General features: G+C 65.1%; 56 protein-coding genes, 2 tRNA genes, 2 pseudogenes and 1 riboswitch. Of the genes and pseudogenes, 43 read left to right on the forward strand and 17 right to left on the reverse strand.

Translation table 11 applies throughout. From position 1 onward, the window contains the following. Positions 1–108: 108 nt before the first annotated feature. Positions 109–185 (reverse strand) — tRNA-Met (locus AWB81_RS17880). Between the two features lie 197 nt (positions 186–382). Then, a pseudogene (locus AWB81_RS48765) lies at positions 383–508 on the reverse strand (YadA-like family protein); the annotation flags it as partial. A 339-nt stretch (positions 509–847) separates the two neighbouring features. Here AWB81_RS48765 and AWB81_RS17890 point away from each other — a divergent pair. After that, the gene (locus AWB81_RS17890) at positions 848–1,354 is read left to right on the forward strand and encodes a heme-degrading domain-containing protein (protein ID WP_062637726.1); all 507 of its coding nucleotides are present in this window, start codon (positions 848–850) and stop codon (positions 1,352–1,354) included. A gap of 5 nt (positions 1,355–1,359) precedes the next feature. Then, positions 1,360–1,698, forward strand: coding sequence for a DMT family transporter (locus AWB81_RS17895; RefSeq protein ID WP_062637728.1), 339 nt, complete (start codon positions 1,360–1,362; stop codon positions 1,696–1,698). A gap of 37 nt (positions 1,699–1,735) precedes the next feature. Here the strand turns inward: AWB81_RS17895 and AWB81_RS17900 are convergent, their stop codons facing one another. Then, positions 1,736–2,086 (reverse strand): hypothetical protein, encoded by a 351-nt coding sequence (locus tag AWB81_RS17900; RefSeq protein ID WP_062637730.1) that lies wholly within the window; start codon positions 2,084–2,086, stop codon positions 1,736–1,738. 317 nt (positions 2,087–2,403) lie between these two features. Between AWB81_RS17900 and AWB81_RS17905 the strand changes: the two genes are divergently transcribed. The 6 genes from AWB81_RS17905 to AWB81_RS17930 all read left to right on the forward strand — a co-directional run bounded on the left by AWB81_RS17905 (position 2,404) and on the right by AWB81_RS17930 (position 5,910). After that, the gene (locus AWB81_RS17905; protein WP_062637899.1) at positions 2,404–2,685 is read left to right on the forward strand and encodes a hypothetical protein; all 282 of its coding nucleotides are present in this window, start codon (positions 2,404–2,406) and stop codon (positions 2,683–2,685) included. Beyond that, positions 2,685–3,038 carry a hypothetical protein gene (locus AWB81_RS17910; protein ID WP_235025824.1) on the forward strand — a complete coding sequence of 118 codons (354 nt, stop codon included), beginning with the start codon at positions 2,685–2,687 and terminating at the stop codon, positions 3,036–3,038. Before AWB81_RS17905 ends, AWB81_RS17910 begins: the two co-directional genes overlap by 1 nt. 208 nt (positions 3,039–3,246) lie before the next feature. Further along, on the forward strand, positions 3,247–3,531 hold the full coding sequence (locus tag AWB81_RS17915; RefSeq protein WP_062637901.1) for a DUF1488 family protein: 285 nt from the start codon (positions 3,247–3,249) through the stop codon (positions 3,529–3,531). 253 nt (positions 3,532–3,784) lie between these two features. Then, a complete protein-coding gene (locus AWB81_RS17920) occupies positions 3,785–4,021 on the forward strand; it encodes a hypothetical protein (RefSeq protein WP_143753645.1) in 237 nt (78 codons plus the stop codon). Between the two features lie 57 nt (positions 4,022–4,078). Beyond that, positions 4,079–4,744: a TetR/AcrR family transcriptional regulator gene (locus AWB81_RS17925; protein WP_062637736.1), complete on the forward strand. Its 666-nt coding sequence runs from the start codon at positions 4,079–4,081 to the stop codon at positions 4,742–4,744. A 50-nt stretch (positions 4,745–4,794) separates the two neighbouring features. Then, positions 4,795–5,910 (forward strand): enoyl-CoA hydratase/isomerase family protein, encoded by a 1,116-nt coding sequence (locus tag AWB81_RS17930; RefSeq protein WP_062637738.1) that lies wholly within the window; start codon positions 4,795–4,797, stop codon positions 5,908–5,910. On the opposite strand, the gene AWB81_RS17935 is transcribed toward AWB81_RS17930, so the two are convergent. Continuing rightward, the gene (locus tag AWB81_RS17935; RefSeq protein ID WP_062637740.1) at positions 5,907–6,368 is read right to left on the reverse strand and encodes a hypothetical protein; all 462 of its coding nucleotides are present in this window, start codon (positions 6,366–6,368) and stop codon (positions 5,907–5,909) included. The two genes, AWB81_RS17930 and AWB81_RS17935, sit on opposite strands and share 4 nt — an antisense overlap. Positions 6,369–6,671: 303 nt before the next feature. On the opposite strand from AWB81_RS17935, the gene ssuE reads away from it, so the two are divergent. The 5 genes from ssuE (at position 6,672) to AWB81_RS17960 (ending at position 10,521) form a co-directional block, all read left to right on the forward strand. Beyond that, entirely contained in the window at positions 6,672–7,304 is a 633-nt protein-coding gene (ssuE, locus tag AWB81_RS17940; protein WP_062637742.1) for an NADPH-dependent FMN reductase, read from the forward strand. Between the two features lie 103 nt (positions 7,305–7,407). Next, a complete protein-coding gene (gene ssuD / locus AWB81_RS17945) occupies positions 7,408–8,556 on the forward strand; it encodes an FMNH2-dependent alkanesulfonate monooxygenase (protein ID WP_062637744.1) in 1,149 nt (382 codons plus the stop codon). Between the two features lie 16 nt (positions 8,557–8,572). Further along, positions 8,573–9,415: an aliphatic sulfonate ABC transporter permease SsuC gene (gene ssuC, locus AWB81_RS17950; RefSeq protein WP_062637745.1), complete on the forward strand. Its 843-nt coding sequence runs from the start codon at positions 8,573–8,575 to the stop codon at positions 9,413–9,415. Continuing rightward, positions 9,412–10,278 (forward strand): ATP-binding cassette domain-containing protein, encoded by an 867-nt coding sequence (locus tag AWB81_RS17955; RefSeq protein ID WP_062637747.1) that lies wholly within the window; start codon positions 9,412–9,414, stop codon positions 10,276–10,278. The genes ssuC and AWB81_RS17955 overlap by 4 nt, the downstream gene beginning before the upstream one ends. A 27-nt stretch (positions 10,279–10,305) precedes the next feature. After that, on the forward strand, positions 10,306–10,521 hold the full coding sequence (locus tag AWB81_RS17960; protein WP_062637750.1) for a TOBE domain-containing protein: 216 nt from the start codon (positions 10,306–10,308) through the stop codon (positions 10,519–10,521). 39 nt (positions 10,522–10,560) lie between these two features. Here the strand turns inward: AWB81_RS17960 and AWB81_RS17965 are convergent, their stop codons facing one another. After that, on the reverse strand, positions 10,561–10,812 hold the full coding sequence (locus AWB81_RS17965) for a hypothetical protein (protein WP_087135054.1): 252 nt from the start codon (positions 10,810–10,812) through the stop codon (positions 10,561–10,563). Positions 10,813–10,996: 184 nt separating this feature from the next. Here AWB81_RS17965 and dusA point away from each other — a divergent pair, with 184 nt between their 5' ends. Both dusA and AWB81_RS17975 read left to right on the forward strand, forming a co-directional pair. Continuing rightward, positions 10,997–12,013: a tRNA dihydrouridine(20/20a) synthase DusA gene (gene dusA / locus AWB81_RS17970; RefSeq protein WP_062637762.1), complete on the forward strand. Its 1,017-nt coding sequence runs from the start codon at positions 10,997–10,999 to the stop codon at positions 12,011–12,013. 104 nt (positions 12,014–12,117) lie between these two features. Further along, positions 12,118–12,193, forward strand: a tRNA-His gene (locus AWB81_RS17975). Between the two features lie 269 nt (positions 12,194–12,462). Here AWB81_RS17975 and AWB81_RS17980 read toward each other — a convergent pair. After that, positions 12,463–13,089, reverse strand: a pseudogene (locus AWB81_RS17980) (dihydrofolate reductase family protein). A gap of 335 nt (positions 13,090–13,424) precedes the next feature. On the opposite strand from AWB81_RS17980, the gene AWB81_RS17985 reads away from it, so the two are divergent. Further along, positions 13,425–14,321 carry a fructose bisphosphate aldolase gene (locus tag AWB81_RS17985; RefSeq protein ID WP_062637903.1) on the forward strand — a complete coding sequence of 299 codons (897 nt, stop codon included), beginning with the start codon at positions 13,425–13,427 and terminating at the stop codon, positions 14,319–14,321. 87 nt (positions 14,322–14,408) lie between these two features. Here the strand turns inward: AWB81_RS17985 and AWB81_RS17990 are convergent, their stop codons facing one another. After that, entirely contained in the window at positions 14,409–14,765 is a 357-nt protein-coding gene (locus AWB81_RS17990) for a hypothetical protein (RefSeq protein WP_144444137.1), read from the reverse strand. Between the two features lie 412 nt (positions 14,766–15,177). Here AWB81_RS17990 and kdpF point away from each other — a divergent pair, with 412 nt between their 5' ends. The 6 genes from kdpF to kdpE all read left to right on the forward strand — a co-directional run bounded on the left by kdpF (position 15,178) and on the right by kdpE (position 23,365). Further along, on the forward strand, positions 15,178–15,273 hold the full coding sequence (gene kdpF, locus AWB81_RS17995; RefSeq protein ID WP_062637766.1) for a K(+)-transporting ATPase subunit F: 96 nt from the start codon (positions 15,178–15,180) through the stop codon (positions 15,271–15,273). Beyond that, a complete protein-coding gene (kdpA, locus tag AWB81_RS18000; RefSeq protein WP_062637768.1) occupies positions 15,270–17,078 on the forward strand; it encodes a potassium-transporting ATPase subunit KdpA in 1,809 nt (602 codons plus the stop codon). The genes kdpF and kdpA overlap by 4 nt, the downstream gene beginning before the upstream one ends. Positions 17,079–17,198: 120 nt before the next feature. Further along, positions 17,199–19,256, forward strand: coding sequence for a potassium-transporting ATPase subunit KdpB (gene kdpB / locus AWB81_RS18005; RefSeq protein ID WP_062637769.1), 2,058 nt, complete (start codon positions 17,199–17,201; stop codon positions 19,254–19,256). 43 nt (positions 19,257–19,299) lie between these two features. Further along, positions 19,300–19,881, forward strand: a complete 582-nt coding sequence (gene kdpC / locus AWB81_RS18010) for a potassium-transporting ATPase subunit KdpC (protein ID WP_062637771.1) — start codon at positions 19,300–19,302, stop codon at positions 19,879–19,881. Then, positions 19,881–22,670, forward strand: a complete 2,790-nt coding sequence (locus AWB81_RS18015) for a DUF4118 domain-containing protein (RefSeq protein ID WP_062637773.1) — start codon at positions 19,881–19,883, stop codon at positions 22,668–22,670. Before kdpC ends, AWB81_RS18015 begins: the two co-directional genes overlap by 1 nt. Beyond that, positions 22,667–23,365 (forward strand): two-component system response regulator KdpE, encoded by a 699-nt coding sequence (kdpE, locus tag AWB81_RS18020; protein ID WP_062637776.1) that lies wholly within the window; start codon positions 22,667–22,669, stop codon positions 23,363–23,365. The genes AWB81_RS18015 and kdpE overlap by 4 nt, the downstream gene beginning before the upstream one ends. A gap of 23 nt (positions 23,366–23,388) precedes the next feature. On the opposite strand, the gene AWB81_RS18025 is transcribed toward kdpE, so the two are convergent. Continuing rightward, the gene (locus AWB81_RS18025) at positions 23,389–23,709 is read right to left on the reverse strand and encodes a hypothetical protein (protein ID WP_062637778.1); all 321 of its coding nucleotides are present in this window, start codon (positions 23,707–23,709) and stop codon (positions 23,389–23,391) included. A gap of 108 nt (positions 23,710–23,817) precedes the next feature. Here AWB81_RS18025 and AWB81_RS18030 point away from each other — a divergent pair, with 108 nt between their 5' ends. From AWB81_RS18030 to AWB81_RS18045, 4 genes are all read left to right on the forward strand, one after another. Continuing rightward, on the forward strand, positions 23,818–24,228 hold the full coding sequence (locus AWB81_RS18030; RefSeq protein ID WP_097190325.1) for a hypothetical protein: 411 nt from the start codon (positions 23,818–23,820) through the stop codon (positions 24,226–24,228). A 201-nt stretch (positions 24,229–24,429) separates the two neighbouring features. Next, a complete protein-coding gene (locus tag AWB81_RS18035; protein WP_062637782.1) occupies positions 24,430–24,816 on the forward strand; it encodes a DUF5594 family protein in 387 nt (128 codons plus the stop codon). An 88-nt stretch (positions 24,817–24,904) separates the two neighbouring features. Next, positions 24,905–25,360, forward strand: coding sequence for an Lrp/AsnC family transcriptional regulator (locus tag AWB81_RS18040; protein ID WP_062637784.1), 456 nt, complete (start codon positions 24,905–24,907; stop codon positions 25,358–25,360). A 201-nt stretch (positions 25,361–25,561) separates the two neighbouring features. Then, complete coding sequence (locus AWB81_RS18045; protein WP_062637786.1) at positions 25,562–26,671, forward strand: saccharopine dehydrogenase family protein; 1,110 nt, start codon at positions 25,562–25,564, stop codon at positions 26,669–26,671. A gap of 69 nt (positions 26,672–26,740) precedes the next feature. Here AWB81_RS18045 and AWB81_RS18050 read toward each other — a convergent pair whose 3' ends face one another. Then, positions 26,741–27,316, reverse strand: coding sequence for a P-loop nucleotide/nucleoside kinase family protein (locus AWB81_RS18050; RefSeq protein ID WP_062637789.1), 576 nt, complete (start codon positions 27,314–27,316; stop codon positions 26,741–26,743). Positions 27,317–27,368: 52 nt separating this feature from the next. Beyond that, entirely contained in the window at positions 27,369–28,673 is a 1,305-nt protein-coding gene (locus AWB81_RS18055) for a cation:proton antiporter (protein WP_062637791.1), read from the reverse strand. 190 nt (positions 28,674–28,863) lie between these two features. Here AWB81_RS18055 and AWB81_RS18060 point away from each other — a divergent pair, with 190 nt between their 5' ends. After that, positions 28,864–30,246, forward strand: a complete 1,383-nt coding sequence (locus tag AWB81_RS18060) for an FAD-containing oxidoreductase (RefSeq protein WP_062637905.1) — start codon at positions 28,864–28,866, stop codon at positions 30,244–30,246. On the opposite strand, the gene AWB81_RS18065 is transcribed toward AWB81_RS18060, so the two are convergent. From AWB81_RS18065 to AWB81_RS18075, 3 genes are all read right to left on the reverse strand, one after another. Then, complete coding sequence (locus AWB81_RS18065) at positions 30,247–31,488, reverse strand: MFS transporter (protein ID WP_062637793.1); 1,242 nt, start codon at positions 31,486–31,488, stop codon at positions 30,247–30,249. It lies immediately after the preceding gene. 24 nt (positions 31,489–31,512) lie between these two features. Then, on the reverse strand, positions 31,513–32,652 hold the full coding sequence (locus AWB81_RS18070) for a hypothetical protein (protein WP_167306327.1): 1,140 nt from the start codon (positions 32,650–32,652) through the stop codon (positions 31,513–31,515). A gap of 143 nt (positions 32,653–32,795) precedes the next feature. Further along, a complete protein-coding gene (locus AWB81_RS18075; RefSeq protein WP_062637909.1) occupies positions 32,796–33,347 on the reverse strand; it encodes an ankyrin repeat domain-containing protein in 552 nt (183 codons plus the stop codon). Positions 33,348–33,668: 321 nt separating this feature from the next. On the opposite strand from AWB81_RS18075, the gene AWB81_RS18080 reads away from it, so the two are divergent. Then, positions 33,669–34,295, forward strand: a complete 627-nt coding sequence (locus tag AWB81_RS18080) for a DUF938 domain-containing protein (RefSeq protein WP_062637795.1) — start codon at positions 33,669–33,671, stop codon at positions 34,293–34,295. Positions 34,296–34,316: 21 nt separating this feature from the next. Here the strand turns inward: AWB81_RS18080 and AWB81_RS18085 are convergent, their stop codons facing one another. Next, a complete protein-coding gene (locus AWB81_RS18085) occupies positions 34,317–35,252 on the reverse strand; it encodes a DMT family transporter (RefSeq protein WP_062637911.1) in 936 nt (311 codons plus the stop codon). Between the two features lie 109 nt (positions 35,253–35,361). Between AWB81_RS18085 and AWB81_RS18090 the strand changes: the two genes are divergently transcribed. The 13 genes from AWB81_RS18090 (at position 35,362) to AWB81_RS18150 (ending at position 50,398) form a co-directional block, all read left to right on the forward strand. Then, positions 35,362–36,273, forward strand: coding sequence for a LysR family transcriptional regulator (locus AWB81_RS18090; RefSeq protein WP_062637797.1), 912 nt, complete (start codon positions 35,362–35,364; stop codon positions 36,271–36,273). 164 nt (positions 36,274–36,437) lie between these two features. Continuing rightward, positions 36,438–37,613: a Rieske 2Fe-2S domain-containing protein gene (locus AWB81_RS18095; RefSeq protein WP_062637913.1), complete on the forward strand. Its 1,176-nt coding sequence runs from the start codon at positions 36,438–36,440 to the stop codon at positions 37,611–37,613. 96 nt (positions 37,614–37,709) lie between these two features. Then, positions 37,710–37,985 (forward strand): hypothetical protein, encoded by a 276-nt coding sequence (locus AWB81_RS18100; protein WP_062637799.1) that lies wholly within the window; start codon positions 37,710–37,712, stop codon positions 37,983–37,985. A gap of 52 nt (positions 37,986–38,037) precedes the next feature. Next, positions 38,038–38,121, forward strand: a riboswitch (ZMP/ZTP riboswitch). Positions 38,122–38,155: 34 nt separating this feature from the next. Then, positions 38,156–38,794, forward strand: coding sequence for a LysE family translocator (locus tag AWB81_RS18105; protein ID WP_062637800.1), 639 nt, complete (start codon positions 38,156–38,158; stop codon positions 38,792–38,794). 403 nt (positions 38,795–39,197) lie between these two features. Next, positions 39,198–40,442 carry a porin gene (locus AWB81_RS18110; RefSeq protein ID WP_062637802.1) on the forward strand — a complete coding sequence of 415 codons (1,245 nt, stop codon included), beginning with the start codon at positions 39,198–39,200 and terminating at the stop codon, positions 40,440–40,442. Positions 40,443–41,033: 591 nt separating this feature from the next. Further along, entirely contained in the window at positions 41,034–41,732 is a 699-nt protein-coding gene (locus AWB81_RS18115) for a hypothetical protein (RefSeq protein WP_062637805.1), read from the forward strand. A 239-nt stretch (positions 41,733–41,971) separates the two neighbouring features. Next, positions 41,972–42,157, forward strand: coding sequence for a hypothetical protein (locus AWB81_RS18120; RefSeq protein ID WP_062637810.1), 186 nt, complete (start codon positions 41,972–41,974; stop codon positions 42,155–42,157). 53 nt (positions 42,158–42,210) lie between these two features. Further along, a complete protein-coding gene (locus AWB81_RS18125; RefSeq protein ID WP_062637915.1) occupies positions 42,211–42,561 on the forward strand; it encodes a hypothetical protein in 351 nt (116 codons plus the stop codon). Between the two features lie 215 nt (positions 42,562–42,776). Beyond that, on the forward strand, positions 42,777–42,992 hold the full coding sequence (locus AWB81_RS18130; RefSeq protein WP_087135048.1) for a hypothetical protein: 216 nt from the start codon (positions 42,777–42,779) through the stop codon (positions 42,990–42,992). A gap of 180 nt (positions 42,993–43,172) precedes the next feature. Beyond that, positions 43,173–44,243: a hypothetical protein gene (locus tag AWB81_RS18135; protein ID WP_062637814.1), complete on the forward strand. Its 1,071-nt coding sequence runs from the start codon at positions 43,173–43,175 to the stop codon at positions 44,241–44,243. Positions 44,244–44,500: 257 nt separating this feature from the next. Beyond that, on the forward strand, positions 44,501–47,695 hold the full coding sequence (locus AWB81_RS18140) for an efflux RND transporter permease subunit (protein WP_062637816.1): 3,195 nt from the start codon (positions 44,501–44,503) through the stop codon (positions 47,693–47,695). A 22-nt stretch (positions 47,696–47,717) separates the two neighbouring features. Further along, on the forward strand, positions 47,718–48,911 hold the full coding sequence (locus tag AWB81_RS18145) for an efflux RND transporter periplasmic adaptor subunit (protein WP_062637818.1): 1,194 nt from the start codon (positions 47,718–47,720) through the stop codon (positions 48,909–48,911). Then, positions 48,908–50,398 (forward strand): efflux transporter outer membrane subunit, encoded by a 1,491-nt coding sequence (locus AWB81_RS18150; protein WP_062637820.1) that lies wholly within the window; start codon positions 48,908–48,910, stop codon positions 50,396–50,398. The genes AWB81_RS18145 and AWB81_RS18150 overlap by 4 nt, the downstream gene beginning before the upstream one ends. A gap of 9 nt (positions 50,399–50,407) precedes the next feature. On the opposite strand, the gene AWB81_RS18155 is transcribed toward AWB81_RS18150, so the two are convergent. Together AWB81_RS18155 and AWB81_RS18160 are read right to left on the reverse strand one after the other, a co-directional pair. After that, positions 50,408–51,652: an NAD(P)/FAD-dependent oxidoreductase gene (locus tag AWB81_RS18155; RefSeq protein WP_062637822.1), complete on the reverse strand. Its 1,245-nt coding sequence runs from the start codon at positions 51,650–51,652 to the stop codon at positions 50,408–50,410. A gap of 13 nt (positions 51,653–51,665) precedes the next feature. Next, a complete protein-coding gene (locus AWB81_RS18160) occupies positions 51,666–52,127 on the reverse strand; it encodes an SRPBCC family protein (RefSeq protein WP_235025826.1) in 462 nt (153 codons plus the stop codon). Positions 52,128–52,190: 63 nt separating this feature from the next. Between AWB81_RS18160 and AWB81_RS18165 the strand changes: the two genes are divergently transcribed. Both AWB81_RS18165 and bla read left to right on the forward strand, forming a co-directional pair. Further along, on the forward strand, positions 52,191–52,832 hold the full coding sequence (locus AWB81_RS18165; protein ID WP_062637825.1) for a Vat family streptogramin A O-acetyltransferase: 642 nt from the start codon (positions 52,191–52,193) through the stop codon (positions 52,830–52,832). An 80-nt stretch (positions 52,833–52,912) separates the two neighbouring features. Next, positions 52,913–53,788: a class A beta-lactamase gene (bla, locus tag AWB81_RS18170; RefSeq protein ID WP_062637827.1), complete on the forward strand. Its 876-nt coding sequence runs from the start codon at positions 52,913–52,915 to the stop codon at positions 53,786–53,788. Between the two features lie 12 nt (positions 53,789–53,800). Here the strand turns inward: bla and AWB81_RS18175 are convergent, their stop codons facing one another. After that, positions 53,801–55,369: an amidase gene (locus tag AWB81_RS18175; protein WP_087135055.1), complete on the reverse strand. Its 1,569-nt coding sequence runs from the start codon at positions 55,367–55,369 to the stop codon at positions 53,801–53,803. Between the last annotated feature and the right edge of the window lie 7 nt (positions 55,370–55,376).

Genomic DNA, 55,376 nt, shown 5'->3' on the forward strand with positions numbered 1-55,376 from the left:
ACAGCTCGGCGCAACGTTTACAACCACTTCCCGCACCAAAATTAAAATGCCGTCCAGTGCTTAACTGAACGGCATTACCGGCTCGCCGGGCTTTTTGCTTTGAATACTTGGTTGCGGGGGTAGGATTTGAACCTACGACCTTCGGGTTATGAGCCCGACGAGCTGCCAGACTGCTCCACCCCGCGTCCGTCGAAGAGAAGATTATAGAGCATCGGGATAGGCGCCGCAAGCTTTTCGAGATTCTGGCGAGATGCGAAGAGGTTGGTTCTTGCGCCTCCGGCCCGATTTCGAGAAAAGCGTGTGTGCAACCGTGAAGCCGCGTCAGAAGCCGATTGCCACGTTTGGCGCGGACTGTCGTCTCCTCGCCCAGTGTCAGCACGGCGTCGCGCGTAAAACGGCGCTGGAAGCCGACCGCGAGCGCCGCCTTGTCGCGATACACGCCGACACCCGCAGCGAAGCGATTGTCCCGATCGACGATGGCGGCCGCGCTGCCCGTCATCAGCGCCATCGGTGTAACTCATCGACTGCCTGACGGCCGTGTTGCAGTTACCTGAATTACGCTTAGTAACGCGAAATATCTGATTGGGATTATCTGGCGGCGTACGCGATTAAATTCGTGATCGCGTTCTGAGGCGGACGACCTAAGTCGTGCGATGCCGCATGCGATCAATCTGACGCGAATCGCGAAAAATTGCTTTTGATCCTGGTTTCGTCTCATGGTGACGCGCAATGTCGTTTGAATGAAAGTCCGTGACGGTGCGCGCTGCGTCATTTGCACGCGGGCGTGTCAAAATTGCGCTCGCGCATGCGGTTCCAATTCATTCGAAACGATCACGAAGGCATCCCCATGGACATCCCTCACGACCTCAACGCCATCGCCCATCAGGAAAAAACGCTGGTTTTCCCGAAGTTCGATTGCGAGCGCGCATGGCAGATCGGCGCGCAACTGCGCGAGATGGCCTTCGCGCGCGGCGCGGCCGTCGCGATTGACGTGCGCACGTTCGGCCAGCGGCTCTTCTTCGCCGCGCTCGACGGCACGACGCCTAACAACAGCGCATGGATCGAGCGCAAGTCGCGAACCGTCGAGCATTTCCGGTGCAGCTCGTATGCGATCGGCCTGCAACTCCAGCAGCAGGGCACGACACTCGGCGACAAATATGGCCTTCCCGCCGCCGAGTTCGCGTCGCATGGCGGCGCCTTTCCGCTCTCGGTCGCGGGCGCGGGCGTGATCGGCTCGGTGGCGGTCTCGGGGTTGCCGCAACGCGAAGATCACCAACTCGTGGTCGAAGCGCTCTGCGCGGTGCTGGGTCAGGACTTTGGCGCGCTTGCGCTCACGCGGGAATCGGGGGCATAGGGCGCATGCGTTCGTCCGCGTATGTGCTCCTCGCGTTCGCGATCGTCGCCGAGGTCGTGGCGACGTCCGCATTGCGCGCCTCCGACGGTTTCACGCGTCTGATCCCGTCGATCGTCGTCGTCGTGGGCTACGGCTTCTCGTTCTATTTGTTGTCGCTCACGCTGCGCTCGATTCCGGTCGGCGTCGTCTATGCCGTCTGGTCCGGCGCGGGGATCGTGCTGATCACGGCGGTCGCCGCGATCCTCTTCAAGCAGATCCCGGACTGGCCCGCCGTGCTCGGCATGGGCCTGATCGTGTCGGGGGTCGTCGTGCTCAATGTGTTTTCGAAGGTCAGCGCACACTGACGGCGTTGCCGGGCGCGCGCCTTCGCGACGCCCGCGCTCACTTGCAGCGCACGACCATCGAGCGGTTCTTGACGTTCGCGGAGATCACGTTGCTGATGCCACCGCCGGTCGGTCCGCCTTCCTCATTGTCCTTGGAGACGATGTCGTAGCCGGTTGCGCCGCAGGCCTTGCCGGCGAGCACATAGCAGCTTCCCCAGCTCGACGACGCATCGGCGCCGCTGCAGTTGATCGCGTAACCGGTTTGTCCGTCGGGCAGGTTGATGAGCGACGCATTGTTCGACGAAGCGCAAGCCGAAAGGCCCGCGGCTGCGGCGACAAGGGCGGCGCCAAGCGGCAGGCCTGGCAATCTCGGCGAAGTGCGGCGCACGCGCCGCGCAAATTCCTTCATTTTTACCTCGTGAAAAACAGGGAAAGGGTGGGTTCAAGCCTGGGTGGCAGTATTTTCCCACACGCGCTTTACGCGCCGCGTAAGCGGTTGTTAGCGCGGCGTCACGCGGGCGCGCGCCTTGCGAGGGCGTAAGGCCTGGCCGCGAGGGCCGAATCAGGCGCACACGGCAATCGGCATGGTTTGCCGCAAAGCCGGAAATCGGCGCGAACTAATTTCCGAATCGCGAACCTTACTGCATGCGCCCGCCGTTCGCGGCCACGAGCCGGCGGCCGGCGTTATCGGTGTATCGGCGCCTCGAACCGCATAAGGAGAACCACATGGCAGAACGTGTATCCAGGCCCTACCGGGGCTATTACATCAGCGCGTCGGCGCGTCTGACCCAGACACATCATCCCGATGCCGCCGCCGGCGGCATCGCCGAAGCGCCGATCTACGTGGGCGCCGTGAGCGTCGCGCAGCGCGGTCCGAACGACGCGCATCGCTTCGAGGCGCTCGTCGATCTCGGCAGCGAGCAGCGCTTCGCGACCGAAGACGAAGCGCTCGCGCACGTCGAACAGGCGGCCCGCGACTACATCGACCGTCTTCTTTCCGTGACCTGATGCGCCAGCTCAACGTACGCCATCCGCTCTTGCACGACATCGCGCGTTGTCTGCTCGATCTGTTCCCGAGCAACGCCGATGTGAGCGAGGTCGGCCCGGAGCTTACGCCGTCGCTCTTTGTCAGCTGGCGCACGAGCGGCGTGGCCAATCATCCGGGCAACGTCGCGTGGGGCGTGCACTACCGGTTCGACCCGCAATTGTTGAAGAGCGGCACTGAACTCACCGGCGAAGCGTGTGAGCGCGCACGAGACCGCGTGCGGGAGATGAGCCGGCATCTGCGCTTCGACTACGCCGACCCTCAGGCGACGTCGCTTTTCATCGTCGACGTGCCGACCGCCGTGTTCGAGGCATGACAGATACATCTTCATTGACCCGCACATCGGGTTTCGGCGGGCGGCGGCTGTCCGCTCTGGACCGCGCATCGTGCTCGCGAGTACCATATCCGCCGAACCGGCTGCGACGGTCTTTTCGGGCTCGAGCGCGCAACGCCGCGCCGCCCCGGATCTGCTTTCGGCCACCTTTCCGACCTTTCCGACCTTTCTGTCCAGTCACGAGGCGATCATGGTTATCGAATTTCCCCAGGACGCTCCCGACTATCACAGCGCCAATCTGACGATCGTCTTCGATGCGCTCGTCGACGGCGCGCGCGTCCCGTGTGCGATCTCCGTCGAGGCACTGGAAGATCATTTCGATGCGCAGAGCTTCGACAGCAGCGGCTGGATCGGCGCATTCGACGCCGGCCGCCCGCGCATCGAGGCCGTTGCGCGCGAGCATCTGCGGGTGAGCAACGGCTTGCCGGTGCTTCTGAAGAGCGGCCATTTTCCGCCCGGAAAAGTGATCGCCTGAGCGTTTCGCCGTGCATCCGTCCCGCGCGCCGGGACGCAATTACACGCCCTTGTAAGCCCTGCCCGGTGAGCGCTCCCGCAGCGCCGACGCGCGGTGCGGCGGTCCTTCCCGGCCGTCCGCCTGCCAGCGCGCACAAACGTACATAAACGCACGGCAAAAGCCGCGAGCGACCTCACGCGGGTTCTGATTTGCGATTACCATTCCAGTTATCGTGCGCCGCGCATCGCGACTGGTGCGGCACGCAGCTTGCTCCGTGAGACGCGCTTTCGCGGCTGCAGCCAACTATAAAAGTCGCTCGGGGGTTGTCATGTTTCATACCTTGGCGAGTTCGTTCGTCGAATTCAATGCCTTCTGGCTGATCTGGGCCGCTGCCGGCGTGCTGTTTCTGGCCGTTTGCATCGTGATCGCGTCGGCCATCACGAGTGAGCAGGAAGAACCGTTCGAGCGCGCCGCGCCGCGATCCGACAATAAGCGCAAAATAATAGTCTGAAGCGCTCGGCCGGACTGAACGACCGTCAGTCCGGACTCATTTTCCGAGAGTGCCCGCATGGGAATCCAGGAACGACGGACCGAACAGCGGCAGGCGGTGCGAGAGCGCATCTTGAGTGCGTCGCGGGAAATCGTCGGCCGGGAGGGCTACGCCGCGCTGTCCATGCGCAAAATCGCGGAGGCGATCGACTATTCGCCCGCCGCCCTGTACCTGCATTTCAAGAGCCGCGCCGAGATCGCCCGCGCATTGCGCAGCGAGGGCTACGCGCAACTGCTGACGGCCTTCGCGCCCCACGCGAGTATCGTCGATGCCGCCGAGCGGCTGAAGGCAATGGGGCGCGCCTACGTCGAATTCGGGCTCGGTCATTGCGAAACGTATCGCCTGATGTTCATGGAAGCGTCGGGCGTCGATGCGAGCGCCGCTACTGCCGATGCCGCAAAAACCCTGTCGCTCGTGACCGACGCGTTCGTCGAATTGCGCGCGGCCGGGCGCCTGAGCGCCGGAGCGCCGGCCGCCGCGTGCGCCGAGGCACTGTGGGCGAACCTGCACGGCATCGTCGCGCTTGCTATCGTGAATTCCGTGCGGTCGTCGCGCCTTCCGCACGCGACGCAGTCAGCTTCTTCAATGCATTCCACGCAAGTTCCGCTGCCGCGCTCGCCGGCCGAAGCGCTCGCCGAGCTTTCGCTCGACGCGTGGTTCGGCCACGACCCCGGCCGGGCATGAAGCTCGCGTGGTAACGAATCGACACTTAGCGAACCGAACCCTTTGCACCGATGAGAACCCACGACATCCACATCGAAACCGCCAACGGCATCGGCTTTATCGCGCTCGATCGGCCGCAGGCGCTGAACGCGCTCACGAGCGGCATGCTGCACGCCATTCGCAATGCGCTCGGCGACTGGCGCCACGATCACGCTATCCGTGCTGTGGTGGTCTACAGTCCGCACCCGCGCGCGTTCTGCGCGGGCGGCGACATCCGCTTCCTTTATGAGGCGGCGAAGGCGGGCGAGCGCGCGACCGTCGACAAGTTCTTCACCGACGAATATCGGCTCAATCACACCGTTTTCACATATTCGAAGCCGTATATCGCGGTGACGAACGGCGTCGTGATGGGCGGCGGCGTCGGCATTTCGCAGGGCGCGCATCACACCGGCGGACTGCGGATCGTGACCGGCTCGACGAAAATGGCAATGCCGGAGACGCGCATCGGCCTCTTTCCTGACGTCGGCGCGAGCTGGTTTCTCGCCCGTGCGCCGGGTGCGATCGGGCGCTATCTGGCGGCGACGGGAGCGACGATCGGCGCCGCGGACGCGCTCTACGCGCGCCTCGCCGACGCCTATCTCGACGACGCCGCGCTGCCCGGCCTGATCGAGGCGCTGAAGCACGAGCGTCTGAACGACGGCGTGGACATCGTGCGTTTCGTCGGCGCCGAGTGCGTGAAGCACAAGGTAACGCCCACACCCGACGCGAGCCCGCTCGCCGCGGTCCGCACGTCGATTGACAAGCATTTCGCGGCGGGCGACGGGAAAGCGATTCTCGCGTCGCTGGAAAAGGAAGCCGATGGCGGCGCCGCCGCCGAGTGGGCGAGGGAGACGATCGCCGTGTTGCGCGAGCGCTCGCCGCTGTCGATCGAGATCGCGCTGGAACTCGTCGACCGCGCGCGGCTCTCGACGATGGCCGACACGCTGCGGCGCGACCTCGACGTGACGCGCAACGTGTTCGAGCACGGCGACGTGGTGGAGGGCATCCGGGCGCGCATCGTCGACAAGGACAACGAGCCGGCGTGGAAGGTCGCGCGGCTGGAAGACGTCACGCCCGAGGAAGTCAAGCGGATGCTCGAAAGCCCGTGGTCGCGGGACCACCATCCGCTGAAGCTGCTGAAGGATTAGGGCGCCCGGCGTCCGCTGCGGTTATCGCGCGCGCGCTCGCCCGCGGTTTCCGCCATGAAGGCGCGCATGAACACGAGCGCGCCCCAGCCCCACATCGCGTTGGTCACGAATCCGATCGCAAGGCGCGGCAGCATGTTGCCGCTCGGCCAGATGCCGCGCGCCGGACCGACGACGAACACGCTCGCCGCCGTCAGCACGATGCCGCCGAACACGAGTGCGCCGATCCACGGCGCGCTGCGATCGGGCGCGATGCGCAACAGCCACGCCATCAGCACGCCGAACACGGAACTCCATAGCGCGTTTGCAATGAACTCGGGAATGCCGAGCGGCAGGAACGGAGCGGTGGAATACCCGGCCGGATCGATTACGCCGGCCGCGTGCAGCAGCGCGAGCGTCGCTTCGCGGAAAAACAGGGCCGCGAGAAAGCCGGAAACAAACGGCAAAATGACTTTTTGCATTGAGTGCACCGCGTATGGCGCGAGCCGCCGGCTGCGCCGTATTTTTTTGGGATGAGCGCCATTATAGTGGGCGCGCTTCCCGTCATTCCCGCGATTCCTCGTGGTGCCCGCGCTTCATTGCTCATGCGCCGACAACCGCTCTCCGGGCGCCAGCCAAATCACGAAAGCGGAAAACCTAAGCTGGAAAAAATCGTTCTAAACGATGAGGGTCATCCCTAGACTGTTTCACCAGTGGGACGGAACGGCCGTCCCGCGCGAACGCGCGACTGACATTACGAGCGCGAGCACAAGGAAACAGCAGCGATGTCCTATGTAGTGTCGATTTCCGGAAGTCCCGCCGCCCAGTCGCGCAGCACGCATCTGCTCTCGCTTGCCGAAAGCTCGCTGCGCTCGCGCGGCATCGCCGTTAGGCGCATCGACGCGCGCGCGCTGCCGCCGGCGGCGCTGATGCATGCGGACTTCGCTCATCCGTCGATTCGCGAGGCGCTCGAACTGATCGAGCACGCGCAGGCGGTGGTGATCTCGACGCCGCTCTACAAGGCGTCCTACAGCGGCCTCGTCAAGACGCTGCTCGACCTGCTGCCGCAGACGGGGCTCGCCGGCAAGATCGTGCTGCCGATCGCGACGGGCGGCTCGCTCGCGCATCTGCTTGCGCTCGACTATGCGCTCAAGCCCGTGCTGTCGTCGCTCGGTGCGCGGCATCATCTGCCGAACGTGTTTGCTTCCGACGCCGATCTGCCGCGATCCGCAAGCGGCTATGTCGCTTCCCCCGAGACCGTCCAGCGAGTGAGCGCATCCGCCGACGCGCTCGCGCACGCGCTCGACGAACAGGCTCAGTTGCGCGAACTGCGGACGAAAGCCGCGAGCCTCGCGGCGGCCAGCGCGCCGCGCGAAACGGCCGCGACGCTCGCCGCGCTGATCCGCTGCGCGACCTGAGTCCGGCTTCGTCCTTTCTCGGGCTCGCGAGAGCTCGCCTCCTGCGGCGCCGCATTGCCTCATTCCCTTTTCGAATTCACAAAGAACAGCGCAGGAGCCCCTGATGAATGTGTTCTGGTTCATTCCGACCCACGGCGACAGCCGCTATCTCGGCACGACCGAAGGCGCGCGCGCCGCGGACGCCGATTATTTCCGCCAGATCGCCGTCGCCGCCGATACGCTCGGCTACGAAGGCGTGCTGCTGCCGACCGGCCGCTCGTGCGAGGACGCGTGGGTCGTCGCGTCGAGCCTGATTCCCGCGACCAGGCGCCTCAAGTTTCTCGTCGCGATCCGGCCGGGACTGTCGTCGCCAGGATTGTCGGCGCGCATGGCGGCTACCTTCGACCGGCTCTCAGGCGGGCGTCTCCTCATCAACGTCGTGACGGGCGGCGATCAGGCCGAACTGGAAGGCGACGGCGTGTTCCTCGATCACGACACTCGCTACGAAGTCACCGACGAATTCCTGCACATCTGGAAGAAGCTGCTTGCAGCGTCGCACACGAGCGAATCGATCGATTTCGAAGGCACGCATCTCGCGTCGAAGGGCGGCAAGCTGCTTTATCCGCCGGTGCAGAAGGCGCATCCGCCGCTGTGGTTCGGCGGATCGTCGGCGGCGGCGCACGGGATCGTCGCCGATCACATCGACACCTATCTCACCTGGGGCGAGCCGCCCGCCGACGTCGAAAAGAAGCTCGCGGATGTCAGGAAGCGCGTGGCGGCAGAGGGCCGCGAGATCAGGTTCGGCATCCGCCTGCACGTGATCGTGCGCGAGACCGAGCAGGAAGCGTGGGCCGCCGCCGACAAGCTCATCAGCAAACTCGACGACGAAACCATCCAGCGCGCGCAGGCGCAGTTCGCGAAGATGGATTCCGAAGGCCAGCGGCGTATGGCGGCACTTCACGGCGGACGGCGCGACAAGCTCGAGGTCTATCCGCATCTGTGGGCGGGCGTCGGGCTCGTGCGCGGCGGGGCGGGCACGGCGCTCGTCGGCAATCCGGAGCAGGTCGCGGGGCTGATGAAGGAGTACGCGGCGCTCGGCATCGATACGTTCATTCTCTCGGGCTATCCGCATCTCGAAGAGTCGTACCGGTTCGCCGAACTCGTGTTTCCGCTTCTGCCGCGCGAGCAGAAGGAACGCGTCGCGGGCCCATTGTCCGGTCCGTTCGGCGAGGTCGTCGGCAATACGTACGTGCCGCGCGCGTCGCAAAGCTGATTAAGGAGCACGACTCATGGCTCATATCGACATAGCCCAGCCGAGCACCGCGCGTGCCGGCGCTGCCGCAGCCGGCCTGCTGCGCCGCGTCGCGGCGCAGGGCGCGCCGTGGCTCGTGCCGCTCGCGATCCTCGTCGCGTGGGAACTCGCCGCGCGCACGGGCGGACTGTCGGCGCGGATCCTGCCCGAGCCGCTCGCGGTCGTCACGGCCGCGTGGACGCTCGTGCAGTCCGGCGACTTGTGGGCGAACGTGAAAGTGAGCGCGTGGCGCGCGGTGGCGGGTTTCGCGATCGGCGGCGGCATCGGCTTCGCGCTCGGGCTGGCGACGGGTCTTTCCCGGAGCGCCGAGACCGCGCTCGATTCAACGATCCAGATGATCCGCAACATCCCCGCGCTCGCGATGATCCCGCTCGTGATCCTGTGGTTCGGCATCGGCGAGGAGGCGAAGCTCTTTCTCGTCGCGCTCGGCGTGTTTTTTCCGGTGTACGTGAACACGTTCCACGGCATCCGGTCCGTCGATGCCGGTCTGATTGAGATGGCGCGAAGCTATGGGCTCTCCGGCTTCGCGCTCTACCGCGATGTGATCCTGCCGGGCGCGCTGCCGTCGATTCTGGTCGGCGTGCGTTTCGCGCTCGGGCTCATGTGGGTGATGCTGATCGTCGCGGAAACGATTTCGGCGCAATCGGGCATCGGCTACATGACAATGAACGCGCGCGAGTTTCTTCAGACCGACGTCGTGGTGGTCGGCATCCTGCTGTACGCGTTGCTCGGCAAGCTCGCCGACATGCTCGCGAAGGGCATCGAGCGCGCGACGCTGCGCTGGCACCCGGCTTATCAGGCAAAAGGAGCCACGCGATGAGCGCCATCACTTCTTCCACCGACTTCGCGGGCGGCGAACTCGACTTCGGACCGAGGCGAGACGAGAGCAGGGCAGCGCCGCTCGCCCGCGCCGCGACGCCCGCCTCGGGTGCTGATTTCGCCGTCGAAATGCGAAACGTCGACAAGCGCTATGGCGACCGCAACGTGCTGTCGAATTTCGATTTCGCGATCGAGCGGGGCAGTTTCGTGTCGATCGTCGGCAGGAGCGGCTGCGGGAAATCGACGCTGCTGCGGCTGGTCGCGGGACTCGAAGCGCCCGGCGGCGGCACACTCGAGCGTCACGGCGAGCGCGCAGGCCAGGCGTTGCAGACCCGCATCATGTTCCAGGACGCGCGGCTCCTGCCCTGGAAGACCGTGCTGCAGAACGTGATGCTCGGCCTGCCGCGCAACGCGCGCGACGAGGCCCGCGCGGTGCTCGCGGAGGTGAGCCTGAGCGATCGCGAAGACGACTGGCCCGCGCAGCTCTCCGGCGGCCAGCGTCAGCGCGTCGCGCTGGCGCGCGCGCTCGTGCATCGGCCGGATCTGCTGCTGCTCGACGAGCCGCTCGGCGCACTCGATGCGCTCACCCGCATCGAAATGCACGCGCTGATCGAACGGCTGTGGCGCGAGCATCGCTTCACGGCGCTGCTCGTCACGCACGACGTGCAGGAGGCGGTGTCGCTCGGCGATCGCATCGTGCTGATCGAGGCGGGGCGCATTGCCTACGATGCCGCGATTCGTCTGCCGAGACCGCGTTCGCGGACCTCGCCTTCGTTCGCCGCGCTGGAGGAAGCGGTGCTCACGCGCGTGCTCGGGCATGAACCGAGCGAGTTTCGTCCCTTGCCGACGGCGTCCGCCGTCTGAAAAAACCCAACACGAAGGAAACGAGCAATGACCATCACCGCCATCAACGTGCGCAATCAGTTCCGGGGCAAAGTGAAGGAAATCATCCGCGGGCCGGTGGTGTCGGAAGTCGATGTCGATACGCCGTTCGGCATCGTCACGTCCGTCATCACTACGCGCTCGATCGACGAACTCGCGATCGCCGTCGGCACGGAAGTGGTGGCGCTCGTCAAGTCGACCGAAGTGTCGATCGCGCTCATCTGAGCGTTCGCCGGAACTTTCGTCCGACCGTTCGCGTGCGGCTTACTTCGCGATCGCGTCGCTGGCGGGGCTGTTGTGCAGCATGCGGTCGCTGTTGGGCGGGGCAGCCGGGCGCTTGACCGGCATGTTGTCCGGATTGTTCGGGCGCGTGGCGCTCGCGCCCGCCGCGCCCGGCGGCTTGACCATCGACGCGTTGGCGTCGCCCGGCGGCGCCGTCTGCGCACAGGCGTTCGCAGCGGCCAGCGCGCTCGCGAACGCGAAGAAGGCGGCTGCGACCAAGGGTTGGCTCGTCATGGCTTGCTCCCGATTTTCGCCGGCGTCGGGTTTCGCGCGGCGTCGCTTTGCTGATGTGACCGGCTGCGGGCGTTGCAGTTCGGCGGCCGTCGCTGTGGCGCAGCCGGTCGATTTCACCGTCCTACGGTAAAATGATGGATTCGGCGCGTTTTTGCGCGCCCCACGCCATCTTCCCGCGTTTTCCATGTCAGCAGTTTCCAAGCCCAGCCCCCGCCGCGTCAGCGTCGCCCCGATGATGGACTGGACCGACCGGCATTGCCGTTCCTTTCATCGTCTGATCACGCGCGACACGTGGCTTTACACCGAAATGGTGACCACCGGCGCGCTCCTTCACGGCGACGTCGCGCGGCATCTCGCCTTCACGCCCGCCGAGGCGCCGGTCGCGCTGCAACTCGGCGGCAGCGAGCCGGCCGATCTCGCGAAGAGCGCGAAGCTCGGCGAACAATGGGGCTACGACGAGATCAACCTGAACTGCGGCTGTCCGTCGGAGCGCGTGCAGCGCGGCGCGTTCGGCGCGTGCCTGATGAACGAGCCGCAGCTCGTCGCCGATTGCGTGAAGGCGATGCGCGACGCCGTCGCGATTCCGGTGACGGTGAAGCACCGGATCGGCGTCGATGCGGTCGAGAACTACGAGTTCGTGCGCGATTTCGTCGGCACGGTCGCCGACGCGGGCTGCGAGGTCTTCATCGTGCACGCGCGCAATGCGATCCTGAAGGGCCTGAGCCCGAAGGAGAATCGCGAGATTCCGCCGCTCAAGTATGAGTATGCGTACCGGCTGAAGCGCGATTTTCCGCAGCTCGAGATTTCGATCAACGGCGGCATCAAGACGCTCGACGAAGTGGAAGAGCATCTGAAGCACGTCGATGGCGTGATGCTCGGCCGCGAGGCGTATCACAATCCATTCGTGCTGGCGGGCGTCGATTCGCGTTTCTACGGCGCCAGCACGCCGGTGCCGACGCGCGAGGAGATCGAGGCGGAGCTGATCGAGTACGCGCGCGCGGAGCTTGAGCGGGGGACGTATCTCGGCGCGATCGTGCGGCACGCGCTCGGGCTGTACCGGGGCGTGGCGGGGGCGCGCGGCTGGCGTCGCGTGCTGTCGGACAGCCGTCGGCTCGCGGCGCGCGATCTCGCGATCTTCGACGAGGCGCGCGGTCATTTGCGCGAGGCGCTGGAACTGGCCGAGGAATCCGGCACGAATTGATTCGCGAGGGACTAGGCAAACGGAATCTTTATTCGTATAATCTCGCTTCTCGATCGGTAAGCCAGCTCTGGCAAGCCCGAGAGCAGTAAATCAGTTGGTCAGTGGTGGCTGTAGCTCAGTTGGTAGAGTCCAGGATTGTGATTCCTGTCGTCGTGGGTTCGAGTCCCATCAGCCACCCCAATCGAATCAAAGCGCTAGCCCAGTTCTCGATGCTGGGCTTTTTGCTTTCTGCAATCCGTGTCACCGCTCCCTCCCGCCGTTTATTTAGCGATCCGGCAATGCTCTGGTTCGCTCCTGCCCCAGCGACCGCCATCAACAACAAAACGTTTTGCGCGGGGCGACTACGGCACGCGCGAACAGGTGTTCTGTTTTCGCCCCATGACGCGAGAATTAAGCCAACCCGCGAAACGGGTTCGGCGTGGATGATTCGTCACTCTGCAAATCGTGCCTTAGTCGACTTCATCGAACGCTCCTGTGCGCACCTCGCCGTTGCGCACGTAGAGGGTAATCAGTACGCCGCCTGGCGTGCTTGTCGAGTGCGCCAGAGTGAAGGCAGACGCCAGTGCGTTTTCACCGAACAAGCGCTTGCCCCGCCCAAGCATGATGGGTTAAATCAGAAGCCGAAGCTCGTCCACCAGGCCAGCCGCGAGCAGTTGGCTCACCATGTCGCCGCTGCCGAACGTCAATAGATCGGCGTCGTCCTGACGTTTAAGCGCGCGTATCGCGTCGGCAAGGTCGCCTTTAAGCGCACGACTGTTCTGCCAGTCAAGAGTACCGGGTCGATGCGTCGCCACGTGCTTGGGTACGCTGTTGAAAAGGTCAGCGATGGCGCGGCTCTTTGAATCGGCCGGTACGCGCGGCCAGTACGACGCGAATATGTCGTAGGTGCAACACCCCAGCAGCAGATCGAACGGCTGCGAGAGCAGGTCCTGCAAGTTTCGGCCGGTGGCTTCGTCCGCATAGGGAACTATCCAGCCACCAAGGCGGAATTCACCGCTGCAATCTTCTCTAGGCCCGCCAGGGGATTGAATTACGCCATCCAGACTGATGAACGCGGAAACAACAAGCTTGCGCATACTGACCTCCAGGTCGACGAACCCGATCGGTACATAGATACGACGAACCATTCGCATGCGGATCGACAACGGGCGTTCACGGCAATGAACATCATCGAGTTCAGCACGCCGCAGCAGAACGAAAATGCGTCAAACCGTTCGTCGAGGGCAAGATCTGCCTCTCGCCTTCGATCTGCGAACGGACGCAGTTCGGTGCGGTGAGCCACGAGACGCATGTGAAATCTTGCATGTCGACGTGAGTCGATGAAATGATGGACACTGTTTCAAACACAGTAAACTGACTGCACGGACCGTGCTCGCGTTCCGGCGTTTGAACCTTGAGGAGGGAAATGTTCGTGGCTAACGAAAAGATGCTGGCGCAAATGGCGAAGAAGCAGGGATTCATCGCCGCTCTGGATCAGAGCGGCGGTTCGACGCCGGGCGCGCTACGGCAGTACGGTATTCCGGATGACGCCTACAGCGGCGACGCCGAGATGTTCAAGCTGATGCACGAAATGCGCGTGCGCATCATCACCGCGCCGTCGTTCTCGGGTGAGAAGGTGATCGGCGCCATTCTCTTCGAAGCCACCATGGATGGTCAGGCGAACGGCAAGCCGGTGCCTGCATTCCTGTGGGAAGACAGGGGCGTGGTGCCGTTCCTCAAGGTCGACAAGGGCCTCGAAGCGGAAGCCAATGGCGTACAGGTCATGAAGCCAAACCCTGGTCTCGATACGCTGCTGGCACGCGCGGTGAAACTCGGCGTCTTCGGCACGAAGATGCGTTCGGTGATCCACCACGCGAACGAGCAGGGCATCGCCGCTGTGGTGAAACAGCAGTTCGAAGTGGGTGCGCAGATCATAGGGCACGGTCTCGTGCCGATTCTCGAACCCGAAGTGTCGATCAAGAGCCCGGACAAGAAGGGCGCGGAAAAGATCCTGCGCGATGAATTGATCAAGGGTCTGGACGCGCTGCCCGAGTCGAGCCAGGTGATGATCAAGCTGACCATCCCTGACGAAGTGGACTTTTATCGTCCGCTGATCGAGCATCCGCGTGTCGTGCGCGTGGTCGCGCTGTCGGGCGGCTATACGCGTAGCGACGCGTGCAAGCGTCTTGCCGAGAACCACGGCATGATCGCGAGCTTCTCGCGCGCGCTGATCAACGAGTTGAAGAAGTCGATGAGCGACGACGAGTTCAATACGACGCTCAAAGAGTCCATCGACGAAATCTACGACGCGTCTGTCGAGAAGATCTGACGCGTCGGTGACGATGAGGCCAGGTGCCCGGCCTCATCGTTTTCGCATTCATGCGCGCCGTCGGGACATCAGTCGATGCCCGCGCTGCTACAGCGCGTTCGGTCTTACACGACCGACGGTTGCCTCAGTCAAGCCTGCGGCAAGCGACCCTATGACGTCAGTCAGCGCCGGGCTCGTCGTCTCGATCTGAAGCGTGATCGTGGTGTGCGCGCGATCGATCTTCACCACATACATGCGCAGCGCATCGCCCAACGCGCAACGTAATGCCCGCCTGGCATTCAGAGAGGACGTGCCGGGCAGTGTCACCTGGAGTTGCAACGTCGAGCGCGCTTCGTTGATGCACATCGGCCGATCACGACGCGACGAGCAGGTTTGAACCGTATGGGCCAGGGCCATTGTGATGAGGGCGCCGCATTGGAGCCAAAGCGGCTTGCTGTTGAACACATCGACGAGTCTAGGGCGTCCGACATAAAAACGATGAAAAAAGATACTCTTGACGCGTAGCGTCGATGTAATTACGAAGCATATCTAATCATATATGGTCGATTACGCGACCTGATTCGTCGCGACGTGGTACGCCTGGAAAGTCCCACCGGCCGCCGTGCCGATCACTCCCCCACGATGCTCTGTTTTCACCGTCGACGCCGAGCGGCGTTTACACGATTTTTACACCCGAAGCCTGATTCTTAGCCGGGCTTTTATGTGGATTTGAGTACGCTTCAGTTCGTCCGAATCCGCTACGGGAGCTCATAACAATGGACTTGCTTTACATCGCCGGCATTGCCGTTTTCTTCGGCCTTTGCGCGGCGCTTGCCACCGGCTGCGAGAAGCTCCGCCGCGCTCCGGGAGGTCGCCCATGACTACCTGGATGCTGTGGCTCGCAAGCGCATCGACGCTGCTTCTATTCGTCTACCTCGTGTACGCGTTGCTGCGTGCGGAGGATCTGGAATGAACGCCAATAACCTGTTTCAAACCGCGCTCTTTATCGTCGTCCTGATTGGACTGGCGATACCGCTCGGCCGCTATATCACCGGTGTGATGGATGGGTCGTCGGTCGTCGTGCGCCGTATCGGTCGACCTTTCGAAGCGGTGCTATACAAGCTCGCGGGCGTCGATGCACAAGCCGAAATGTCGTGGAAGCGCTACGCGCTCGCCGTGCTCGCTTTCAATGCGCTCGGTGCGCTTGCTCTGTACGGCCTCCTGCGCCTGCAGCAGTGGCTGCCGGTCAATCCGCAGAGTTTCGGCCCGATGACGTCCGACGGCGCGTTCAATACCGCCGTGAGCTTCGTGACCAACACCAACTGGCAGGATTACTCGCCTGAAGCGACCGCCAGCTATCTGTCGCAGATGCTCGGACTCACCGTGCAGAACTTCCTGTCGGCGGCGACCGGGATCGCGGTCGTCGTCGCTTTGATCCGCGGCTTTGCGCGCCACACCGCGATGACGATCGGCAATTTCTGGGTCGATCTCACGCGCATCACGCTATACGTGCTCGCGCCGCTTGCCGTCGTCGTGTCGCTGGTGTTCGTCAGTCAGGGTGCAATCCAGAACTTCGAGTCGTACAAGGATGTGTCGACGCTACAGGTCACGACCTACCAGACGCCCAAGACCGATGCGCAGGGCAACGCCGTCAAGGACGAGAAGGGCAATCCGGTGATGGAGGACCACAAGGCCGACAAGCAGACGATCGCGATGGGCCCGGTCGCCTCGCAGGAAGCGATCAAGATGCTCGGCACCAATGGCGGCGGCTTCTTCAACGCCAACTCCGCGCATCCGTTCGAAAACCCCACACCGTTCTCGAACTTCGTGCAGATGATCGCGATGCTGGTGATTCCTGCTGCACTCTGCGTGGTGTTTGGCCGCATGGTCGGCGACAGGCGGCAAGGCTACGCCGTGCTCGCCGCGATGACGATCGCGTTTGCCGTCGCCTGCTGGGGCGAGATCTCGGCGGAACAGGCCGGCAACCCGCTCTTTGCATCATTGCACGTCGATCAGACTGCGTCGGCATTGCAGGCGGGCGGCAATGCGGAAGGCAAGGAAACGCGCTTCGGCATCGCGCAGTCCGGCATCTTCACGGTCGCGACGACCGCCGCATCGTGCGGCGCGGTCAACAACATGCACGACTCGCTCACGCCGATGGGCGGCTTTGTCCCGCTGCTGCTGATCCAATTGGGCGAGGTGATCTTCGGGGGCGTCGGATCGGGTCTCTACGGGATGCTGGTGTTCGCGCTGCTCGCGGTCTTCGTCGCGGGATTGATGATCGGGCGGACGCCTGAGTACGTCGGCAAGAAGATCGAATCGTACGAGATGAAGATGGTGGCGATTGTCGTGCTGCTGACGCCGTTCCTGGTGCTGGTCGGCGCGTCGATCGGCGTGCTGAGTGCGGCGGGCACCGCCGGGATCTTCAATCCCGGCCCGCACGGATTCTCCGAAGTGCTCTACGCGTACAGCTCGGCTTCGAACAACAACGGCAGCGCGTTCGCCGGACTGTCTGTCAACACGCCGTTCTACAACACGACGCTCGCCATCGCGATGTGGTTCGGCCGCTTCGGTTCGATCGTCCCGGTGCTCGCCATCGCGGGCGCGCTCGCAGCCAAGAAGCGTATTGCCGTCACGGCCGGCACGCTGCCGACCCATGGTCCGCTCTTCGTCGTATTGCTGCTCGGCACGGTGGTGCTGGTCGGCGCGCTGACCTACGTGCCGGCGCTCGCGCTCGGTCCGGTCGTCGAGCATCTGATGATGCTCGCGGGCAAATAAGCGGTCAATGATCCAGAGGAAAGCATGTCTACACTTGTCAAACCGCCTGTCAAGAATCCAAACCAGGCGCCCCAGAAGACGCCGGAGCCGGGTGTCCATACGCGCTCGGCAGCACGTTCGATGTTCGATCCGCAGATCGTCAGGCCGGCGATCGTCGATTCGTTCAGGAAGCTCACGCCGCGCACCCAGTTGCGCAATCCGGTGATGTTCTGCGTCTACGTGGGCAGCATCCTGACCACGGCCTTGTGGATCGCGGCACTCGCCGGTCAGGCCGAGGCGCCCGCGGGATTCATTCTCGCAGTCGCGCTATGGCTGTGGTTCACGGTGCTGTTCGCGAACTTCGCCGAGGCGCTTGCCGAGGGCCGTTCGAAGGCGCAGGCAGCGTCGCTCAGAAGCGCGAAGCACAATGTCGTGGCGAAAAAGCTGAATCAGCCCCATCCGAAATCGCCGGTGCAGATCATGGCATCGACGGATCTGCGCAAGGACGATGTCGTGCTGGTCGAAACGGGCGATGTGATTCCCGCCGACGGCGACGTGATCGAAGGCGTGGCATCGGTCGATGAATCTGCGATCACGGGCGAGTCCGCGCCGGTGATCCGCGAGTCGGGCGGCGATTTCTCCGCGGTCACGGGCGGCACGCGGGTGCTTTCCGACTGGATCGTGATGCGCGTGTCGGTCAATCCGGGCGAGGCGTTTCTCGACCGCATGATCGCGATGGTCGAAGGCGCGAAACGGCAGAAGACGCCAAACGAGATCGCGCTGACGATCCTGCTCGTCGCGCTGACGCTCGTGCTGCTGTTCGCCACCGCGACGCTCCTGCCGTTCTCGATCTTCTCGGTCGCAGCCATGAAGTCGGGTCACGTCGTGACGATCACAGCGCTCGTCGCACTGCTCGTCTGCCTGATCCCGACCACCATCGGCGGGCTCCTGTCGGCGATCGGCGTCGCGGGCATGAGCCGCATGATGCAGGCGAACGTGATCGCCACATCGGGCCGCGCGGTCGAGGCGGCGGGCGACGTCGATGTCCTGCTGCTCGACAAGACCGGCACGATCACGCTCGGCAACCGCCAGGCGTCGACCTTCCTGCCGGCGCCTGGCCTCTCGGAACACGATCTCGCGGATGCCGCTCAACTCGCGTCGCTTGCCGACGAGACACCCGAAGGACGCAGCATCGTGGTGCTCGCGAAGCAGCGCTTCAACATCCGCCAGCGCGACATGGCGATGCTGCACGCGACGTTCCTGAGTTTCAGCGCGCAGACGCGCATGAGCGGCGTCGACCTGCCGGACCACGAGATTCGCAAGGGCGCCGCCGATTCGGTGAAGCATTACGTCGAAACGAACGGCGGCCGTTATCCGCAGGACGTGCAGGCAGCCGTGGACAACGTCGCGCGGCGCGGCAGCACGCCGCTCGTGGTCGCCGAGAAGCAGGGCGACATCGCGCGCGTGCTCGGCGTGATCGAGCTGAAGGACATCGTCAAGGGCGGCATCAAGGAACGTTTTGCCGAACTGCGCAAGATGGGCATCAAGACCGTGATGGTGACGGGCGACAACCGGCTGACGGCCGCGGCGATCGCAGCCGAAGCGGGCGTCGACGACTATCTGGCCGAAGCGACGCCCGAAGCGAAGCTTGCGACGATCCGGGGTCATCAGGCGGAAGGGCGCCTCGTCGCGATGACGGGCGACGGCACCAACGACGCGCCGGCGCTCGCCCAGGCCGACGTCGCGGTCGCGATGAACTCCGGCACGCAGGCGGCGAAAGAAGCCGGCAACATGGTCGATCTCGATTCGAACCCGACCAAGCTGATCGAGATCGTCGAGATCGGCAAGCAGATGCTGATGACACGCGGGTCGCTCACGACGTTCTCGATTGCCAACGACGTCGCGAAGTACTTTGCGATCATCCCGGCCGCGTTCGCGACGACCTATCCGCAACTGCGCGTGCTCGACGTGATGCACCTGACTTCACCCGCCTCGGCGATCCTGTCGGCGGTGATCTTCAATGCGCTGATCATCGTGTTCCTGATTCCGCTGGCGCTCAAGGGCGTCAAGTACCGCGCATTGGGCGCGGCGTCTCTCTTGCGGCGCAACCTGCTGATCTACGGTCTGGGCGGGCTGCTCCTGCCGTTCCCGTTCATCAAGCTGATCGATATGGTCCTGACGGGTTTCGGCTGGGCCTGAGTGTATCGAGCGAAAGAGTCTTAAAACAAGCGAGTCAAACATCATGAAAAACTTCCTTCGTCCCGTCCTGGTGCTGTTTGCCGCCATGACGGTCATTACCGGCGCGGTTTATCCAGTCGTGGTCACCGCGATCGGGCATGTGGCCTTCCCCGAACAGGCGAGCGGCAGTCTCATCATCAAGAACGGCAAGGCGGTCGGGTCGGAACTGATCGGCCAGCAGTTCGATGCGCCCGACTATTTCTGGGGCCGGCTGTCGGCCACGGCGCCGAATCCGTACAACGCTCAGGCGTCAAGCGGCTCGAACCTCGGGCCGACCAACCCCGCGCTCGCCGACGAAGTCAAAGGGCGCCTGAGCGCGCTTCACGACGCGGACCCGTCCAACACCGCGCCTGTGCCGGTCGATCTCGTCACGTCCTCGGGCAGCGGGCTCGACCCGGAGATCAGCCCGGCTGCCGCCGCCTATCAGATCGACCGTGTCGCGAAGGCGCGCAAGTTGTCCCACAACGACGTCGAAGCACTCGTGCAACGCAACACCAGTGGGCGGCAGTTCGGCGTTCTGGGTGAGGCGCGCGTGAACGTACTGAAGCTCAATCTCGCGCTCGACGAACTGAAGCCCGTGCAGTGATGGAAAGGCCCGATCCCGATGAACTGCTGGAGAAGATCCAGCGTGATGAAGAGAAGCGTCAGCGCGGGCGGCTGAAGATTTTTTTCGGCGCTTCGGCCGGGGTCGGCAAGACGTTCGCGATGCTGCAGGCGGCACATCGACGGCGGGAAGAGGGCGTCGATGTCGTGGCGGGGATCGTCGAGACGCACGGGCGCAAGGAAACGCTCGCGCTGCTCGACGGTCTCGACGTGCTGCCGCCCGCGCACATCGAATATCGCAACCGCAAGCTCGCCGAGTTCGATGTCGATGCGGCGCTCGCGCGCAAGCCACAACTGATTCTTGTCGACGAACTCGCGCATTCCAATGTGCAGGGCGCCCGTCACGTGAAGCGCTGGCAGGACGTATACGAACTGCTGGACGCCGGCATCGACGTCTACACGACCGTCAATGTCCAGCACCTCGAAAGCCTGAACGACATCGTGGGCCGCATCACCGGCATTCGCGTCTGGGAAACCGTGCCGGACCGCGTGTTCGATCTCGCCGACGAAGTCACGCTGGTCGACCTGCCAGCCGAGGAACTGCTCGAACGCTTGCAGGAAGGCAAGGTGTATCTGCCTCAGCAGGCCGAGCGTGCGGTGCGCAATTTCTTTCGCAAGGGCAATCTCATCGCCCTTCGCGAACTGGCGCTCAGGCGCACAGCCGATCGCGTCGATGCGCAAATGCGCGAGTACCGCGCGGATCAGTCGATCGAGCGAATCTGGCAGGCGCGCGAACGACTTATCGCGTGCATCGGACCCGGACCGGAAAGCGCCGCGCTGGTCCGTGCGGCCGCACGGCTCGCCGCGGGCCTCAAGGCGGACTGGCTCGCGGTCTACGTCGAGACGCCAGGGCTTCAGCGTCTTTCCGACGAGATGCGCAAGCGCACGCTCGATGCGCTCAAGCTCGCCGCCGATCTCGGCGCGGAAACCGTCACCCTGGATGGCACCGATGCCGCCGAGACGCTGGTCGCCTATGCGCGCATGCGCAATGTGTCGAAGCTCGTGGCCGGTGCCTCGGCGGCACGCGGCTGGCATCGTGTGATGGCGCAGCCGGTCGGCGAGCGCCTCGTGAGATGTGCGGCCGACATCGACGTGACGCTCGTCGGCGCAAATCTCGCACGAGAAGCGCACGGCCCGCATCGCGGCATCCTGAACTTCGCTGCCGCGCGCGACCAAGCGCGCTCGAAGCCCAATGCGTACCTGTACGCGTTCGGCATCGGCGCCGCGCTCACCGTTCTCGCGAGCGTGCTCGCCCGGCATCAGTTCGCTCTCGCGAATCTGGTGATGCTGTACCTGCTTGGCGTCATCTTTGCCGCTGTCCGGCTGGGGCGGGGGCCGGGCGTGTTGCTGTCGTTCCTGAGCGTCGCCGCGTTCGATTTTTTCTTTGTGCCGCCGCAGTTTTCGTTTTCCGTTTCGGATACGCAGTACCTGCTGACCTTTGTCGTGATGCTGCTCACCTCATTGACGATCAGTCACCTCACTTCGAGCCTGCGGCATCAGGCGCATGTCGCTTCCTTGCGCGAGCGTCGCACCGGCGCGATGTACGCGATGACCCGGGAGCTGGGCGCCGCGCTGATGACGCAGCAGATCATCGAAATCGGCACTCGCCACGTGGGCGAGGTGTTCCAGGCCAAGGTGGCGATCCTGCTCCCCGACAGCGCCGAAAAGGTCAGGCAGAAAATCGACGAGCCGAATCCGGATGTCACGCTGGATGCCGCGCGCCTCGACCTCGATGTCGCGCAATGGGTGTACGACCAGCAGAAGCCGGCGGGTCGCGGCACCGACACGCTGCCCGCCACCGCAGCGCTTTACCTGCCGCTGAAGGCGCCGATGCGCACCCGCGGCGTTCTCGCGCTCGTCACCGAGCGGCCCGCGGAGCTTGCGATTCCCGAACAGCAGCGCATGATCGACACGTTCGCCGCCCAAATAGCGCTGGCACTCGAACGAGTTCACTACGTGGAAATCGCACAGGATGCCCTCGTCAGCATGGAGTCCGAGCGCTTGCGCAACTCCTTGCTGTCGGCGATCTCCCATGACCTGCGCACACCACTTACGTCGATCGTCGGCTTTGCATCGGTGCTCGAAGATCAGCAGCCGGTCACTTCATCTCGCGATTCGTCGCGCGACCTGATCCACGCGATCCACGAAGAAGCGCTGCGCATGAGCGGGCTCGTGACGAATCTGCTCGACATGGCGCGGCTTGAGGCCGGAGCCATTCGGTTGAATCGGCAATGGTCGATGCTGGAAGAAGTGGTCGGCGCAGCGTTAGCGGTATGCCGTCGTACGCTGGAAGGGCATCCGGTGAAGGTTCGCGTTCCGCCTGAGCTACCGCTCGTCAGGCTGGATGCGGTGCTCATGGAGCGGCTCTTCGCGAACCTGTTCGAGAACGCGGCGAAGTACACGCCTCCGGGAACAGCGTTGCTGATCGACGCGACGGTCGAACGCAACGCGGACCAGAAGTTCGTCCGGGTCTGTATCGAGGACAACGGCCCGGGTGTTCCGTCGGGCATGGAACATCGTCTCTTCGACAAATTCACGCGCGGCGAGAAGGAGTCAGCGAAGCCGGGCATCGGTCTGGGCCTCGCGATCTGCCGGGCGATTGTCGAGGCGCATGGCGGGACAATCGGCGTCGAGAATCGCGAGGACTCGGATGGCAACGCGATCGGCGCGCGTTTCTGGTTCACCTTGCCCGCGAACGAATCCCCGCCTTCGGAGACGCTCCCTGACGAAGACACAGAGACGCGCTCTGCCTCGGTACCGGATCGATCATGAGCGAGCCGGCTGTGACCGTCGTGATGATCGAGGATGACAAACAGATCCGGCGCTTCGTGCGCACTACGCTGGAAGCACACGGGATGACCGTGTTCGAGGGCGAGACCGGGCAGCAAGGGTTGCGAGAAGCGGCGACGCGCAAGCCCGACCTGATCGTCGTGGACCTTGGCCTTCCGGACTCCGACGGGATCGACGTCATCCGCGAGTTGCGCAACTGGTGTGATCGGCCGGTGATCGTGCTGTCGGCGCGCACGCACGAGGATATCAAGGTCGCCGCACTCGACGCCGGCGCGGACGATTACCTGACCAAACCCTTTGGTGTGCCGGAACTGCTCGCCCGCATTCGGGCGCAGTTGCGTCGGCGCAACCGCGGCGGCGAGCAGGAGTCACCGCAGGTATGCTTCGGCTGCGTTGCAGTGGATATGGCGGCCCGCAGCGTCACGCGCGATGGCGTTCCCATTCACCTGACACCGATCGAGTACCGGTTGCTCACGACGCTCGTACGCCATGCCGGCCGCGTGCTGACTCATCAGCAACTGCTGCGCGAAGTCTGGGGACCGGCCCACACCGAAAGCCAGCACTATTTGCGCGTCTATATGGGGCATCTGCGGCAAAAGCTCGAAAGCGATCCTGCCCAGCCGGTTCATATCGTCACCGAGACAGGGGTTGGATATCGCCTGCTGGGAGCGCGATAGAGATCGCGCCGTCGCGCACGCCTTCAGTGCTGGCGACGCTCAAAGACGCGCGGCCGAATTTCCACGATCACGGCTTCCGGAAGCACCTTTTGCAGCGTCCGAAGGGTGAAGCCGATGTCTTCGGCAGCGACGTCGAGTTCGAGCCGCAGTTCATTCCGGTCGCGCGATGCGTGGCTGACATAGACGCCGAGGGGCGAATGGAATAGCCGCCTGATGCGGTCGCGGGAGGTCTCGTCTTGCTCGCTGTGGACTGTGGCCGAAAGCAGCACGCGCTGCGGCGGGATAGCGAGCACGTTGTTGTCGATCGTGCTGCGTCGTTTGTTTTGTTCGAAGACCAGGTTCATTTGGGCGTGTGCTCCTTGAGATCCAGGTGCTTCAAAGCTTATGTGAATGTTCGTAAACGCCGAGTAAAAAGATCGAACTCGGTTGTATCGAAACCATCTGGAGGGTTCATGCAGTTGAAGCTGACGCATGGACCGCGCGACTGCTCCGGATCGGATGTTTGCCGGATGAAAATTCTCGCCCGGGCGCAGTCACAAGGCGCGTATGCTTCTTACATAACTTCGGAGGCGATCATGGCAGGCAAGCATCACTTTTATCAGGGATACGACCTGGAGGCTCTCGTTTATCCGCGCGAGAGCGACCCGCTAATGCGCCGCAACATGCGCGACGGCACTGGCTACGATGCGGCGATCCGCCTTCGGCCATCCGACGGCGCCGATCCTTCAGCGCCTTTCCGGGTATTCAAGGTCAATACGACCCACGGCTACGAAGACCTCGGGGACGCGCAGCGCGCCGCGTTTGCCTACGGAGAAGCCATTATCGACGGGCTCGTCGCGGAAAAATCGGCGAATCAAATCTGACGGGGATAGCGCCGTCAGCAGCGAGGCATAAGCGCTGGCGGCGAAACAGGCAACCCACGCCGCCGGCACCGATGCGAAGAGCGCCCAAACGCCCCGAATTCCCCCGCCATTTTCATTGCAGATGTGCTCCGCGCCACAGAAGCCGTGTCGCTTCGGTTCTACTCTCGTGCTGCGATTCCTGATCAGCAACCGGAGGCCGAGATGGCGCTCAGCAAAACCGAAAACAAAGTGTTCAGCGACAAATGTCTGCCGTTTCTCGTCCGAAGCGTCGCGACCGACTTCGGGCTGGATTTTCATATCTCGCCGCGCCAGATGAGCGCATCGCCGACAGTCGGCCTGCATATCACCGCCCATCGCAGCGCCGGCGCCAGGCTCTCCTATCCGCTCAACGTGTTCGTCTATTGGCCGGCACCGGGCATCCGCCAGTTTCTCTCCAACATCGACCGGCCGATCGTCGCGGCGAGCGTGAGCGATCGCGTCCCGCAGGAGATCCGCAAGGTAATGGAGCGCTCTGGCATCGACTTCGCGAGCCGCTCGCAGGAAAAGGGCGAAGTCCTCACGCTGGAACTGAAAGACAGCGTCCTCTGATCCGGCGCGGCCGGGCGTCCTTGCCCGACCGTCCGGCGCCCGCGGTGGGCGATAATGCGCGCTCCCGAACCAGACGGACGACGCCCGCATGAGACCGCCGCGCCTCGATCAACTCGACGACATCGACCGCAACCTCGTCGCGCTCCTGCAAACGAACGCGCGCGAAAGCGTGGCGAGTCTGGCGCGCCAGCTCGGCGTTGCGCGCACGACGGTGATCGCACGCATCGCTCGCCTCGAAAAGAACAACGTGATCGCGGGCTACGGCGTGCGGCTCGGGCAGGACGTGCTCGACGCGAGCATCCAGGCATATGTCGGCATCAAGCTCGCGCCGAAGTATGGCCGCGACGTGCAGAAGCGCTTCGCCCGGATGCCCGAGATCCAGTTGCTTTGCGCGGTAAGCGGCGAGTTCGATTACGTCGCGTGGCTGCGCGCCGATTCCCCCGATCGCCTGAACGACCTGCTCGATGAAATCGGCGCGCTGGAAGGCGTCGAGCGCACGACGACGTCGATCATCCTCGCGCGCAAGATCGACCGCGTCGGCTGAATTTCGACGATTCGCATCGCTTCTACGTCAAAACGACGAAAACCCTCGTCGATACGCATCATTTTGCGTCTAGGATCAGTATTCGGCCGCTCCTACACTTGTGTACGAAGGGTTCACTCCCGGACTACACAACCGCAACTACGTTGCATGGGACCAGAGTAAGCGTTGAAGAGCCAGCTCTGGTCGACAGGAGAATGAAAAATGAAAGTGGCCCTCGTAGGAGCCGGACTGATCGGTCAAAGCATTGCCCACCTGCTGCGTGAAACGGGCGATTTCGAAGTCGTCGCATTCGATCGCGACGACGGCGCGCTCGCGCTGCTCGACGCGCAGGGCGTCGCGACGCGCCGCGTCGATTCCGCCGACGCCACCGCGCTGCGCCACGCGCTGCAGGGCTTCGACGCGCTCGTCAACGCGCTGCCGTATTACCTCGCAATCAACGTCGCGTCGGCAGCGAAAGCGGCGGGCGTCCATTACTTCGACCTCACCGAAGACGTGCGCGCGACCCATGCGATCCGCGCGATCGCCGATGGCGCGACGCATGCGTTCATGCCCCAGTGCGGCCTGGCGCCGGGGTTCATCGGCATCGTCGCGCACGATCTGGCGAAGCGCCTCGACGACTTGCGCGAAGTGAAGATGCGCGTCGGCGCGCTGCCCGAGTTTCCGACCAACGCGCTGAAGTACAACCTGACGTGGAGCATCGACGGCCTCATCAACGAGTATTGCCAACCCTGCGAGGCGATCCGCGAAAGCCGCCAGCAATGGGTGCAGCCGCTCGAAGGCGTCGAGCATTTCTCGCTCGACGGCATCGAGTACGAGGCTTTCAACACCTCGGGCGGCCTCGGCACGCTCTGCGAAACGCTCGCGGGCAAGGTCGAGGCGCTCGACTACAAGTCGGTGCGCTATCCGGGCCATCGCGACCTGATGAAGTTCCTGCTCGACGACCTGCGCATGTCGACCGACCGTGACGGCCTGAAGGCGATGCTGAAGCGCGCCGTGCCGTCGACCGCGCAGGACGTCGTGCTGATCTTCGTGACGGCGACCGGCATGCGGCGCGGCCAGCTCGTGCAGGACGTGTTCACACGCAAGATCTTTGCGAAGGACGTCTGCGGCGTGCCGATGAGCGCGATCCAGATCACGACGGCGGGCGCCGTCTGCGCGGAACTCGACTTGTTCCGCGAAGGCGTGCTGCCGCAAAGCGGCTTCATCCGCCAGGAGCAGGTGCCGCTCGACGCGTTCCTGAACAACCGCTTCGGGCGTCTTTACGAAGGGGAGAGCGTGTTGAAGACGACGCGGCAACTGGCTGCCGCCTGAACCGAGGGCCGTCAGAGCCACTGAGAGACGAAAAGGGCGCTGCGGCGCCCTTTTTGTTGGTCGGCGACGCTACACGAGCCGCTGCAGCAGGTCGTCATACGCCTCGTCCGACGGCGACGAATTGTCGAACATCAGCAGGTCGCGGCTCGCGGGTCCGTCCGGCACGAAGCGCCGCTGCCGGTATTCGTCCCAGTGCGCGAGCTTGTACGCGTCGTTCGGATCGCCACGCGCGACGATCCGTTCGCGCGCCACGTCGTCCGTCACGTGCACCCAGACGACGCGAATCGTCACCTCGTCGCCGATGCGAAGCCATGCGCGGTCGAAGAGCCGCTCCTCGCGGACCTCCCGCGTAAGCGGCGCGACCACCGCGACGCTCACGCCGAGATCGAGATTCTCCCGCGCCGTGTCGATCAGCGCGCGATACTCGGGATCGCGGAAATGCTGAAGGAAGAGCGGGCTGTCGCGATCGTTCGGGTCGCCGGTCAGCGCGCCCATCGCGGCGGCGCTGTACGCGCCGTAGAGCGTGTCCTTGTCGAGCAGGCAGAACGGCTCGCCCGTGGCGCGCACAAGACGCGGAAAGAGGCGCTTCGCGAGCGTCGTCTTGCCGGTGCCCGCGTGGCCGCAGAAGAAGATCAGATACGTCATGCGCCGGTGTTCCATGTGGACCAGACGACTTCAATCATAACCAGAGGCGCCGTCAGCTTCCCCGCTGATACCACTTCATGAGCGGCGTCGAGGTGATGCCATGCACGATCACCGACGCCGTGATCACCCCGATCACGAGCGGCACGAGCGGTGCCGCCGCGCTTTTCGGCGCGTGCTCCAGCGCGTACATGAGGTAGTAGAACGAGCCGACGCCGCGTATTCCGAACCAGCTCATGAGGCGCCGCTGCCGCGCCGTCGCGAGCGAGCCGACCAGTGACGCTTCCACCGCCAGCGGCCGCACGATCGCGAACAGCACGACGACCAGCGCCGCGGCCTGCCAGGTCAGGAACTGCTTCCAGACGTGCGCAAGCGTCGCGCCGACGATGAGCATGATCGCCACTTCCGCGATGCGCTCCAGTTCGATCGTGAAGCCGAGCACGCGCTCGGCCATGAACGCATGGGCGCGTTCGGGATCGACGGCGGTCGCGCCGACGTCTTCCGAATCGATCGTGCCGACGGCCTCTCTCGGAGACTTGTCGCCGCTCGCTTTCTGCTCGACGCGGCGCATCGCGAGGCCCGCCGCGAACACCGCGAGAAACGCGTAGGTCTGCAGCAACTCGGCCACTCCATACGACAGCGCGATCAGTCCGAGCGCATAGAAGCCCTCCGGGCCGAGCGCCTGGCCGTGGCGCGTGCGCAAAAACGCCACGAGCCGCACCGAGAGGTCGCCGAGGAGCCACCCGCTCGCGAGCGCACCCGCGACGCCCCAGAGCGCGAGACCCGCGAACGCCCACGAACGCGCCTCGCCCGGCGACGCCTCATAGTTGCACACGGCGATGCCGAGCAAAGCAAACGGCAGCGCGATGCCGTCGTTCAGGCCTCCTTCGCCGGTCAGCGAAAAGCGCAGCAGATCGACGTCGCCGGGGCTTTCGACCTGCACGTCGTGGGCGAGCACGGGGTCGGTCGGCGCGAGCATCGCGGCGAGCAAAAGCGCCGGGCCCCAGTTCAACCCCAGCACGTGCACGGAGAAGAGCGTGAGCGCGATGACCGTGAACACCATCGCGACAATGCCGAGCCGCACGGGCAGCAACCAGATGCGGTCGGTCGGCGGCACGCGCAGGCGCAGGCCGATCGCGAAGAGCGAAACAAGCATCGCGACTTCGGTGATGCGGCGCAGGATGGTGGCATCGGCGACGAGATCGGGGTCGAGCAGGTCCGCGCCCAGCGGCCCGAGCGCGAAGCCTATCGCGAGATAGCACATTGCTGTGCTGATCGGCAGATGCTTGAACGTCGAACTGGCAAGCCCCATGAGGATGAGTACACCGCCAACGACGAGAAACCACATCGTCTCGGTCATGGAAACCTGTCTGCTGTGAGGAGTGGCCGGCGCGCCGGATGAGAAGGGCGCCGGGGTCCGGTAAAGGTAGCACGGGCCATGCCCGTGAATCTCGCGGTGGCGGCGAGGCGGCTTCTTCGCGCGTAAGATGGCAACGACCCTTCTTCGGCACGACCCTTCGTTCAACGTCACGGTTTCGCGGGAGGCTGGCATGTCACACCATTTCGACGCCGTCGTGATCGGCACCGGACAAGGCGGCGGACCGCTCGCCGTGCGGCTCGCAGAGAGCGGGCGCAAGACGGCCGTCATCGAGCGGCATTTGTTCGGCGGCACCTGCGTGAACGTCGGCTGCACGCCGACCAAGACCTACGTCGCAAGCGCGCGCGCCGCGCACGTCGCGCGCCACGCGGCGGAGTACGGCGTGCTGATCGCCGGGGACGTACAGATCGACATGGCGCGCGTGAAGGCGCGCAAGGACGAGGTGATCGGCGCGTCGCGCGACGGCGTCGAAAAATGGCTGCGCGGCACGCAAAACCTGACTGTCTTCACCGGCCACGGGCGCTTTACGGGGCCGCATTCGATCCGGGTCGACGCTCACGACGGCCAGCAGCACGAACTGGAAAGCGACGCGACCTTCATCAACACCGGCACGCGCCCGACCATTCCGCCGATCGACGGCATCGACCGGATCCCGTATCTGACCAACTCGACGCTGCTCGAACTGACCGAGGTGCCCGCGCATCTCGTGATCGTCGGCGCGAGCTATATCGCGCTCGAATTCGCGCAGATGTTTCGCCGCTTCGGCAGCCGAGTGACCGTCCTCGTGCGCGGCAAGCGCGTGCTCACGCGCGAGGACGCGGATTTCGCGGAGAGTATTCAGAAGGTGCTGGCGAAGGAGGGCGTCGAGTTTCGCTTCGGTGGCGAGCCGACACGCGTCGAGCCTCTCGGCGACGGCGTACGCATCGGCCTGAACGAAGACACGATCGACGCGTCACATCTGCTTTTCGCGACCGGGCGCCAGCCGAACACCGACGACCTCGGCCTCGACGCGGCGGGCGTCGCGGTGAACGCGCACGGTCTGATCGACGTCGACGGCGAGCTGCGCACGCAGGTCGAAGGCATCTGGGCGATCGGCGACGTGAACGGGCGCGGCGCGTTCACGCATACGTCGTACAACGACTTCGAGATCGTCGCGGCGCACCTGATCGACAACGAGCCGCGCAGCGTCGATACGCGGATCATGACCTACGCGGTGTTCGTCGATCCGCCCTATGCGCGCGTCGGCATGAGCGAGAGCGAGGTGAGGAAGGATGGCCGCGAGGCACTGATCGCGACGATGCCGATGTCGCGTGTGGGCCGGGCGCGCGAGCGCGGCGAGACGGACGGCTTCATGAAGGCGCTCGTCGATGCGAAGACGAAGCAGATTCTGGGCGCCGCGATCCACGGCATCGAAGGCGACGAGGCGATCCACACCTTCGTCGACATCATGAACGCAGGCGCGCCGTACACCACGCTCAAGAACGCGATGCACATCCATCCGACCGTCAGCGAACTGATTCCGACACTGCTCGGGATGCTGAAGCCGCTGAAATAATCAGGCCTCCACCGCCGGCTTCTCGACTTCCGGCGTGACGGCCGCTTCGCGCGTCTCGGGCATCGCGAGCCACACGAGCGCGACCGCAAGCGCACCGGCGGCCGCGAGCCCGAAGAAGCTCATCGCGGTGCCGAAGCGGTCGGCGGCGAAGCCCGCCGCCGCCGTTGAGAGCGTCGCTCCAATGCCCGCCGCAAGTCCGAAGAAGCCGATCGTCAGGTTGTAGTGGCCCTTGCCGCCGGCGACGTCGGCTGCGATCAGTGGCAGCATCACGCCGAACACCGCCGCGCTGATGCCGTCGAGCATCTGCACCGGCACGAGCAGATAAGGGCTCGAGACCCCGGCGAACAGCAGCGCGCGCACCGGCAGCGCAGCGAAGCCGAGGATCAGCACCGGGCGCCGTCCCCAGCGCTGCGCCTGCCGTCCGACCCACGGCGACATCGCCGCGACCAGGAACTGCGGCACGATGATGCACGCCGCGATCACGAGTTGAACGTTGTCGCCCATGTGCGCCGTGACTTCGCCGGCGGCGAGATTGAGCATCGCCGCGTTCGACAAGTGAAAGAGCACCACGCACGCCGCGAAGATCAGAAGCCGCCTGTCGCGCAGCAGTTCGCGCAGCGACACGCGCTCTTCGCCTTCGGGCGTGATCGTTTTGTCGGGCTTCTGGCTGCCGCGCGCAATCTTCGGCGGCATATCGTGATGGATCATCGACAGCGCGACGAGCGCCGGCAGCGCGAGCGCCGCCGTCAGGAAGAACACGGAGCGCAGCGAGAAATATTCGCCGAACACGCCCATCAGCGCCGCCGTGAGCGCGCTGCCGATCGATGCCCAGCGCGCATTGCGCCCGAGCCGGTCGCCGAGATCGGCGCGCGAGACGAGCGCGTAGGAGATCGCCGCCATCGCGGGCACGAGCATGCAGCTTGCGAAACCGTGCAGCACTTCGGCCGCGAACACCGGCACGAAGGTCGGGCTCGCGGCGAGAAAGAGGGCGCTCGCAATGATCGCGACGATCGCGGATGCCGCTGCGAACTTCTTGTTGCGCATCGCATCGACGAGCGCGCCCGCCGGCAGTTGGCTCGCCATCGCGCTGATCGTGCCGACCGAGAGCATCAGCCCGATTTCGCCCTGCGTCCACTTGTTGGCGGCGAGGTACGAAGCGATGAAGGGGCCGAAGCCGGTCTGCACGTTGGCGACGAAGAAATTCAGCCAGTCGAGTGCGCGAAGACTTCGTGCAATTACCATTATTTGTGATCGATATCGGTGTCGTTATCTGGAAGCGCGCGCGCCGGATGCGGTTGCGCCCGACGCCACGGGGCCGGTCGCGACCGGTCCGGACGAGGTGGGCGCCGACGCAGCCGACGCAGCCGCCGCTGCGGAAGCCGGCGCCGACGCGGGCGCGGGCACGACAGGAGAAACGATCTTGATCGGTTGTTCAGGTCCGTAAGTGGGCGACGCCTTAAGCTGGGCGTCGGTGAAATCCATCTGCAGTTGCGGCGTCTTGTTGCGTGACACGACGCGCAGGTCGCCCCAGCTCGCCGCGACGTGGCGCTTGTCCCCGGAAAGCGAATCGCTCAGATCGATCACGACTGCCTGCGGCTCGGCCTGCGAATCGATCAGCACATCGACCACGCGGCCCATGCGCGCGCCGTTCTTCTGCAGGACCGTCGAATCGACGAGCTGCATCAGGTTGGGCGGCACGTCCTTGACCGGCTGCGGCTTGGGCGGCGCATCGGCTTTCGCCTTGCCGGTAGCGGGCGCGGCGGACGCGCCGAGCGTGATCGCCGGGGTCTTCGCGGCCGGCGCGAAGCGGAACGCGGACCACGGGAAGATCACCTTGCGATCGCCCACGCCGAGAAAGCCGGCCAGATTGACCATCATGACCTTCGGCTTCGCGGCGGAATCGACGTACATGTCGACCGCGCGCCCGATCACCTTGCCGTCCGGGCGCTGCACTTCGCTGTCGAGCAGCCCGTGCAACTGGTCGTGCTGCAGGATGCGCGTCGAGATGATTTGCGGCGGGGGCGGCGGCTCCGGTTCCTCCACGGGCGGCGGGGCGGGCGGCGCGGCGGGCTTCGGCTTGACGACACGGCGCTTCGGCTTCGCCGCCCGCGGCGTCTTCGGTTCCGACGCGGGCTCGGCCGCGACCACGGTCGAAGGCTCTTCGGCTTCGGCGGTTTCCTCGGTCGGCGCGGGCGGCTGGAACGAATGCTCGACGATCGGCACGGGCGTCTGCTGCGGCAGCAGACTGCACGCCGGAAGCACGGCCAGCGCGAGAAGCGGCGCGAGGCATCGCCGCGTCGCAAGCGCGCGGAGAAGCGTGGCTGTCGCGAGGGCGGCCAGCGCCGTGAATATCGAAATGAACAGACCTCGGGCTGAGAAACCTCGACGCGAGAAACCGCCAGTCATCACAAAAGCTCCATGTGTCCGGGCCGCCTGCCTGGGTCAGATCGCCCCGTCGAACCGGAGCGGATTGATATGTGAGAAGTCGTGGGGAGCGTGCCTGCCGGGACGCCGGTCATGCTTTTTCGTGCGCCTGCCCGGGCCCGGCTTCAGACGCCGGACGGGCGCTCGCGCGCCCCTGTCGCCGCGGCGAGCCGCGCGACCGTATCGGGTGCGCCCATCTTTTCGGCGGCGTCGCGCGCGGAGAAGCCGTTTGCATCGCGCGCGTCGGGATTCGCGCCGCGCCCGATCAGATATTCGACCAGTTCGACGCGATTGAACATCGCCGCAATCATGAGCGCCGTGCGGCCGTCGGGCGATGCGCCTTCGACGTCCGCGCCGTGATCGAGCAGCACTTCGATCACCGGCATGAAGCCCTTGAACGCCGCGCCGGCGATGGGCGTCTGGCCGCGGTCGTTGCGCAGGTCCGGGTCGGCCTTGTGCTCCAGAAGCACCCGCACCGCGTCGGCGTGGCCGTGGTAGCTCGCGAGCATCACGAGCGTGTCGCCACGGTCGTTACGCAGGTTCGGCGGCAGGCCCTTGTGCAGCAGCGCGTCGAGCATGGCGGCATCGCCGCGCCGCGCGACTTCGAAGACTTCGCTCGCGAACGCGATCATCTCGTCGTCGGGGCCCTGCTTGCTTGCGTCGTCGGGTTCTTGCATTTCGTTGCTCCGTCCTTGCTTCGTCGTTGCCTGGCGTTGCTGCGTGGAGAAAATGCGCGGCGAGCGGGACCGGTCGAACCGGCGCTCCATGCTCGCGCGGCTTCCCGCGCAGTTCGAAGGATACAGGTTTGCTCGCGGGACGCGTTCGCGCGGGCTCCTCGTTAGCACGATTCGCGCCATGGGGCAACGGCCGCGCCGGAGGAATTCGCGGGTGCCCGCTTGACTCGCCGGGAGCCGCGCGCTTAGGCTCGGCGCAGTTTGCTTAGATGCCGTTCGTCTTCCGGGTTCATCACCTCACCGCTTCGACAAGGAACCTCGCCCATGAACCATCCCGATGCCGGTGCCGATTCCTCCGTGCGCCGCAGCGCGCCCGCCGCGACGCGCAATCGCGACGCCATCCTTGCCGTGCTCGCACGCGTGCTGCCCGCAAGCGGCGTCGTGCTGGAGATCGCGAGCGGCACCGGTCAGCATGCGGTGCATTGCGCCGCCGCGCTGCCGGACATCGACTGGCAACCGAGCGACCCGGACGCCGCGTCGCGTGCGTCGATCGAAGCGTGGCGCGTGCACGAGAAGCTCGCCAACCTGGAGCCGCCGCTCGCGATTGACGTCCGCTCGGCCGACTGGGGCATCGAATCGGCTGCGGCGATGGTCTGCATCAACATGATTCATATCGCGCCGTGGGAAGCGGCAGAGGACTTGTTCGAAGGCGCGAAACGGCTCCTGGCGGCGGGCGGCGTCCTGTATCTATACGGACCGTACCGGCGCCACGGCGCACACACGGCCCCGAGCAACGAAGCGTTCGACGCCCAGTTACGCGCGACCGATCCGCGCTGGGGCGTGCGCAACATGGAAGCGGTCGAGGCGCTCGGGCGGGCAGCCGGGCTGACGCTGGAAGAAGTCGTCCCGATGCCGGCGAACAACTTCAGTCTGGTGTTCAGGAAGGGCTGATCCGGGCGCAGGGTGAGGCGCTCAGGCCTGGGCGCCGGAGGCGCGCCTGCGATCCGCGAGGGCGCTGCGCCACGGCACCGTGGCCATCAGCGAGGCCGCGACGATCATCGCGCCGCCGATCCACCCGCTCGCCGACACCGCCTCGCCGAGCCAGACACTCGCGAACAGCGCGCCGAAAGCCGGCTCGCTGCCCATCAGCAGCGAAACGCGCGTCGGACTGCTGCGTCCGATCGCGAAGTTCTGCGCGAAGAACGCGAATAGCGTGCGGGCAAGCACGAGATAGATCACCGATCCCCAGAAGAGGCCGTGGCCGGCAAGCGTCGGCACGTGCCGGAGTTGCGTCGGCGCGAAGACCAGCGCCACGACAGCGCTGCCCGCTGCCACCACGCCCGACTGCACCGCCGTGATCGAGAGTGCCGGCATCGACGAGTTGCGCATCACGCGCTTGGTCACGCACACGTTGAGCGCACGCAGCACGGCGGCGACGAGGACCAGCGCGTCGCCGGAGTTGAAGGCGAGGGCGCCGTCGCCGGCGAGCAGCCACGCCCCGCCGAGCGAGACCGCCACCGCCATCCATTCGACGCGGCCCGGCCGCCGCGCGAGCAGCACCCATTCCACGAGCGGCGTCAGCACGACGCACAGGCTGATCAGGAACGCCGCGTTCGACGCGCGCGTGAGCAGCACGCCGAAGGTTTCCGCGAGAAAGATGCCGAGCAGCAGGCCGCCGACGCCGAGCACGCCGCGCAGGGTAGCGGCATCGGCGTGGCGCAGGTGCCTCAGGGCCGGCGAGAGCAGCACGAACGTGATCCCGAAGCGCAGCGCGAGCAGCGCGAGTACCGGGTAGACGGCGAGCGCCTCCTTCACGACGCCGTAACTGCTGCCCCACACGATTGCGACCCCGAGCAGCATCAGGTCGGAGAGGAATTGAAGGCGCTTGGCGGGGCGGTCGGGTTTCATGATGGCGGCGACGGAAGTGAGCGAGCCGCCATTGTCGAATGATGCGTCTGCCGCGATAATCGGGTCCACGCGCACAGGCTTTTTGCTCGTGGCGCACAGATGAACGCTCATGAATCCAGCCGATCTTTTCGCGTTGTTGCCCGATATGGCGGTGTTCGCGCGCGTCGTCGACGCGGGCAATTTCTCGGTCGCCGCCCGCCAGCTCGGCAGCACGCCGTCCACCGTCAGCCGTCAGATCAAGCGTCTCGAGGAGGCGCTTGCGACGCGTCTGCTCGAACGCTCGACGCGCAAGGTCCGCGTGACCGAGTCGGGGCAGCAGGTCTACCGCCATTGCCGCGACATGGCCGCCGCGGCGTCCGGCGCGGTCGATGCCGCGGGGCAAAGCGTCGGGCGGGCGCAGGGACGCGTTGCGCTGAGTGCGCCGTCGGCGTATGCGAAATCGGTGATTCATCCGCTCGTGCCGGAGTTTCTCGCGGCGTATCCGGAAGTCGACGTCCAGTTGTTCTTCTCAGATCACGAAATCGATCCGCTCGCGAGCGACCTCGATCTCGTGATCCGCGCGACCGACCGGCCGCCGCAAGGGCTCGCGGCGCGGCCGCTCGGGCGGATCCGCTGGGTGCTGTGCGCCGCGCATTCGTATCTGCGCGAGCGCGGTGCGCCGGCGCATCCGCGCGACCTTGCGGCTCACGACTGCATCTATCTGGGCGAAACGGCCGACGACAACCGCTGGCAGTTCCGGCGCGGCAACGAGACGGCGAGCGTGACGGTCACGGGGCGTTACATCGCGAATCATGCGGGCGCGCGGCTGGAGGCGGCGCAGGACGGGCTCGGCGTCGCCTGCCTGCCGGAGTTCGCCGCGCGCGAGGCGCTTGCGGTGGGGAGCGTCGCGCGCGTGCTCGGCGGCTGGGACATGGAGGCGCGCGCGTATCAGGGACCGGTGTGGCTGCTGTATCCGCCGAACCGGTTCTTGCCGCCCAAGGTCCGCGCCCTGATCGATTTTCTGGCGCAACGGCTGGGGTGACGCAGCGCGTCTTTGGGACCGCGCGTGCATCCGTAGTGAGCGCTCCGTAACTTCCCCGGAGTCGCGCACCCGAATCCCGATCGCCGTGTAGACTGCGAATGATCGTTCACAACGCTGCCCTTGCGAGCAGCGTTTCGTCGTATCTCCGCAGGGAGGGGTCGTACATGCACGCAGCATTGCCGCAGCAAGCAGCACAGGCTGGTTCCAGCGACGCTCCCGCGTTACAGACGGCGCGCGATCTGCGACGCGTCGACATCCACCCCGATCACTGGTATCCGCTCGCGTGGTCGCACGAAGTGAAGCGCGGGCGTGCTCACGGCGTGACCTTCGCCGGCGACCCGATCGTGATCGTGCGCACGGAATCGGGCCGCGTGTTCGCGCTGGAGGACCGCTGCGCGCACCGGCAGGTGCCGCTGCATGCGGGCGTCGTCGACGGTGAATCGATCCGTTGCTGCTATCACGGCTGGACCTACGACTGCTCCGGCCGCTGCATCGATGTTCCCTATCTCGGACGCGAACGCCTGCCGAACGGCGTGCGCTCGTATCCGTGCCGCGAGGCAGCGGGACTCGTCTTCGTGTTTCCCGGCGATCCGCTGCTCGCCGACAGCGCCGTTTTCCCCGAACTCGGCTCGGCAAGCGACAAGGCCTACAAGACGCGCCGCTTCGGCCGCGCGGTCAAGTGCCACTACACCTTCATGCACGAGAACCTGATGGACATGAACCATCAGTTCCTGCATCGCCGGCAGATGGGCCGGATGCGCGCGCGCTCGCTCGGGCGCCGGCGCGGCGAGGACTGGGTCGAGGTGGATTACACGTTCGCGCGCGAGGAGGGCCGCCAGCCGATCGGCGAGGCGCTGGTGTTCGGCCAGAAGCGCGGCAAGGACAGCAGCAACAATTCCGACGGCGCCCAAAAGGACGTCATGACGATCCGCACGGCGTATCCGTACCAGACGCTCAAGATCCGCACGAAGGACGGTACGATGGTCATGGACCTGTTCATCGTCTACGTCCCGCTCGACCGGGAGCAGCGCACGAATCGCACCTTCGGCCTCTTGTCGATCCGCCGCCCGAAGCTCGGGGCTCTGCTCGATGCCGCGTGGCCGCTGCTCGTCTGGTTTACCGAGCGCATTTTCAAGGAGGACCGCTGGATCGTCGAGCGGGAGCAGGAAGCGCACGACCGGCAGGGCGCCGACCACAACCAGGAGGTTTTTCCGGTGATCAACGACCTGCGCGCGCTCCTGATCGAGCGCGGCGCGCCGGCGGGGACGCGCCCGGCGCACGGTTTCGAGATGCGCCGCGTGCACCTGATCCAGCCCGTCACCGATGCGCCGGCGCCGTGATCCGGAAAGCATGTTCGATCGGGACATGGCCCACTGGCGCGAAACGCGCGCTGGCGCTATACAGAAGGAACGCTCCACACGAAGGAGGTTGTCACCATGACACGCGACTCGACTGACCCGTCCGCCGACGACACCGCTGCGCCCGATCATGCGCAGCCCGAGCTGGAACATTTCGATGCGGCGATCGCTCACGTCGACGATTCGGTCGCCGCGGGGCGGATGGCCGCAGGCGCGGCGAAGGGCATCCTGTACAGCATCATCGAAACGCTCGGCACGCTCGTCGGGGACCCCGACCTGCCTGCGCATGCGCGGTCGGGCTACGAAGGCCTGCTCGAGACGGCGCGCGAACTGCGTGCGCGCATCGAGCCCTAGAAGCTTCGTAGAAGCAGCGTCGCTGCGGCCGGTGCCATGCGGCCGCGGCACACCCGGCTCACGTGACTGGCGCCTCGGGATGGATCACCGTCGGGGAGCGTTTACCGTTTCGAGCCGCGCGCCTGGGGCTGCATTTCCTCATCGATCCTTCGATACCCTGCAGAAATGTCATGCCTGAAATCAGCAATCTCGTCGCGTTCGGTTTCGTCGCTCTGGGGATGGTGCTCACGCCCGGACCCAACATGGTCTATCTCGTCTCCCGCTCGATCTGCCAGGGACGGCGCGCCGGACTGATCTCGCTCGCCGGCGTCGCGCTCGGCTTCCTCGTATACATGCTGTGCGCGGCGCTCGGCATCACGGCGCTCTTGCTCGCCGTGCCGTTCGCGTACGATGCGTTGCGCTTCGGCGGCGCTGCCTATCTGCTTTATCTCGCCTGGCAGGCCGTCAGGCCGGGCGGACACTCGCCTTTCCAGGTCCGCGCGCTGCCCGCCGACAGCCCGCGCAAGCTCTTCGCGATGGGCTTCGTCACGAATCTCTTCAATCCGAAGATCGCGGTCATGTACCTCTCGCTGCTGCCGCAATTCATCACGCCCGCAGCAGGGCACGGCAGCGTTCTCGCGCAGTCGCTCGCGCTCGGGTCGCTGCAGATCGCGATCAGCGTCGCCGTGAATTCCGTCATCGCGATCATGGCCGGATCCATCGCGACGTTCCTCGCTGGCCGGCCGTTCTGGCTCGTCGTCCAGCGCTGGCTGATGGGCACCGTGCTCGCCGGCCTCGCGTGGCGCATGGCCACCGAAGCGCGCCGCTGACGCGATCCGAACGCCGTCAGTACGCGGCTCGACAAGCGTTCCTGAGCGGCCCGACAATCGAATCTACGAACGACCAAAGCAGCGACCGAAAGCTGCATGAAAGCCGGTCGCACACGCTTGTTCGTTGATGATTTTTTCCTCTTGGTGGCCTCGCCCGGAGGCCATGTCCTGCGCGGTTCTCGAAGCTCGCCTCAACCAGTCGGCCGCGAAAATACTGGTTAACCAGACAGTGAAAAAAAACGACAGTCGCTGTTCGTGGAACTTTCGCTTTCGTTCTCAATAACATTACACTGGCGAGCAACAAAATTGAACGGCTTAAGGCAATTGGCACAAAGGTGTCAGGCGTCAGGCTTTGTCCCAAAGCAAGCCCAAAGAATCCGACAAACCGCTCAGAGGAGAGAAGATGAAGCGTTACAACAAGACTAAAGCTGCTGTGATCGCCGGCGCTGCGCTGACCGCAGCACCGGTGTTCGCGCAGAGCAGCGTGACGCTGTACGGTATCGTCGATGACTCGGTCGTCTACCAGAGCAGCCAGACGAACCTCAACAAGACCAATCCGGGCCGTTCGAACGTCAAAATGGCTTCGGGCATCTGGGCGGGCAGCCGCTTCGGCCTGAAGGGCGCAGAAGACCTGGGCGGCGGCAGCAAGGCGATCTTCCAATTGGAGTCGGGCTTCGACATCAACTCGGGCCAGGCTCAGTTTTCCAACGCGCTGTTTGCGCGCCAGGCATGGGTCGGCCTCACGAACCCCGCCTACGGTACGTTCACCGCCGGCCGCCAGTACACCTCGTACTACACGCTGCTCTCGCCGTATAGCCCGACGAACTGGCTCACGGGCTTCTTCGGCGCGCACCCGGGCGATCTGGATGGCCTCGACACGATCTACCGCGCGAACAACTCGGTCGTCTATACGTCGCCGAAGCTCTACGGCCTTACCGTGAGCGGCTCGTACTCGTTCGCCGGCGTGCCGGGCAGCGTCTACCAGGGCTCGACGTGGTCGGCCGGTGCGCAGTACGCGCAAGGTCCGATCGGCCTCGCGGTGGCATTCTCGCGCATCAACAACGCGGCCAACGGCGGCGGCATCTATAGCGGCAGCTCGACGACCATCAACGATACGACGAGCACCACGGGCGGCGGCCAGCCGGGCGTGTCCGCGATCACCAACGGCTATCAGCGTGCGCAGGCGCAACAGCGCTTCGCGGTCGGCGGCGGCTACACGTTCAATAGCTCGTGGGATATCACGGCGACGTACACGAACGTTCAGTACATCCCGGGCATCAGTTCCCTCTTCACCAACGAAGCGGTCTTCAACACGGCCGGCACGGTGGTGCACTGGAAGGCATCGCCGGTGTGGGACTTCGGCGCGGGCTACAGCTACACGTGGGCCAGCAAGGCGAACGGCATCAACGACGCAGCGTCGTACCACCAGTTCAACCTGTCCCAGTACTACTCGCTGTCCAAGCGCACGGGCCTGTACGCGCTCGAAGCGTTCCAGCGCGCGAATGGCAACACGCTCGCCACGCCGTCGGGTACCGGCGTGAACCGCCAGACCGCGGCCAACGCGTCGATCGGCGATGGCTTCCAGAGCGCACCGTCGGCCTCGCGCAGCATGTTCGCAGCAGGCGTGGGTATCATCCACCGCTTCTGATCCGCGCAGCTCCTGCGGCAAGCAGTACGAAAAACCGGGCGCTCAGGCGTCCGGTTTTTTGTTTTCTGGCACCACCGGGCGTGGGTTTTGGGGCGATACGCGAAACTCGACCCGCGCAAGTGCCATGGAGCCGCGGCGGGACCGCTAAACAATTGTTCACAGTGGGCGATTCACATTTGGGCTATGTTGGCAAGTTCATCAATCAGTGATGCCAACGAAAATGAACTCTCGCCACCGTCTCGCGCTTCGTCCACCTCAGGCCACGTTTGCTCGTGGTACGGCGAGTTCTCTCATTGAACGTGCGCCGCAATCGGCGGCTGGTCTCGCTTCGCTCGTCCCGCTTCGGCGGGCGGTGCTCGGCGCGCTGATGCTCGCGGGATGGGCTCCGTCGCTCGCCGGAGCGCAGGCGCTGTTGTTGCCGGATGCGGACCATGTGGCGCGCAGTCGCTGGCGGCGAACGCGGGAGGCTCTCGCGCGGCGCTGGGCGGGGACATGATGGATTCGGTTCTCGAATATGTACCGCCGCGGTTTTCCCGGGTCAGGCGGCCCGATAGCACGGCAGGAAAAGGGCGAGGCACGCAGCGCCATTCCATGCAACGACCTGCGTTCAATGTGCATGCTGCTGCCATCCGGCCGCGCGTCGGTGGGTCCGAAGGCCGCGTCAAGCGCGCCGCGTCAACGGAGATCGATCGCGACGCGCCGCCGATCCACGGCATCTCACTTAGTTCGCAAATTGCCGACGACGCGCGGACACAGGGCGTTCCGGACGATTGGTTGTCGGTCGCGAGCGTCACCAGCGGAATCGACGGCGGCCCGGATGCTCGTCCCAATGTGGGAGACGCGGCATCGCCGCAGATCGACGCGATGGCGGGGCATGCGCAACCGGGACGGCACTTGGCGGCAAGCGTCAGGGGAGGGCATCTGACTGAAGGTGTCACGCGTGCGCCGAAAGGTCACGCGACAGTTGCCACGGCTTCGCCACTGGAAAGTGCCGTTGCAGTTCCACCCGGGAATTCCCGGAATGGCGCGCCACTGTTGCACGTCACGCCGCCGGGCGATTCCGCACCCGATCCGTGGAGCAGCGCTTGGCTCGAATGGAGCAAATCAGCACAGGGCCACGCGGGGCGCGGGGTTCCAATGACAGGACGAGGTTCAGATGCCGCCTCCGCTTCGGCGATCACCACGACGTCGCTTGCCCACGATGCCGAGTTCGACGACTGGACGCGCGTCGGCGCTGCCGGGCCCAATATCGCGACGATGAACGCTCGTGGCGTGTGGTGCGCTGGATAGCGGAGAGCCATAACGCGGGACTATCGCGGCTGTTTCCTTCGGACGCCTCGCTCGTGCGCCCGAACCCCCAACGCAGAGCGATTTCACAAACCTCCCGCCTGCAACCCCGAACGGATTTTAGGGATTCGCCTCTCGTTCCTGAGCGCGGCGGAGTCAGCATCAAGCCGAACCAGCATCTTCGGGTGGTAGGCGCGCGACGTGCTACGCAGCGATTGAATCCATCCCAAGGACACATCGCCATGACAGACGACACGCAATCGGCCCGCCCGACGCCTCCGCAGCAGTCCGCGACTGATCCCACCGCCGCCGACCGGCGCCTGAGCCCGGAACAAAAGCGCAATTCGACGAGCGAGCCGAAGCCGCCTGCGCCCACCAAAGGCAAACCCGATCTGCCCGATCCGGGAAGCGTCGGCGAGGCGGGTTGACGGCATTTGTCGCCGATCGACCGGCGCCGATCGGCGACCCACAGGAGCACAAAATGACCACCAAGGATACTGGCGACACCGCTGCGCGCCTCGAACGCCCGTTCAGGCTGTTCGCGGTCGAGCAGCGCGTACTGGCGCAGAACGTCGATGGCAAAGTCATCGACATCGGCGCGATGGAAGCGAAGGGCGGGCAGTTCTGTACGCGCCTGGACGTCGACGAGATCGCCGTCGAGCCGAAGAAGAGCGCGGAACTCGCGTTGAAGGCGCTGGTGCCGAAGCTGTCGTTCGACTATCTCGACGGCCTCTTTACGAGCGAGCGCGACGCCGAAGTCAACGGGCGTCTTCAGGACTACCCGAACGTCGAGTTTTCGCTCGATGAAACCCTGCCGGGCGAACACGGCTAATCGGCCGCCGCCGCATCGTCTCTGAACCGGGGTTTTTGCGGCGGAAGAGGGGGCAGAATCTGCACGGCTTTGTGCGGCGCGCATCGTGCGGCGCAGCTCGCAGTTGAACGGCGGCCGCGCGCGGACGTCAAATACTGCTGAAGGCGCATGTAATCCCCGGCAACGCCTTCGGATTGTTTCATCGTGAGGAAGTCCGGTGACTCATGGAGCGAATCATGAAAAAACAGCTTCTGGCCGTGTCGTTGCTGGCTATGACATCGTCGTTCGCCGCCCCCGCTTTTGCGCGCGACGACGGACCGCGCTTCGCTTCCGATCTGCTCGATACACACGTCGCGCAGCACGCTGAAGCCGCGCGCCATATCGCGGACCGACACCCCACCGCGACTCCGGCCCCGACTGCGGTGCCGGCTTCGGCGCGCACGCCCCAGTAGTCCGTTCCGTTCCGGCGGCGCTCACGCGCGCACGACGCGTCGCGCGGGGAGAGCCGTCGCTGGCGCAATTCGCGCGCCGGCACCTTCGACACTTCCTTAAAGGTATGAAATTTGCGCCAACGGCCCGGGGTTGGCGGCGTACTGTCGCCTGATCGAAACCGATCCAGCTCTCAAAAGGCCATGACAAGGAAAGCAATTTCGATAGCGGTGCTAGGTCTCGCGTGCCTTTCCGCGGGATGTTCGATGATCGGACCGAACCGGCTGAAAGCCGATCAGGTCGACTATGCGCGTGCGCTCGGGGATGCAAAGAAGCGTGAAATTCTTGCCGCGATCATCGGTTTGCGATTCGCGGATTCTCCGGCATTCCTGACGGTGAGCCAGATCATCGCGGCCTACACATTCGACGCGACCGCCGGCACGACGCTCAACGCCGGCTCCGGCGCGCAGCCGAACTATGCCCTCGCGACGGGCACCGTGTCGTACTCGAACCATCCGACCTTCACTTTCACCCCGACGACCGGCGAAGCCTACGCGAGCGCCTACATCCGGCCGCTTTCGCCGACGCTCGGCATGCCGCTCGCCGAGAGCGGCATGCCAATCGATCTCTTGCTGCGCATCACCGCGCAGTCGATCGGCGGATTGCAGAACGGCACAGCGCTCGGCGGCCCGAACAGTTCGGGCGCGCCCGAGTTCTTCCAGTTGCTGCGCGCGTTGCGACGCCTGCAACTGGCGGGCGAACTGAACATCGAGTCGCGTGACGACGACCATGTCGGTCGCGTGTTCATCACGCTCGGCGCGACGACGAGTGGCGCGTCGAAGGAAACCTCGGACGATCTGACGCGCGTGCGCAAGCTGCTGAAGCTTTCGCCGAAGACGAAGACCTACGAGATCGTCTACGGGCAATCGACGCAGCGCGGCGATCACATTCAGATGGTCACACGTTCGGTGCTCGGCATTCTCACCGACCTGGGCGCGCAGGTGAACGTGCCGGACGAGCAGATCGGGAGTGGCGCGACCAAGCCGACGATCGGCCTCATCGGCGGGGAAACGCGGCCGACGATCGTCGTGAACGTGGGGAAGAAGGCGCCGCCGGATGCGTACGTGGATATTCTTTATGGGCAGCAGCAGTACTGGATCGATCGGCGCGACTTCGATTCCAAGTACGCGTTCACGGTCGTGCAGAACCTGATGGCCCTCGCCGAAGTCACGCAGAGTTCGAAAGCGCCGATCGTGACTATTCCGGCGAACTAGCGGCGGGCGCCGGGAGTCCGGTTTCGTCGCGGATTATCGATGCCAAGCGTTATCGATTCCTGAATGTCCGCCCGTCCGCGATCGTGTGCGGAGCGCCCGCGCCGCTTCGATCGCCCATTCTTCAGTGGATTATTTTCTGCACAAACCTCCGCAACCGTTTGCGCAAATTGTTTTGTAAGCTTCAGTTGTGTCATCGTAGCGATGCGCCGCACATTCCAATAACCGGCTCACAGGGACCAACCGGGCAAGCGAAATCGATGTGGATCGTAAGACTCGCGCTGAGGCGCCCGTACACGTTTATCGTTCTGTCCCTGCTGTTGCTGATCATCGGTCCGCTCGTGATCCTGCGCACGCCGACTGACATCTTCCCCAACATCGACATCCCGGTCGTTTCCGTCATCTGGTCGTACAACGGCCTGCAGCCTGCCGAAATGGAACGCCGCATCACGCTCAACTATGAGCGCGGTCTCTCGGTGGCGGTGAACGACATCGAGCACATCGAATCGGAATCGCTGCCGGGCATCGCGGTCATCCGCATCTTTTTCCAGCCGAATGCGAACGTCGATGAAGCGATCGCGGAAATCACCGCGCTCTCGCAGACGCAACTGCGCTCGCTCCCGCCCGGCATTACGCCGCCCAACATCCTGCGCTTCAATGCGTCGACGGTGCCGATCCTGCGGCTTGCGCTGTCGTCTCCGGAACTCACCGAGCAGCAGCTCTACGACTTCGGCAACAGCTTCCTCAAGACGCAACTGGCGACGGTGCAGGGCGCGTCCGTGCCGCTTCCGTACGGCGGCAAGCAGCGCCAGATCATGGTCGACATCGATTCGAGCAAGCTGCAGGCGAAGAACCTCGCGCCCACCGACGTCGTCAGCGCGATCACCGCTCAAAACCTGATCCTGCCGACCGGCACGACCAAGATCGGCCCGACCGAATATTCCGTCGGCCTGAACGCCAGCCCGAACTCGATCGAAGGCCTGAACGACATCCCGATCCGCACCGGCCCGAACGGCACCATCTACATCAAGGACGTCGCCCACGTGCGCGACGGCTTCCAGCCGCAGACGAACATCGTGCGCCTCGACGGCACGCGCGCGTCGCTCCTCACGATCAACAAGAGCGGCAATGCGTCGACGCTCGACATCGTTGCGCGCGTGAAGGCGCTCCTGCCGACCCTGCGCGGCCTCGTGCCCGAGTCGCTCAAGATCGATCCGGTCGCGGACCAGTCGCTCTTCGTGCGCGCCTCGGTGTCGGGCGTGCTGCGCGAAGCGGTGATCGCCGCGGGCCTGACCGCGCTGATGGTGCTGCTCTTTCTTGGCAGCTGGCGCGCCACGCTCATCATCGCGATCTCGATCCCGCTCTCAATGCTGACTTCGATCGTGATGCTCTCCGCGATCGGCCAGACGATCAACATCATGACGCTCGGCGGCCTCGCGCTCGCGGTCGGCATTCTGGTGGACGACGCGACCGTCGCCATCGAAAACATCAGCCAGAACCTGGAGCAGGGCAAGGAACTGGAGCAGGCGATCCTCGACGGCGCGCAGCAGATCGCGGTCCCGACACTCGTCTCGACGCTCTCCATCTGCATCGTGTTCATCCCGATGTTCCTGCTGACGGGCGTCGCGCATTACCTCTTCGTGCCGCTTGCCGAAGCGGTCGTGTTCGCGATGCTCGCGTCGTACTTCTTTTCGCGCACGCTGATCCCGACGCTCGCGAAGTACCTTCTGCGCAATCACGAGCACATGGGCGGCGACGTCGAGGGAATGAAGGGCTCGCGCAATCCGTTCGTGCGCATCCATCTGGGTTTCGAGCGGCGCTTCGAAGCGGTCCGCACACGCTATCGCGGCTTTCTCGAAGCGCAACTGGCGCACCCCGGCCGTTTCGCGCTGATCTTCCTGCTGTGCTGCCTGCTATCGCTCGGGCTCGCGCCGTTTCTCGGCCGCGACTTCTTTCCGTCTGTCGATGCCGGCGTGATCGCGATGCATCTGCGCACGCGCACCGGCACGCGCATCGAGGAGACGGCGGCGCTCACCGATCGCGTCGACCAGCGCGTGCGCCAGCTGATCCCGAAGAACGAAGTGCACTCGATCATCGACAACATCGGCCTGCCGGTGTCGGGCATCAACCTGTCGTACAGCAACACGGGCACGATCAGTTCCGCGGACGCCGACGTCCTCATCAGCCTCACCGAGGACCACAAGCCGACCGCCGACTACATCCACGAATTGCGGCAGCGCCTGCCGGCCGAGTTTCCAGGCGTGAGCTTCTCGTTCCTCCCGGCCGATATCACGAGCCAGATTCTCAACTTCGGCGTGCCCGCGCCGATCGACGTTGAGATCGTCGGGCGCGAAGTGAAGGGCAATCGCGCGTTCGCGAATCGTCTGCTGGAAAAGATGCGCCGCGTGCCCGGCCTCGTCGATGCGCGCATCCAGCAGCCGTCCGACCTGCCGTCGATCAATGTCGAAGTGGACCGCACGAAGGCGCTGCAGGCGGGCTTCACGCAGCGCGACGTGGCGAACAACCTGCTCATCACGCTCTCCGGCAGCCAACAGACGACGCCGACTTTCTGGCTCAATCCGGCTAACGGCGTGAGCTACAACGTGATCACCTCGTCGCCGCAGTACGACATGGATTCGCTGCAGTCGGTCGCGAACATTCCGCTGACGTCCGCCTCCGGCCGGACCAATCTGCTCGGCTCGCTCGCTACCTTGTCGCGCGGCTCGCGCGAGGCGGTCGTCTACCACTACAACGCGCAGACGAGCATCAACCTCTACGCGACCACCGAGCGCCGCGATCTCGGGGCGGTGTCGGACGACGTGCAGCGCCTCATCGACGAATCGCGCGGCGGGCTGCCCAAAGGTTCGTCGGTCCGGATTCGCGGCCAGGTCGAGACGATGAATACGTCGTTCAGCGGCCTCGCGTTCGGCCTGATTCTCGCGGTGGTGCTGGTGTATCTGCTGATCGTCGTGAACTTCCAGTCGTGGCTCGATCCGTTCATCATCATCACGGCGCTGCCGGGCGCGCTGGCGGGCATCGTCTGGATGCTGTTCCTCACGCACACCACCTTGTCGATTCCGGCGCTCACCGGCGCGATCATGTGTATCGGCATCGCGACCGCCAACAGCATCCTGGTGGTGAGCTTCGCACGCTCTGCCTTGCAGGAGCACGGCGACGCGGTGGCATCCGCGCTCGAAGCGGGCTACACGCGGTTTCGCCCGGTCCTGATGACCGCGCTCGCGATGATGATCGGCATGGTGCCGATGGCGATTGGCCTCGGCGAGGGCGGCGAGCAGAACGCGCCACTCGGGCGTGCGGTGATCGGCGGGCTGATGGTCGGCACCATCGCGACGCTGTTCTTCGTGCCCGTCGTGTTTTCGATGATCTACAAGCGGATCGAGGCGCGCGCGCGTAACAAGCCGGACGCGGGCGCGGTCGCACGGCAACAGCACTGAAGAAGAATCCAGCGGAGCATAAATGGAAGAGCAGCAATCGCAACGACCGGCTCACTCGCGACGCGGCAGGCTTTGGCTCCTGCTCGCGGTGCTGGTCGTGCTCGCGCTGATCGTGCAGGGCATCGTCTCGCGCCGCTCGGCGCATGCGGAACTCGAACGCGATGTCGAGCGCTACAGCGTGCAGACCGTCGAAGTCATCACCCCGACGCGCATGAAGGCGACCCAGGACCTCATTCTTGCAGGCGACATCCGCGCGTTCTCCGACGCGCCGATCTTCGCGCGCACTAACGGTTATCTGCGGCGCTGGACCGTGGACATCGGCGAGCATGTGAAGAAGGGCCAACTCCTCGCGGAGATCGATGCGCCCGAGATCAACGACCAGCTTCGCCAGGCCCGTGCCGACGAGCAGACCGCACGCGCGAACTATCTGCTCGCGAAGACGACGGCCGAGCGCTGGGAACAGATGGCGAAGAACAATTCGGTGTCGCGCCAGGAGACCGACGAGAAGAACGGCGACATGCTCGCGAAGCAGGCCGCGCTCAACGCTTCGCAGGCGAACGTGTCGCGGCTGTCGCAACTGGTGTCGTTCCAAAAAATCTACGCGCCGTTCGACGGCGTCGTCACCGCGCGCAATACGGACGTCGGCCAGTTGATCGATGCGGGCAGCGGCACGGCGGGGCGCGAACTCTTCCACGTCCAGGACCCGACGACGCTGCGCGTGTTCGTCGATGTCCCGCAGGCGTATGCGCGGCTCGTGCATGTCGGGCTGCCCGCCGAACTGCTGCTGACCGAGCAGCATGAGCGCCGGTTCGAGGGCGTCACGGTGCGCACGGCGGGCGCCGTCGATCCGGTCGCACGGACGATGCGCGTCGAAGTGCAGGTGAAGAATCCCGCGGGCGAACTGCTCGCGGGCGCGTATGCGCAGGTGCGCTTCAAGCTGACGAGCGCGGAGCCGGGGCTGATGCTGCCGGGCAATGCGCTGCTTTTTCGGCCCGAAGGCGTGCGCGCGGCCACCGTCGATGCGAACAGCCGCGTCAAGCTCCTGCCGGTGGTGCTCGGCACCGACTACGGGACGCGTGTGTCGATCGTCTCGGGCCTGACGGGCGACGAGCGCGTGATCATCAATCCGCCGGATTCGATCATCGACGGCACCGCCGTGCGTGTGAGCGACGCGCAGAAAAAGACCGACGACAAGAAGGAGGACAAGGCGTCATGAATCGCTCGTCGGCCTTCGCTTTTGCATTGACGCTTGCGCTCGCGGGCTGCACGGTCGGTCCCGATTACGTGCGTCCCGGCGTGAGCGTGCCGGCGAACTACAAGTCGGTCGATGCGGGCGTGCAGGCGGCTTCGTCGAAGGACTGGAAGCCCGCGCAGCCTGCCGACGCGAAGGCACGCGCGCCGTGGTGGGAAATCTACGGCGATCCGCAACTGAACGCGCTCGAAGAGCGGGTCGTGTCGGCGAACCAGACGGTCGCGGCGGCATCCGCACGCTTTCGCGGCGCGCGCGCGGCAGTTGCGCAATCGCGCGCCGCATACTTCCCGACCGTGACCGCGAACGCCGCCTTCAACCAGTCGCGGGCATCGGAGAACGTGCTGTACAAGTCGAGTGCGGGCGTCACGCTGCCCGACTACATGATCAATGCGCAGATCTCGTGGGAGCCCGACCTGTGGGGCCGCATTTCGCGCGCGGTCGAGGGCGGGCGTGCCGAGGCCGAGGCGAGCTCCGCCGATCTGCACAGCGCGATCCTCTCGATGCAGGCCGAACTCGCGGCCAACTACTTTGAATTACGCGGCACGGTCGAGGAGGAGCGGCTGCTCACGGAGACGCTGCAGGCTTATCAGAAGGCACTCACGCTCACGAAGGACCGTTTCGCCGGCGGCGTCGCGGCGGAATCCGATGTCGCGCAGGCCGAGGAGCAACTGAAGGCTACACAGGCGCAACTCATCGACCTGGACACGACGAAGAGCCGCCTCGTGAATGCAATCGCGATTCTGGTCGGCGAGCCGCCGTCGACTTTCACGCTCGACGTCGCGCCGCTCAACGCGGGTAACGTGCCGAACCCCGCGGCGGCGCTCGATGCGCTGCCGCTCGGCATTCCATCGGCGCTGCTCGAACGGCGACCCGATATCGCGGCCGCCGAACGGCGGGTGGCGGAGGCGAATGCGCGCGTCGGCGTAGCGACGGCGGCGTTCTTTCCGAACCTCCTGCTCGCGGCGACGGGCGGACTGGAAGCGACCAACTTCAGCTCCTGGCTGATGGCGCCGAGCCGTTTCTGGTCGCTCGGGCCGCAACTCGCGTTCACGGTGCTCGACTTCGGCGGCCGCGCGGCGGCCCGCGACTCGGCGCGCGCGGCGTACGACGAGAGCGTCGCCGATTACCGGCTGACGGTGCTCACCGCGTTCGGGCAGGTGGAGGACAACCTCAACGCGCTGCAGGTCCTGAGGCGCGAACTGGCGGCGCAGCGCGAGGCCGTCGATGCGGCGCAACGGGCGTTGAACAAGGTGGGAAACCGTTACGAGAACGGGGCGATCACGTACCTTAGCGTGGTCGTCACGCAGGCGATCGTGCTCTCGGACCAGCGCGCGGCGGTGAATATCGAACGCAGGCGCATGGCCGCGAGCGTCGCGCTCGTCAAGGCGCTGGGCGGAGGGTGGACGGTCGCCGATCTGCCGAGCGCGGAGCAGATTTCGCGGGGGGAGTGAGTTCGGCGTTCAACCGAATCTCGCTGGGCGGTACGGCGTTGGATCGACAACGGGCGTCTCTCCGACGATCAGTTCCGCGATCAGACGCCCCGTCACCGGTCCGAGCGTCAGGCCGTGATGCGCATGTCCGAAGTCGAACCATAACCCCGCGTGCCGTCCTGCGGCCCCGATAACCGGACGCATGTCCGGCGTGCACGGACGCAGGCCGAGCCACGGTTTCTCATCGAGCCTGCGCCCGAGCCCGAACACCGGCCGGGCGAGCCGCTCGGCGCGATCCAGTTGCCCGTAGTTCGGCGGCGTTTCTCGGCGCGCGAGTTCGACACCTGTCGTGAGCCGCAGCCCGCGCCTCATCGGCGCGACGACGAAGCCGTTTTCGATATCGACGACGGGACGATTCAGCGCGACTCCCGACGCACCTTCGTAATGCATGTGATATCCGCGCTTCGCCATCAGCGGCACGCGATATCCGAGCGGCCGCAGCACATCGTTCGACCACACGCCGAGCGCCACGATGACCGTCCCGGCCTCGATCGGGCCATCGTCGGTCTGCACGCGCCAGCCGTTGCCGCGGGCTTCGAGCGTCGTGGCGTCGCCTCGCACGATGCTTCCACCCTCGCGTTCGAAGAGCTGCGCATAACCCTTTGTCAGCGCGCCCGGGTCCGACACGCTACGCGGATCATGCCAGTGGACCGCGCCAGCATAAGCTCCTGTCAGCGATGCTTCGGTGTTCTGTAACGCCGCGCTGTCGAGAATATCGACTTCGAGACCGTGCGTGCGCGCAAGCCGCTCCGCTTCGTCCGCCTGGCGCCCGAACGATTCCCGCGAACGATACGCCTCGAGCCAGCCAGTCGGGCGTACGAGATCGTGCAGGCCTGCGCGATCGATCAGCGCTTCATGCTCCGCGACGCATCGCGAGACGAGCGGCAGCATGTCGCGCGCGGCGGCTGCGAGCCGCTCCGGCGCCGATTCCCGCCAGTAGCGCGCAAGCCACGGCGCGTAGGCGGGCAGCGAGCGCAGGTCGTAGCGCAGCGCCGTCGAGCCGTTGCACGCGAAGCGCAGCGCGGTACGCCAGTCGCGCGGAAACGCATACGGCACGACTGACGAAGCCTCGATCAGTCCCGCGTTGCCGAAGCTGGTTTCCTCACCGGGAGCGCGCCTGTCGACGAGCACGACGTCGCAGCCGCGCTGCCTCAGATGCAAGGCGGCACTCACGCCGACGATCCCCGCGCCGAGCACGATCACGTGTTTCGTCATGGTTTTTTGCTGCTCAAGTTGATTCCGCGAGCGATTTCAGCGCCTTCAAGACGTCTGCGAAATCACCGGTGACCATCGGGCCGAACTCACGCTCGTTGGGACCGGTGATCTCGGCGCTGTAGGTCACGCGGCTCTTGCTACCAGACAGCGGGGAAATCTCATGCAGCACCACTACGCGCGTGCCGTCCAGGATGGTTTCATCGACAAAAGCGGCGTTCTCGTGAACCTCCAGAAGCGGGCTCGTGAACTCGTCTGCGTCTGGCACTTTCATGGAAAACGTCGTGCCGGTCACGAAAGGTCCGTGGATCTCGATGCGTTCGATACCGCCTCCACCTCGGCCAGCCTTCGACGTCGCTGAATAGCGCCCAGATGCGCTCGGGTACTGCGGCAATTTCGATGCTCTCCTGATGCGTCCACATGCTTGCACCTCAATGTCATTAGGGAAAAGATCGGTCACGGCCATCACGTTCCACATGCTCTTTTTGTAGAAGCACGCGAATGGTCGTGTCAACATTGCCGTCGATCAGGAGGATTCCCTATGAACGGCCCGAGCCCGAACGAACAGCACCCGATGGAAGGCTTCCCTCAAGTGTGCTTCATCAGGAACACGGTGAGCAACCCCAACATCGTCATCGGCGAGTACACGTACTACGACGATCCGGAGGACTCGGAGAACTTCGAGCGCAACGTGCTCTATCACTTTCCGTTCATCGGCGACAAACTCGTGATCGGCCGGTTCTGCGCGCTCGCGAAAGGCGTGAGGTTCGTCATGAACGGCGCGAATCACCGGATGTCCGGTATCTCCACTTACCCGTTCCAGATTTTCGGCAACGGCTGGGAGAAGGTGATGCCGGCAATGTCCGACCTGCCTTACAAAGGCGACACCATAATCGGCAACGACGTATGGATCGGCTACGAAGCGCTCGTGATGCCCGGCGTGACGATCGGCGATGGAGCGATCGTCTCGGCGCGTTCGGTCGTGACGGCGGACGTGCCGCCTTATACGATCGTCGGGGGAAATCCCGCGCGGCCGATCCGTGCCCGTTTCGCGCCGGATGCCGTGGCGAAGCTCGAAGCGATCGCGTGGTGGAACTGGCCCATCGAGGCCGTATCGCGCCATCTGCCGCTCATCGTCGCGGGCGATGTCGATGCGCTCGCGGCCGTCGTTCCCACAGATTAGGCGACGATCCCGGCCATGGAATCGCACACGGATAAGCCCGTAGAATTGCGTCCTCCGCCTACCATCGAGGTCCATGCCAGATGACGCATTCTCCCGCTCGCCGCGCATTGCTCGCCGCCGCCGCATCCGTTCCGTTCGCAAGTGCCTGCACCTCGTGGCCGGCGGACCAGTCCGCCGCATCGCAACTGAAGGCGCTCGAAGCAGCATCGAACGGGCGCCTCGGCGTGGCTGCGCTCAATACCGGCGACGGCGCGATCGTCAACTATCGTGCGGACGAGCGCTTCCCGTTTTGCAGCACGTTCAAGGTGCTGCTCGCGTCCGCGATCCTCACTCGCAGCGCGCACGAAGACGGCCTGCTCGACCAGCGCATCCGCTACACGCAAAGCGATCTCGTCAACTATTCGCCCGTGTCAGAGAAGCACGTCGCCGATGGCATGACGGTTGCCGAACTCTGCGCCGCCGCCATTCAGTACAGCGACAACTCGGCCGCCAACCTGCTGATCCGGCTGCTGGGCGGGCCGCCGGCGGTGACGGCATTCGCGCGCTCGATCGGCGACGACGAGTTCCGGCTCGACCGCATGGAGACCGAACTCAACACGGCGATTCCCGGCGACCTGCGCGATACGACGACACCCGCCGCGATGGCTCGTTCGCTCCAGCGGCTCGCGCTCGGCAATGCGCTCGGCGCACGCGAGCGCGACCAGTTGCAAGCGTGGATGCGCGGCAACACGACAGGGGACGCGCGCATCCGGGCAGGCGTGCCGCGCGACTGGCAGGTCGCCGACAAGACCGGCACGGGCGACTACGGCACGTCGAACGATGTCGCGGTGCTGTGGCCGCCGTCGAAGCCGCCGATCGTCGTCGTGATCTATTTCACGCAACGCGAGCAGGATGCGAAGGCACGCAGCGACGTGCTCGCATCGGCGGCGAAGATCGTCGCGCGGAAGTTCGGCTGAGCGCGCGGCGCGTCACGTGGCTGCGATGAGCCGCGGCAATCGCGTGCCGGCCGGATCGCGAGCCGCTTCGTACGCGTGCGCGAGCCTCAGCACGTCGAGGTCGCCCGTCGGTCGCCCGATCAGTTGCATGCCCATCGGCAGTCCCGCCTGGTTGAATCCGACCGGCACGTTGACCACCGGACAGCCCGACAGCGTCCACGGCAGCGCGACTTCCATCCAGCGGTGGTAAGTGTCCATCGGACGGCCGGCTATGTGCGTCGGCCAGTGCGTGTCGACGTCAAACGGGAACACCTGTGCCGTCGGCACCGCGATGGCGTCGTAGCGCTCGAACACCGCGAGCACGGTCTGGTACCACGCCGAGCGGTCGGCGCTTGCCGAGTAGATGTCCGCGGCGGAAAGCTTGCGCATCCCTTCGACTTCCCAGCGGGCCTCGGGCTTGAGCAGCGCGCGCTTCGCCGGATCGGCTTCGAAGGCCGCGAGTCCGCCGCCCGCCAGGAAATGCCGGTGCACGAGGAACGTGCGCCACAGGCGCTCGGGCGAGAAGGGCACGCGCGTCTCGTCGACCTCGCAGCCGATCGAGCGCAATGTCGCGAGACCGGAGCCGCACAGGTCGAGGATGCCGGGCTCCATCGCGAGATAGCCGTTCCAGTCGCCGAGCCACGCGATGCGGCGGCCCTTGTGATCCGCCTCCAATGGCGCGATGAACGTCTGCGGGTCTTCCTTCAGCGAGAGCGGCGCGCGGGCATCGTAGCCGGACTGCACTGAGAGCAGCATCGCGATGTCCTTCACCGTGCGACCCATCGCGCCTTCGTAGCCGAGCTGCTGAACAAACACTTCGCCGGTCGGACCGTAGGGCACGCGTCCCTCCGACGGCCGGAATCCGTACACGTTGCAGAACGCGGCCGGGTTGCGCAGTGAACCCGCGAAGTCGCTGCCGTCGGCGACCGGCAGCATGCGCAGCGCGAGGCTCGTCGCGGCGCCGCCGCTGCTGCCGCCGCAGGTCTTCGACGGATCGTATGGATTGCGCGTCGGTCCGTAGACTGTGTTGTACGTCTGCGAGCCGAGTCCGAACTCGGGCGTATTGGTCTTGCCGATGAAGATCGCGCCCGCGCGCCGCATGCGCTCGACCATGAACGCGTCGGCCTGCGGGATGTGGTTGCGGAAGATCGGCGAGCCAAAGGTCGTCACGATGCCCTTGGTCGCCGCGAGATCCTTGGGCGCCTGCGGCATGCCGTGCATCCAGCCCGAGCTTTGGCCGCTCGCGAGTTGCGCGTCCTTCTCGGCGGCCTCGGCAAGCAGCGCCGACCGCTCGCGACGCGCGACGATCGCATTGACCTTCGGATTCACCCGGTCGATATGGTCGAGATAGGCGGTCATCACTTCGCGGCACGACACCTCCTTCAAGTGGATCGCCGCCGAGAGCCGATATGCCGGCATCGAAACAATGTCGCCGACCGCAGCCGTTGTCGCATGCGCGTTTCTGCTCGCGCCCAAAGTCGAACCGAGGCCGGCGACGGACAGCGCGCCGACAGTGCCGAGGAAGTCGCGTCGCGAGAAGGGGCGGGCGGGTTGGTCGTTCATGATCGAT

It is taken from the genome of Caballeronia arationis (assembly GCF_001544975.2).
Taxonomy (GTDB): Bacteria; Pseudomonadota; Gammaproteobacteria; order Burkholderiales; family Burkholderiaceae; genus Caballeronia; species Caballeronia arationis.

Bases quoted from the DNA above. Each gene is read 5' to 3' on its own strand.
- AWB81_RS17890 (WP_062637726.1), top strand. From the start codon at position 848: ATGGACATCCCTCACGACCTCAACGCCATCGCCCATCAGGAAAAAACG.
- AWB81_RS17895 (WP_062637728.1), top strand. From the start codon at position 1,360: ATGCGTTCGTCCGCGTATGTGCTCCTCGCGTTCGCGATCGTCGCCGAG.
- AWB81_RS17900 (WP_062637730.1), bottom strand. From the start codon at position 2,086: ATGAAGGAATTTGCGCGGCGCGTGCGCCGCACTTCGCCGAGATTGCCA.
- AWB81_RS17905 (WP_062637899.1), top strand. From the start codon at position 2,404: ATGGCAGAACGTGTATCCAGGCCCTACCGGGGCTATTACATCAGCGCG.
- AWB81_RS17910 (WP_235025824.1), top strand. From the start codon at position 2,685: ATGCGCCAGCTCAACGTACGCCATCCGCTCTTGCACGACATCGCGCGT.
- AWB81_RS17915 (WP_062637901.1), top strand. From the start codon at position 3,247: ATGGTTATCGAATTTCCCCAGGACGCTCCCGACTATCACAGCGCCAAT.
- AWB81_RS17925 (WP_062637736.1), top strand. From the start codon at position 4,079: ATGGGAATCCAGGAACGACGGACCGAACAGCGGCAGGCGGTGCGAGAG.
- AWB81_RS17930 (WP_062637738.1), top strand. From the start codon at position 4,795: ATGAGAACCCACGACATCCACATCGAAACCGCCAACGGCATCGGCTTT.
- AWB81_RS17935 (WP_062637740.1), bottom strand. From the start codon at position 6,368: ATGCAAAAAGTCATTTTGCCGTTTGTTTCCGGCTTTCTCGCGGCCCTG.
- ssuE (WP_062637742.1), top strand. From the start codon at position 6,672: ATGTCCTATGTAGTGTCGATTTCCGGAAGTCCCGCCGCCCAGTCGCGC.
- ssuD (WP_062637744.1), top strand. From the start codon at position 7,408: ATGAATGTGTTCTGGTTCATTCCGACCCACGGCGACAGCCGCTATCTC.
- ssuC (WP_062637745.1), top strand. From the start codon at position 8,573: ATGGCTCATATCGACATAGCCCAGCCGAGCACCGCGCGTGCCGGCGCT.
- AWB81_RS17955 (WP_062637747.1), top strand. From the start codon at position 9,412: ATGAGCGCCATCACTTCTTCCACCGACTTCGCGGGCGGCGAACTCGAC.
- AWB81_RS17960 (WP_062637750.1), top strand. From the start codon at position 10,306: ATGACCATCACCGCCATCAACGTGCGCAATCAGTTCCGGGGCAAAGTG.
- AWB81_RS17965 (WP_087135054.1), bottom strand. From the start codon at position 10,812: ATGACGAGCCAACCCTTGGTCGCAGCCGCCTTCTTCGCGTTCGCGAGC.
- dusA (WP_062637762.1), top strand. From the start codon at position 10,997: ATGTCAGCAGTTTCCAAGCCCAGCCCCCGCCGCGTCAGCGTCGCCCCG.
- kdpF (WP_062637766.1), top strand. From the start codon at position 15,178: ATGACTACCTGGATGCTGTGGCTCGCAAGCGCATCGACGCTGCTTCTA.
- kdpA (WP_062637768.1), top strand. From the start codon at position 15,270: ATGAACGCCAATAACCTGTTTCAAACCGCGCTCTTTATCGTCGTCCTG.
- kdpB (WP_062637769.1), top strand. From the start codon at position 17,199: ATGTTCGATCCGCAGATCGTCAGGCCGGCGATCGTCGATTCGTTCAGG.
- kdpC (WP_062637771.1), top strand. From the start codon at position 19,300: ATGAAAAACTTCCTTCGTCCCGTCCTGGTGCTGTTTGCCGCCATGACG.
- AWB81_RS18015 (WP_062637773.1), top strand. From the start codon at position 19,881: ATGGAAAGGCCCGATCCCGATGAACTGCTGGAGAAGATCCAGCGTGAT.
- kdpE (WP_062637776.1), top strand. From the start codon at position 22,667: ATGAGCGAGCCGGCTGTGACCGTCGTGATGATCGAGGATGACAAACAG.
- AWB81_RS18025 (WP_062637778.1), bottom strand. From the start codon at position 23,709: ATGAACCTGGTCTTCGAACAAAACAAACGACGCAGCACGATCGACAAC.
- AWB81_RS18030 (WP_097190325.1), top strand. From the start codon at position 23,818: ATGCAGTTGAAGCTGACGCATGGACCGCGCGACTGCTCCGGATCGGAT.
- AWB81_RS18035 (WP_062637782.1), top strand. From the start codon at position 24,430: ATGGCGCTCAGCAAAACCGAAAACAAAGTGTTCAGCGACAAATGTCTG.
- AWB81_RS18040 (WP_062637784.1), top strand. From the start codon at position 24,905: ATGAGACCGCCGCGCCTCGATCAACTCGACGACATCGACCGCAACCTC.
- AWB81_RS18045 (WP_062637786.1), top strand. From the start codon at position 25,562: ATGAAAGTGGCCCTCGTAGGAGCCGGACTGATCGGTCAAAGCATTGCC.
- AWB81_RS18050 (WP_062637789.1), bottom strand. From the start codon at position 27,316: ATGACGTATCTGATCTTCTTCTGCGGCCACGCGGGCACCGGCAAGACG.
- AWB81_RS18055 (WP_062637791.1), bottom strand. From the start codon at position 28,673: ATGACCGAGACGATGTGGTTTCTCGTCGTTGGCGGTGTACTCATCCTC.
- AWB81_RS18060 (WP_062637905.1), top strand. From the start codon at position 28,864: ATGTCACACCATTTCGACGCCGTCGTGATCGGCACCGGACAAGGCGGC.
- AWB81_RS18065 (WP_062637793.1), bottom strand. From the start codon at position 31,488: ATGGTAATTGCACGAAGTCTTCGCGCACTCGACTGGCTGAATTTCTTC.
- AWB81_RS18070 (WP_167306327.1), bottom strand. From the start codon at position 32,652: ATGACTGGCGGTTTCTCGCGTCGAGGTTTCTCAGCCCGAGGTCTGTTC.
- AWB81_RS18075 (WP_062637909.1), bottom strand. From the start codon at position 33,347: ATGCAAGAACCCGACGACGCAAGCAAGCAGGGCCCCGACGACGAGATG.
- AWB81_RS18080 (WP_062637795.1), top strand. From the start codon at position 33,669: ATGAACCATCCCGATGCCGGTGCCGATTCCTCCGTGCGCCGCAGCGCG.
- AWB81_RS18085 (WP_062637911.1), bottom strand. From the start codon at position 35,252: ATGAAACCCGACCGCCCCGCCAAGCGCCTTCAATTCCTCTCCGACCTG.
- AWB81_RS18090 (WP_062637797.1), top strand. From the start codon at position 35,362: ATGAATCCAGCCGATCTTTTCGCGTTGTTGCCCGATATGGCGGTGTTC.
- AWB81_RS18095 (WP_062637913.1), top strand. From the start codon at position 36,438: ATGCACGCAGCATTGCCGCAGCAAGCAGCACAGGCTGGTTCCAGCGAC.
- AWB81_RS18100 (WP_062637799.1), top strand. From the start codon at position 37,710: ATGACACGCGACTCGACTGACCCGTCCGCCGACGACACCGCTGCGCCC.
- AWB81_RS18105 (WP_062637800.1), top strand. From the start codon at position 38,156: ATGCCTGAAATCAGCAATCTCGTCGCGTTCGGTTTCGTCGCTCTGGGG.
- AWB81_RS18110 (WP_062637802.1), top strand. From the start codon at position 39,198: ATGAAGCGTTACAACAAGACTAAAGCTGCTGTGATCGCCGGCGCTGCG.
- AWB81_RS18115 (WP_062637805.1), top strand. From the start codon at position 41,034: ATGCAACGACCTGCGTTCAATGTGCATGCTGCTGCCATCCGGCCGCGC.
- AWB81_RS18120 (WP_062637810.1), top strand. From the start codon at position 41,972: ATGACAGACGACACGCAATCGGCCCGCCCGACGCCTCCGCAGCAGTCC.
- AWB81_RS18125 (WP_062637915.1), top strand. From the start codon at position 42,211: ATGACCACCAAGGATACTGGCGACACCGCTGCGCGCCTCGAACGCCCG.
- AWB81_RS18130 (WP_087135048.1), top strand. From the start codon at position 42,777: ATGAAAAAACAGCTTCTGGCCGTGTCGTTGCTGGCTATGACATCGTCG.
- AWB81_RS18135 (WP_062637814.1), top strand. From the start codon at position 43,173: ATGACAAGGAAAGCAATTTCGATAGCGGTGCTAGGTCTCGCGTGCCTT.
- AWB81_RS18140 (WP_062637816.1), top strand. From the start codon at position 44,501: ATGTGGATCGTAAGACTCGCGCTGAGGCGCCCGTACACGTTTATCGTT.
- AWB81_RS18145 (WP_062637818.1), top strand. From the start codon at position 47,718: ATGGAAGAGCAGCAATCGCAACGACCGGCTCACTCGCGACGCGGCAGG.
- AWB81_RS18150 (WP_062637820.1), top strand. From the start codon at position 48,908: ATGAATCGCTCGTCGGCCTTCGCTTTTGCATTGACGCTTGCGCTCGCG.
- AWB81_RS18155 (WP_062637822.1), bottom strand. From the start codon at position 51,652: ATGACGAAACACGTGATCGTGCTCGGCGCGGGGATCGTCGGCGTGAGT.
- AWB81_RS18160 (WP_235025826.1), bottom strand. From the start codon at position 52,127: ATGTGGAACGTGATGGCCGTGACCGATCTTTTCCCTAATGACATTGAG.
- AWB81_RS18165 (WP_062637825.1), top strand. From the start codon at position 52,191: ATGAACGGCCCGAGCCCGAACGAACAGCACCCGATGGAAGGCTTCCCT.
- bla (WP_062637827.1), top strand. From the start codon at position 52,913: ATGACGCATTCTCCCGCTCGCCGCGCATTGCTCGCCGCCGCCGCATCC.
- AWB81_RS18175 (WP_087135055.1), bottom strand. From the start codon at position 55,369: ATGAACGACCAACCCGCCCGCCCCTTCTCGCGACGCGACTTCCTCGGC.